Genomic DNA, 57,671 nt, shown 5'->3' with positions numbered 1-57,671 from the left:
TAACATACTCCGTATCGTTTTTTATGAATGTTAAATAGATAAAAGGAGTGAATATAAATTCACTCCTTTTATTCTGTATGTCATATTATTAGTTTGCTTATTAATTAATCTGTTTTTATACGGTTATCTATACTGATTATTTGTACTCAACTTGTTGGCTGGTAAAAATATTATCAATTGGGTTGGGTATGTAATGGGCTAAATACCGTATAGCGACATAACAAACGACTAAGGTGGCAACCCCAAGTTCGAAGTCTGCAAGTAACCTTACCCATTGGGTGAGGTCGCTCATTTGACTAAATTGCGCGAGCCAGTGGGCGGTTTTAAACAGTGCTGTCGCGCCGATTACCATGGGAAAGGTGAACGCAGCATAGCCTGGGCTAAAGGGCAATTTGAGTAGATGGAAAAAAGCGAGATAAATCACAGCTGTCATCAATACTGCAATACTGGCCAATACGGCGACTAAGGCAATTGATGGCTGCTCGCACACGGTTAGGTAACCTGCAAGTGATAAGCTGGCTGGCGCAGCGAGGATGGCAATGGTGGGTTTAGCTGCATCGGGTACGGCCTGACAGAAGATTAATCGATAGAGCATCAATGGCAACATGACTAAATATGCGATCATACCGAAAGCTAGGATCAAGTTCACTAACCAAGGCGCGCCATTACTTGGGAAGGATACTGCCGCGACTATGATACCAATAGGTGGTACAAACCAGCTAGGCACCATATGTTCGAGTTTGAAGTCGATAGCGCGGAAGTAGATAAAAGCGCCTAGAAAGATGACATGGATAGCAATGGCGGTTAGCCAAAGGATTAAGCCTGCATGGGGGAAATAATGGCCGAGTAGGTTTGAAACAACCATTAGCGCCATGGCGAATGTCGGGATTACGCTACCGACGACGGGATGGCTGAGTTCGTTCTTCAGCACTGTGGGATGCAGTATAAATTTTGCTGCAAGCAGTATTAGTAAGACAGAAGCAATAACGGCTCCCGTCAATTGGCCCCAACCATTGAGTGAGGGCATCACACTTTCCCAGGTCCAACCTAAGCTTGCAATCGCAAGGGCGAGACCGCCCATAGGGCTAGGTAATTTTGCTGCCTGTGCCGTCCAACGTTTACGTTTTGAAGTCATGTTCGTTACCTCTCAACACTGACATTAATTCGATGTATCTATTTGTTAATGTCAGTGTATGACTGAGGTGTTGATAAATAAAATTGATTAATTTTATTCATAGATTCAAATTTAATTACTTTCAAGGTTTGCGTTTACAACGCAGCAAAGTATGCCCAAGACCAAGGTTATCAGTGTCTTCATCGACGTATAAACCCGCTTGATGTAGTAACTTTATCAAGTCCTTAGAGTGGTACATACGGCTATTACCATTGGCTATTGCAGTAAAATACAAGCTCGTCGCATTGACGCAATAGGCTGAGGCGGCGGAGGGTTGTCTGTCCCAGAAGGTTTCGACAATGAATAACTGGCTGTTTGGTGTCATCGCCTGAGCGGTACGTTGCAGAATGCTGAAGATTTGCTCTTTAGAGAAGCAATCGAGGAACTGGCTCATCCAATAGGTATCGGCACCTTCGACAAAGGGACGTGATTCATCGAGCAAATCGGTGGCAAAGATGTGGATCCGCTCGGCAAATCCATGCTTGGCGGCATTGTCTTTGGCGACGGCTAATTGCCCGGGGAAGTCCATTAGAGTGACTTCAACCTCAGGATTAAATTCGCAGCAGCTAAGTGCCCATTTACCCGTATTTCCGCCAATATCGACTAAGTGCCTGGGAGAGTGGGCAAACACTAATGGTAAAATCTGTGGAAAAGCATGATCAGAATAATAGTGATCGAAGGTAAACCAGCTGTCCTTAGCATCAGCTGGTAAATCCTTAAGAGCAGGGTAAATCGTCTGCCAATCGCCAAATACTGCTAAGCCCGAGGGTTTACCCGTTACTAGCGCTTTATCGAGTTGAAACAGACCTTGATAACACACGTCCTGCACAAAATTGAGGTTAATGGCCGCCATATCATCGTGCAGTAAAAAATAGCCTGTTTTATCGAGCACATAGGCATCGCCATTGAGCCATACCAGTCCCATGCTCAATCCCATATCGAGTAACACGCCAAGGGCGTATTCGTTTAACACACTGGTTTGCGCGAGTTGAGCAATGTTCAGCCCTTGTTCGCCTGCTCGGTCAATGGTGGCTAATACTTCAAACTTCAGTAGGCAATGGGCTACCTGAAAGCTAATAGGTGCAAAGGCGATCTTTTGCGCCTCAAACTTAGCATCAAAGGCACTTAATTCTTTCGGCGAGTGGTAAAAAGACATAAAAAACGGGCGTTAACATTGAGGAGGCCTATTTATAACGCACTGAATTGTTAAAGCTAGTTTGGCACGGGAAAACTATGAGCTGCGTCCTACTTAATCTATGGATCAATATCATTGGTTAATGATATCTAGTGAATGAGGTTCGTTATTTGGGAGGTGTTTCGAGACTCAATGGTGCATGGTTTAGCAAATTGCTACAAAAAACTGAAACCTCAACAGGCTATAGCAGTAAGTGTTACACTGGAGGAAAAAGTAACAGCAAACGCTGGGGAAATCCCCTAAAAACCTTAACGCACACAGGATGTTAGTTATAAAAATACCCAGCAGTGCTGGGTATTTTTGTCAGCAAACTTGACCGCTTACTGAATGTTCTCTTCGTCTCCAAACTGGCCTTGGAACAGTACAGACGATAAGTAACGCTCTGCAGCTGAAGGTAGGATAACCACAATGTTTTTATCCGCAAACTCTGGCAGAGCCGCGATGCGGTTCGCCGCAACCACAGCAGCACCAGAAGAAATACCGACTAAAATTCCTTCTTCTTGCATTAAGCGGCGCGCCATGTCGATGGCTTCATCGTTGGTGACGGTTTCAACGCGATCGATTAACTCAAGATCTAAGTTACCAGGGATAAAACCTGCGCCAATACCTTGAATTTTGTGTGGACCAGGTTGCACTGGTAATCCCGCTAAGGTTTGGGTAATAACCGGTGAATCAGCGGGCTCTACCGCAACAGAAGTAATGGCTTTGCCAGCAACTTTCTTCAGGTAACGGCTCACGCCAGTGATGGTACCACCTGTACCTACACCCGCAACAAACACATCCACAGCACCATCGGTATCGTTCCAGATCTCTGGACCTGTGGTCTTTTCGTGGATTTCAGGGTTTGCAGGGTTATTAAACTGCTGCAGCATAATGTATTTTTCAGGCGCTGATTGACGGATTTCTTCCGCTTTATCGATAGCACCTTTCATGCCTTTTGCGCCTTCGGTCAGCACTAGGTTTGCACCTAAGGCTTTAAGCAGTTTACGACGCTCTAGGCTCATGGTGTTTGGCATAGTTAATGTCAGCTTGTAACCACGGGCGGCCGCCACATAGGCTAAGGCAATCCCAGTGTTACCTGAGGTAGGCTCAATCAGTTCGTGATCTTTGGTGAGCAGGCCTTTTTTCTCGGCATCCCAAATCATATTGGCACCGATACGGCATTTGACACTGAAACTTGGATTACGTGCTTCGACCTTTGCCAGCACTTTACCTTGGCTTACGCGGTTTAAACGCACTAACGGGGTGTTGCCAATAGTATATGAATTGTCTTCGAAAATTTTGCTCATGGATTGCTTGCTCCTATGTTTGCACTATTGAATCATAATCGCCTGTGGCGTATTTAGAAGTGATTGTTTGTTCTTCTTTATTCGATTTAGTTATTAAAGATGTCGCTGTTATTCGTAAAGCCAGATTGGTCGTGGGTTTAACTGTGTTAACCTCTTGCTAACATCAATAAAAATTGCAATAGAACGAGAACAGTCATTTGATGTTTTGGTGATAAAAGCGCTTATCGGAATCGGATTTCAACCATTATGAAGCAACAACAAACAGATTTGGGCAAAGATCCTAGAACTATGGTCACTCCTAAGGCATTTACTATTGCCGAATCGGTACTTTATACCCCATTAGCAACACCATTTAAGCGGGCGCTAGCGATATTAATCGACGGTTTATTTATCACTATTTTAGCCGAGCAAATGGATTGGCTGTTTGTTCTGCTGGTGGTGGGGATTATTTATATCGAAAAACGTAGCCGCCAGTTTGGCCGCTTTCTCAAATGGGGCCTTTATGCCGCCATGCTAGGGTTAATGCTCTTTAGCTCGGCGGGGAATTTGTGGGATTTGCATCAATCCAATCAATCCACCCGCGACAAGGTCTCCGCGCCCCAGGATAGTAAGACTGTTGTTAAGGCGATTCCTGGCCTTGTCTCCCTCGGACTCTGTGAAAATACGGATTGTGCCCGTGAACAAATCCGTTCTTTGCAACAGACGCTCGAAACTCAGACGCTGGAAAATGTACCCATTGAGGGCATGTCGGCAGCTGAGCGCCGCGATATGGTATTAGATACTTTAGCTAGCACGGATTTATCCGAGGCTGATAAAACGCAGTTACGTGATGAAATCATGGCGGGCACTCTCTGGCCCGAGGTGAAAGTGTTTGAAGTCACTCTCGATTCAGCCACGGATTCAACAACACCATCACAATCACCAAAGCCAAGTCATTTGCTTGATGACAAGCTTGAACGTAGGGCGAACCCTGTGTCTGAACCACAAGCCGATGGATTAGCTAACGCGCATACCGATAAACAAGCCGCAGATGAAGATCTTAATTCCGTGCGTCAAGCGGAAAGTAACAACACCGAAAACGCCGATGAGGAGGAAAGTGATACCCGCAGTGTGCTGGCGTGGATTAAAGGCTTTATGAGCGATATGGGCTTAGGGTTTGGTTGGGCAGCATTTTACTTTACCGTGTTTACCGCCAAATTTGATGGTCAGACCTTAGGTAAAAAACTATTAGGTATTCGCGTTATTCAACTTGATGGCGCTAAAATCAGCCTTTGGACCGCTTTTGGCCGTTATGGTGGCTATGCGGCGGGCTTTACGACAGGCTTACTTGGCTTTATCCAGATCTTTTGGGATGCCAATCGGCAGGGGATCCAAGATAAAATATCTTCCACAGTCGTGATAGACTTAGCGCAAATGCATAAAAAGCAACAATTAGAGCAGCAACAGGCGCAGGCTGAACACGCATTAGCCGCCGTGCCAACACAGAATAATGCGACGTCTGCTCACCTTACAACAAGCACCCGTTCGGAGCACCTATGAAACAGGTCGTTATTTCTGGCAGCGGTTTATTTACGCCGCCACACAGTATTTCAAATGAAGCTTTGGTGGAAAGCTTCAACGCCTATGTCGATATGTTTAACCTTGAAAATGCAGGATTAATTGAGCAGGGCCATGTCGCGCCGCTGTCTTATTCTTCCAGTGAGTTTATCGAGAAAGCCTCGGGCATCAAGCACAGATATGTGATGGTTAAAGACGGTATTCTCGATCCTGAAATCATGATGCCGCTGATCCCTGAGCGCAGCAGTGATGAGTTATCCATGCAGGCCGAAATTGGGGTTGAGGCGGCATTGATGGCACTGAAACAAGCGGACGTGAAGGCCGAGCAAATCGATTTAGTGATCGTTGCCTGTGCTTATACGCAGCGCGCTTATCCGGCAATGGCGATTGAAATCCAGCGGGCACTCGGTACTCGTGGCTATGGATATGATATGCAGGTTGCCTGTTCTTCGGCCACTTTTGCCATTGTGGCTGCCGCCAATGCGATTGCGACGGGCTCGGCGTCGCGCGTATTAGTGATTAATCCCGAAATTTGTTCGGCGCAGGTTAACTACCGAGACCGTGACAGTCACTTTATCTTCGGGGATGTCGCAACCGCTATGGTGCTCGAAGAGCAAAGTCTAGTGGCCGCGAGTAAAGGCTTTAATATTGTTTCAAGCCGTTGTTTTACCGACTACTCGAACAATATTCGCAGTAATTTTGGCTTTCTCAATCGCTGCGATCCAAGTTCGGCGCATCAGGCAGATAAGCTATTCCACCAACAGGGGCGCAAAGTCTTTAAAGAACTGTTGCCGATGATTTATCAGCATTTAGATGAGCATCTGGCCGAGCAATCCCTCACGCCGCAGTCCTTTAAGCGTTTGTGGTTGCATCAAGCCAACATCAATATGAACCTGTTTGTGGTGAAAAAACTGCTAGGGGATGAGGTGACGCCCGATCAGGCGCCCGTGGTGCTCGATGAGTATGCCAATACCGCCTCCGCCGGCTCTGTGATTGCTTTCCATAAATATTCCGCAGACTTTAATGCGGGCGATTTAGGGCTATTAAGCTCTTTTGGTGCGGGTTACTCCATCGGTAGCGTGATCCTGCAAAAACGCTAAATCGACAAAAGCCCCATTGCCAGCAATAGGGCTTTTGCTTTTATATCAGCACATTGGTTAAACGGCTTGATGCCGTACCTTAACCGAAAATGCCTTTAATCAGTACTAGACCGTTTGCAGTCTTGATAGCACTTTCTTTATAGCCTCAATTCAGATACCAGAGCCAATAACGATGATGCTTTTTTATCCCGATTCGGATATTCCGTTCCATCCCAATCCTGGCTGGTTTCTTGGCGCCTTTAATTGTTATGACCGAGAGGAAACCCTAGGGGAAACACTCAATCGCTACGATCCTTTAGATCCCGTGCAGCTGCAAGCGCTGTACGATGCTTATGTGTTTGATGAGTTTGGTGAACAGTTGGGATTTACCTCTGCCCACAGGGCTGCAATGGCGACAAATCTAATCGCTGCGCTGAGTGAGACAAAGCATGATTTTGTCGCCTATTTAGCGATTGATGAGAGCGAGGAGGAATGGTGTTTTCCTTCAGCGTGGGCATTCCCGCGGCCACGCTATCCCTTTGAACAGGCGTATCTTGCGCTGCTGCGGCATTGGGGAGTGGAGCTCACCGCAATAGGGATTGCGCTTCCCAGCCCAAGCTTATTGGGGATCCATGAGTCTTAGCTAGAATTCTGATTTAAGCCCACAAGCCTTGTTGTGGGCTTTATGCTAAACCTTTCTGCCTAGAGCAACCAGGCGTAGCTTAGCTTCATAAAATAGGTCTTCTCGTCCCGAGTGAGCCGCGTGAGTTCATCATCCGAGGTTAAACTGTCGGAATAGCCCAAATAGAACACGCTCTGGGGATTGAGTTTGTAGCCGTAGAGAATTTCATTGCCTAAGTGCGCCTCTTCGCTATCGGGCGACGAATACAAATACTGCGTAAGATTACGCTCGATTTGGGTGTAAATGCTCGATAGGCGAATAAAGCTGTGCAGACTCAGTTGCCAGTGCAGGCGCACATCTGAAAGGTTTGCGGTAAAGAGTTTATCCTGCTCGACCTCCATATGTTGATAAAGATGAGAAATCTCCACCGATAAACCGTTGGCGATTTTCCAGTTCAATATTGGATTGATTAAGGTCTTTGTGCCTAATCTATCATTGAGAAAATCAATCTCATCGCCGTAATGGATCTCCAGCTCAAGGCTGAGGGCTGAAATCGGCGTAATGGCTCCGTAAAGCCAGCCTTGAGTTTCCTCATATTGATTGCTGTTACCTATTACGGCGAGTTGCGCTGTATTATGGCGTGGTCCGACCCGCTCACGGGTTTCTACCCCAAAGGACAATTCACTTTGTAGTGCGCCATACATTTCCCAAAAGATCTCAAATTCTTGCTCGAGCTGTTCTCCCGCTTGATTGTGGGTGATATCCCAGTCACCGCCAAATTTTATCTTGTTAAACACCACTTGCGGATACCAAATTAAGCCACCGCCAGCCATAAAGGTGCGATAGTCAATTTTCTCTACAAAGCCCAAATCGGCACGAAAATTAGGGGAAACATCGTGATATTCGCTGTAGGCAAACCAATCGCGGGCATTGTGTTCATAGGTCAGTTGATACAAGGCGCCACTAAAATCCTCATCTGATTGGCTACGTAATACTTGTTCATTCACTTGGCATTGGCCAAATTCACAGTTTAAGGGCGTTTGACCGCAGAGTAGCCCTTCTGTCAGTTCTCCCTCCACATTGCCACAAAATTGTTGGTATAGGGCTGTGGGGTAACGTGTCTGGGAATGGGCGACCTGAGCAGTAAGTATATCTTGCTCAGTAGGCTGGTATTTGGCATCTAAACTTATGACATAATTGTGGTAATCATTATTATCATCGGTTTGTGCAGCAAATTCAGTCAGTTGATTGTCGGCACTGCTCTTAGCCGTGATAAGACCCCCAAAGGAAAAGGTTTTATCCATATCGAAGCGGTAACGCGCAGCCAGATTGAGGCTTTCCTCTGCTAATGAGGCGACCTCTGAACTTAAATTACCCGGCATTAAAAAGGTGGCTTGGCTGTCATTGGCGGCCAGCAGTGCCCAAGTGTGTTGCTCGGTTTGGCTGGTGAGTTTGAGGCCATAATCCGGCGATACGATATTGCGGGTATGTAGCAGATTCACTTGGGTATCGAAGTAGTCTTTATTATCGAGGAAGAAGGGGCGTTTTTCGTCGTAAAACAATGCGAATGTACTGTTAATATCGAGCTGACCCGCATCGGATTCGACTTGAGAGAAATCGGGGTTAATGGTTGCATTCAACAAGGTGCGGGCATTCATTCCCCAGCGTAAATCAAACCCCGGTTTATAGTCCGTATCTGTTTGCCAACCATGTGCAGTTTTATGTTCATTGCGAGTTGCTACAAAAGCGGGAGTAATTTGCAGATCTTGCCCTTGCTTGGCTGAAACTAAACCCGTGGCGACGCCGAGCTGACAGAGCTGGCAACTGATGTTGCGGTCAATTTTATGGGTGGAGAGACGATGGTTTTCATTACGTGGATAGTAGCGAATAAGCTCAAATCCCCAGTCTTGAATGGGCTTTTTATCGTCAAAGTTGAATAGCCGTAATGGCAGTTCGACTTCCACCTGATAGCCATCTGCGGTGATTTTACCGGCGGTTTTCCAAATGCCATCCCACGCTTCGCTCTCTTCGCCCGTGAGTTCATTCTCTATCGAGTCTAGTTGCACGCCCAGCGGGTTGATAAAAAACTGATAGGCCAAGCGTGCGTTATTGAGGGTATCGAGTTTGATCCCCACCAGATCATCACCCCAGAGATTATCCCTGTCCTTGAGAGTGGCACGAATGCGTTGAGGCTGACTGTCTTTGGCGGTAAAGGCCACAAATAGGCTGGTTTGGGTCGCGTAGATTCTGGCCTCGGTGTAAACGGGCGCCGCCGTGTTTTCTCCGGGCTGAGTCTCATAGCGTAACTCGGCCAGCGCCGCGTGCTGCCACACTGCCTCATCAAATTCACCATCAATCTCGGCGGTATCAGTTAAGGTTGGAATTGTTAACTGAAATTGGCTAACTGAGCCGGCCTGACTCGGTAAGCTCAGAAACATCATGCTCGATAGCAGAAAGGGGAGAAACGTCTTCAACAACTGGGCCCAAAATAATCCGTAAATTACGCGCAGTGTGCCAGAAGTTTTGAGTTAACAAGAATGAGTAATTGTTACAAGGATTGTATTTAAATTGGATTGAGTTAGAGCCAAAGCGCACTGGATGGCATGCATCCAGTGCGATAAGGAGGATTATTCAGGTGCGACCACAGGATTACGGTAGGCTTCACGGTACTTATCGACCCACATGGCGGTGGCACCACAAATTGCCACAGGCATCACAATAAAGTTCACCACAGGGATCATCGAAAACAGTGTCACTGTTGCGCCAAAGCTGAAACTGGTGCCGCGGGTTTGATTCAGTGCAAAGCGCATATCCTTGAAGCTCACCTTGTGGTTATCGAAGGGATAGTCGCAGTATTGAATCGCCATCATCCAAGCACTGAATAAAAACCACAGAATAGGCGCCAAGGTTTGCCCGACCATTGGCACTAAAAATAGCAGTAAAAATACCAATGCACGGGGCAGATAGTATTTCAGTTTGATCCATTCACGGCCAAGAATGCGCGGTAAGTCTTTGACTAAGTCCATGCCTGAACCGGTATGCATGGGTTTGCCGGTTAATAGTTGTTCAACCTTTTCGGCCAGTAAGCCATTAAAAGGCGCGGCTAGCCAGTTCATCACTGAGCTAAACACAAAGGCTAGCATCACCAACATAGTGACAACCGCCAGCGGCCAGAGCAGAAAGTTAAGCCAGCTTAAATATTCTGGGAGCTGGGCATTCATCCAAGTAAAGAGCAGATCGAGCTGACCGACAGCCACATAAATTACGGCGGCAAAAAGTAACAGGTTAATCATTAAAGGAATAAATACAAAAGTACGAAGACCTTTACGTGTAATCAAACCAAAGCCATCGAGAAAATAATTCACACCACTTTTAGCCTGTGAGGGCGAGGGAAATTTCTGTGTCATATCGTCATTCCAATAAAGTTGAGATACAGCGCGGGAGACAGATAACTGCGATTGTGATCAACTCGTCGCGAGATGACAAGCTAAAAGCCGCATGAATTCAATAAAAAGCGTTACAAAATGCGGCTTGCTTTGTTAAAGTTGGCCTCAGAATTCTATGACACGACTCGGGCTAATATTGGCCTGCACCGATATCTGCCATCGCCCTGATGGCTTTTTAAACTGAGACGCGCTAACTGGCACTATGAGATTAAAACAAATAAAACTTGCCGGCTTTAAGTCGTTTGTCGAACCCACCAAAATTCCGTTTTTACAGGCATTAAGCGCCATTATTGGCCCAAATGGCTGCGGTAAATCGAACGTGATTGACGCTGTGCGCTGGGTGCTAGGCGAAAGCTCGGCAAAGCATTTGCGCGGCGACTCCATGAGTGACGTGATTTTTAACGGCTCCAGCGCCCGTAAACCCGTGTCTGTGGCGGGCGTTGAACTGGTGTTTGAAAACAAAGAGGGCCGCCTAGCGGGCCAATATGCCAGTTATGAAGAAATCTCGGTCAAGCGTCAGGTGAGCCGTGACGGTGAATCTTGGTATTTTCTCAACGGCCAAAAGTGTCGCCGCAAAGACATCACCGATCTATTTATGGGTACAGGGCTTGGGCCGCGCAGTTACGCCATTATCGAGCAGGGCACAATTTCACGTTTAATCGAATCGAAACCGCAGGATTTACGTACTTTTATTGAAGAAGCTGCGGGGATTTCTCGCTATAAAGAACGGCGGCGTGAAACGGAAAATCGTATTCGTCACACCCGTGAAAACCTAGAGCGTTTAGGGGATATTCGCAGTGAGTTAGCCAAACAACTGGAAAAGCTCAGTCAGCAGGCTAAAGCCGCAACACAATATCGCGAGCTAAAGCAGGCTGAGCGTAAAACCCATGCTGAATTGCTGGTGATGCGCTACCAAGAGCTGCAAAGCCAGATGACGAGTTTATCGGAGCAGATTAGCTCGCTCGAGCTGCAACAAGCGGCAGCGCAATCCTTAGCGCAAACGAGTGAGTTAGAAAGCACTGAGCTGCAAGTTACGCTTTCACAGTTAGCCGAGCAAGAGCAGCAGGCGGTCGAAGCCTATTATCTAACGGGTACTGAGATTGCTAAGTTAGAGCAACAGTTACAGAGCCAAAAGCAGCGCGACGCCCAGCTACATACTCAGCTCGAGCAATTGAGCGAGCAAATCACCCAAAACCAAGCCAAATTAGCCGCTTATCAAGCCAGTTTTCAAGCGCTGGAGGCAGAGCTTAGCCAACTTGCGCCGCAACATGAATTGCAGCAGGAAATGATGGATGAGCTGCAAGCCCAATGGGAGATGAGTGTTTCGCGCAGTGAGGCACAGAGTGAAAGCGCCAGAGTGCTGGCGGCGGCCGCCGCTCAGCATAAGCTACAATTAGAATTACACCGCAGCAAACTGGCGCATCAGCAACAATTAAATGCCCATAAAACCCAGTTACATCAAGAACAACAGCAAGAGTTAGCCTCACTCAATGAGCATGCCCTTGAAGATAACAGCGCATCACTCAATGACGAGATTACCCAGTTAGAGCAAGCATTAGCTGAACAAGTTGAAATTAATCAAGAGTTTGAATCCACTCTGGCTACCGATACTCACGCGTTAGATGTTGCGCGAGGTGAGTTTGAGCAATTATCGCAGCGTTTAACTTCGGTGCGGGCGCGCTTCGAACTGGTTGAACAATGGCTGGCAAAACAAGAAGAGTTAAGTGATAAGCCGCAGCTGTGGCAAAGCATTCAAGTGGAAAACGGCTGGGAAGCCGCGGCAGAGCTGGCGCTGCAGGGATTAATGACGCTGCCCGTGGGCGTTGAAGCCAATGAGATAGGGTTTTATGCCGATGCTGCCTTGGCGGCGGATGCGCATCTGGATGGCTCTCCCATCTTAGGAGCCAAATTGAACCTTGCCCCTTGGCTTAAGGGACTTAAATGGGCCGATAATCTGGCCAGCGCACAAGCACAAGTGGCGAGCTTGGCGGCCGATGAGCGAATAGTGACCGCTGATGGTTATCTGCTTGGCAAAGGTTTTTTGATTGCCAAACAAGACAATAGCCAATCGTTAGTGCAATTGAGTAAAGAACAAACTCAATTAAGCGAAGCGATTAATGAGTGTGAGCAGGCGCGGGTAATACAGCAGTCAAAGCTCGATGCGTTGGCGCAGCAATTAACCCAAGTGCGTGACAGCTTAAGCCAAGGTATCAAACGCTTACACCAATTACAGCTCGATAAAGCCACCAAATCTACCCAGCTTAATAACGCAGAGGCCCAGGCCAAGCAGCGCGAAGTGAAACGGGGACAACTAGCAGAAACCGTTGCGCGAACGCGCAATGAGTTAGCCGAGCTGGCTGAGCAGTTAATGCTGCTTTCGGAACAAGAGGATGAATTGGCGGAGGCGCTAGCGTTAAGCCTTGAGAAACAGCAACAACAAAGCCTTGAAGCCCAAGGGGATTTAGCACGTCACCAAGCGCTAAAGGCACAAATTAGCGATGCCGAGCGCCGCTTAGCGAACCTAAATACCAGTCTGCAATCGGTCACCACTCGGATGGCGGTGAGCACAGAACAAATTGAATTACAGCGGGTCCGTGTCAGTGAATTAGTCCACTCACAGGAAACACTGTCAGCCCAGCTTGCCAGTGTTGTCGCACAGCAGGGTGATCAGCAAACGGCAAAGCTGAGTGAACAACTGGCGCAGCTACTCAATCAGCAACAGAGTCAGCAACAGGCACTTAAAACGCTCAGGGCACAACAAAGTTCGCTCACTGAAACGCTAAACAGTATAGGATTAAAGCAAAAACAAGAGCTTGGTAAGCTTGAGGGCTTGACTCAAAGCCTCAGCACGTTAAAGTTACGTCGTGAGGGATTAAAAGGGCAGGCTGACAGCCAGTTGGCAGCCCTAGCGGAACAGCAAATTGTGCTTGCTCAGGTGATTGATTCGCTGCCTAGCGATGGTCAGCCAGATAAGTGGCAGCGTGATTTGGATCAGATCCGGCAAAAAATTATCCGTTTAGGTGCGATAAACCTCGCGGCGATCGAAGAATTTGAGCAACAAAGTGAGCGAAAATCCTATTTGGATCATCAAGATGAAGATCTCAATAAAGGGCTTGCAACACTAGAAGAAGCCATTCGTAAAATCGACAAGGAGACCCGCACCCGCTTTAAAGCCACATTTGATGCAGTCAACGAGGATTTAGGGCGATTGTTCCCCAAGGTGTTTGGTGGCGGGCGTGCTTACCTTGCGCTAACGGAAGATGATTTATTAGAAACGGGCGTGACCATCATGGCCCAGCCGCCAGGTAAGAAGAACAGCACAATCCATCTTCTTTCCGGTGGTGAAAAAGCCCTAACGGCTTTATCATTGGTATTCGCGATTTTCAGGTTGAATCCAGCTCCCTTCTGTATGTTAGACGAAGTGGATGCGCCCTTAGACGATGCCAACGTAGAACGTTTCTGCCGATTATTGAAGGAGATGTCGCAGAGCGTACAGTTTATCTATATCAGCCATAACAAAATTACGATGGAGATGGCTGATCAACTTATCGGTGTGACTATGCATGAGCCGGGTGTATCCCGTATAGTCGCAGTAGATTTAGAGCAAGCGGTGGCGATGGCCGACGCGTGATAACTAGAAGAAAGACAGGGTAACCAATGGAAGATTTGCAACTAGTTTTGTTCGTTTTAGGCGCCATAGCCATAGTTGCTGTGCTGGTGCATGGATTTTGGTCTATCAGAAGACAACAGCCTAAGTCATTGAAAGATAGTCCGATGGGCAATTTCTACAAAAAGCAGGCAGAGCGTGGCGAGGCTGCCCCCAAGCGTATCGATGCCGATGGTTTCGACGCCGATGGTATTGGCGCCGTCAGAGTTCGTAAAGCGAATGAAGCTCATACCCCAGAGGCACCTGCGTTTAACCCTTATTTAAAGCAAGAAGCCAAAGCACAACCGCAACCAGTGGAACCCGTTCAAGTTGAACCTAAACCACTGTTTAAGCAAGAACCAAGCATGGCGCAGCCCGACTTTAATTTGCAATCACCGAGTGTGAAAGAGCAACACCGCGGCCCTAAAGCATCGCGCCAAGAGCCAGTATTGCAAAGCCATACAGCGCATTTAAATCAAGCTCACGTTGGCCAATCCCATGCGGCGATAGTGGCGCAAAAGGCGGCTGAAGAGCAACGTGCCCAAGTGCAAATGCCCACCCAAACCGCGTTGTTTGATGATGAAGAGGCGTATGAAGAAGAGCAACCTCAAGCCGTTGAACAGGCCGATGATGATTTAGGTGAACCACGTGATGTACTCGTACTGCACGTAGTGGCGAAAGAAGGTCAGCAACTTAATGGTGCAGAATTATTACCTTGCTTCTTAACCCTTAACTTTAAATATGGCGATATGAATATTTTCCATCGTCATGTGGATAATGCGGGTAATGGTAAGGTGTTGTTCTCCATTGCTAATATGGTAAAACCTGGTGTTTTTGACCCAGACAATATGGAACAATTCAGCACCCAAGGCGTGGTGTTCTTTATGACTTTACCTTGCTACGGCGATGCGCTAATGAATTTCTCTATCATGCTTAACTCGGCGCGCCAATTGGCGGATGATATCGACGCGGTTGTGCTCGATGGTCAGCGTCAACCTTGGGGCGAGTTTACTAAGCAAGATTATTTACACCGCATTCGCGCAAACGCTTAATGCACCGCCGCGAGACCGCGGTGATGGACAGATGGGGCCGCTAAATGCGGCCTCATTTTTTGCAACTTTTTGATGCTTAAGAATTCTGGATAATGAATATGCAAGACATTCAACTCGATAAACGCCTATCTGAACTGCTTTCACAAGCTGTTACGTCGGAAAATGCGCAGCCATTGATGCAGGCGCTCTGCCAATCTCTGAATGAACACAATATTCGTTACTATGTCGACGATGCACCAAGCATTACTGACTCAGAATACGACAGATTAATGCAGCGGCTGAAACAGCTTGAGGCCGAGTATCCTCAGTTTGTTGCTGCCGATTCGCCCACCCAAAGAGTGGGCGGCATGGCGCTGGCAAAGTTTGAACAAATTACTCACCTTAAACCCATGTTAAGTCTTGATAATGCCTTCGATGAGGCGGACTTTAGCGCATTTCATAAGCGTGTCAGCGACAGAGTGGGGCAAGTGAGTTTTTGCTGTGAGCCGAAACTCGATGGTTTGGCGGTGAGCATTTTATATCGCAATGGTGTGCTTGAGCGCGCCGCGACCCGGGGCGATGGCACTGTGGGCGAAGATATTACCGAAAACGTTAAAACCATTAAGTGTATTCCGCTCAAACTGCGTGGTGACAACTATCCCGAATTGGTTGAAGTGCGCGGCGAAGCCTTTATGCCCAAGGCGGCATTTGAGGCGCTAAATGAGCGTGCACGCTTAAAGGATGAAAAACTGTTTGTGAATCCGCGTAACGCGGCGGCGGGCAGCTTACGTCAGCTCGACAGTAAAATTACCGCGTCACGGGCGCTGTCTTTTTATGCCTACGCCTTAGGTGTGGTGGAGCCGACTTCCCACGAGTTAGCTAAGACGCATTATGAGCAATTGCAGCAACTTAAATCTTGGGGGCTACCAGTCAGTAGCGAGATCAAAGTCTGCGACGAACTCAGCCAAGTCTTTGCCTACTATCAAGATATATTGACTCGCCGCAGCGATTTACCCTTTGAAATCGATGGTGTGGTAATGAAGGTGAACGATATCGCACAGCAGCAAACCTTAGGGTTTGTGGCCAAATCTCCCCGCTGGGCAATTGCCTATAAATTCCCCGCGCAAGAAGAAATGACGCTGCTCGAAGGCGTAGATTTTCAAGTGGGCCGCACCGGCGCGGTGACGCCAGTCGCACGCCTAAAACCTGTGTTTGTCGGCGGCGTGACGGTATCGAACGCCACTTTGCACAATGCCGATGAAATCGAGCGTTTAGGTGTGATGATGGGCGACACCGTGATTATCCGCCGCGCCGGCGATGTGATCCCGCAAATTGTGGCCATAGTGCCAGAGCGTCGCCCTGAAGATGCTAAGGCGATTACCTTCCCGCAACATTGTCCCGTTTGCGGCAGTTTGGTTGAGCGATTAGAAGGTGAGGCCGTGGCCCGTTGTAGCGGCGGCTTATTCTGTGAGGCGCAGCGTAAAGAGGCGATCAAACATTTTGCCTCCCGTAAGGCATTAGATATCGACGGCATGGGCGATAAAATCGTCGAGCAGTTGATTGATAAGGAGTTGGTTCAAAGCCCGGCGGACTTATTTAAACTCACCGCCTCTATGATGACTATGCTGGACCGTATGGGAATGAAGTCGGCCACCAATCTCGCGCTGGCGATTGAAGCGGCTAAAACCACGACTTTGCCTCGTTTCCTCTATGCCTTAGGCATTCGAGAGGTGGGGGAGGCCACGGCGGCGAACCTTGCGACTCACTTTGGTAGTCTAGAGGCACTGCGCGTAGCTACCATTGAGCAACTCATTCAAGTTGAAGATATTGGTGAAGTGGTTGCCCAGCACGTAGCGCATTTCTTTGCTCAGCCCCATAACCTAGAGGTGATCGATGCTTTGATTGCGGCTGGTGTCAACTGGCCTGCGATTGCAGCGCCAAGTGCCGATGAACAGCCATTAAAGGGGCAGACTTGGGTGTTAACCGGTACCTTAAATCAACTCAACCGTAACGATGCTAAGGCGCAGTTACAGGCCTTAGGCGCCAAAGTCGCGGGCAGTGTGTCGAAAAATACCGATTGCTTAGTGGCGGGTGAAGCGGCAGGCTCCAAGCTTGCCAAAGCGCAGGAGCTAGGCGTGAAGGTGATTGGCGAAGACGAATTGCTCGCGCTGCTCGCTGCCAATACCTAATGCGAGTTTGATTTGATGAGTAAAACGCCTTGCTTAGCAAGGCGTTTTTGTTGAGGGTTCATCTTGATTGGGCGCGGTTTTCTGGCGGAGCCATGATAAACTTGATCTATCAGCGGATTGCACCGATAGCAATCATTGTGCGCTTATAAAAAGGAAAACCTATGACAGATCTCAGTGATATTCGCCGTGAATACACCAAAGGTGGCTTAAGACGCGCCGATTTACCCCAAAACCCGATGCAGTTATTTGAATTGTGGATGACACAAGCCAGAGATGCGCAGCTGAGTGATCCTACCGCGATGTGTGTTGCCACAGTGGATGAACATGGCCAACCTTTTCAACGAATTGTACTGTTAAAGCGTTTTGATGAAACAGGTTTTGTGTTCTTCACTAACTTAGGCAGTCGCAAGGCACAGCAGATTGCGGCCAATAATAAAGTGAGTCTACATTTTCCTTGGCATCCGATTGAACGCCAAGTGTCGATTCTCGGTGAGGCGCAGCCGCTTTCTACCGCCGAAGTGCTGAAATACTTTATGACCCGCCCCAAGGATAGCCAGATTGCCGCTTGGGTGTCGCAGCAGTCGAGCAAACTGAGTGCCAGACAAGTGCTCGAAGGTAAGTTCTTTGAAATGAAAGCGAAATTTGCTAAGGGCGATGTACCATTGCCGAGCTTTTGGGGCGGTTACTTAGTTAAGCCGTCAAGTATTGAGTTTTGGCAAGGTGGAGAGCATCGCCTGCATGACCGCTTTCTCTACACTCGCCAAGCGGATGAATGGATGATTGACCGTTTAGCACCCTAATGGCTTTAGGAGCTTAATGTGGAACAGTATAAGATTTGGGTGGATGCCGATGCTTGCCCAAACCCAATTAAAGAGATTTTATTTCGCGCAGCTGAGCGAAAGGCGCTGCCGCTAGTGCTGGTGGCGAACCAAATGCTACGGGTGCCACCGTCACCGTATATCAGTCAAGTGCGTGTTGGCTCAGGCTTTGATGTGGCGGATCAATACATTGTCGACCATGTTGAGGCCACACATTTAGTCATCACTGCCGATATCCCGTTGGCGGCGCAAGTGATCGAAAAGGGCGCGCTGGCGCTCAACCCCCGCGGTGAACTCTACACCACTGACAATATTCGCCAAAAGCTTACGATGCGTGATTTTATGGAAGATTTACGTTCATCGGGTGTACATACAGGTGGACCTGATACTTTGTCTGCGGCCGATAAGCAGGCTTTTGCCAATAGTTTAGACAAATGGCTTGTGCGGGTTAAATGATAGTTCACTGGTCGCTAATCAATAAAAAGAGTATCTTTAGTGAAGCTTAGGTGATCTTTGTCACGGTTTGCTAAGTGCTGAGCAGCTTTGTACTTCATAACAAGGAGCTGATGGGTCTTACAACTCACAATTGAGGATGGATACGATGAATAAATGGATAGGAATCGCGGCATTATCGACGTTGATGAGCTTCAGCTCCGTTGCCCAATGGCAAGTGATTGAGCAGGATTCTAGGGTCAGTTTCGTGTCGGTAAAAAAGGGGGATATTGCTGAGGTTCATCATTTTAAGCAGCTAAAAGGTACTCTGAAGGATACTGGCCAATTTGAGTTAACAATTCCGCTGATAAGCGTAGCAACGGGTATTGATGTGCGTGATGAGCGTATGCAGCACTTATTGTTTGAAGTGTCATTGTATCCTGAACTTAACTTGAGTGCCCAAGTCGATAGTCAAATGCTCAAAGCGCTTGCAGTGGATGAGTCAAAGGTTGTTGACATCGAGGGCAAAATTGCCCTGCATGGAAAACAGCAAACAAAAACTTTTTCGGTAATTTTGACCAAAGTATCTGATAATAAACTGATGGTTAGTAGTTTTCAGCCGATAATTATCAATGCAAATGAATTTGGCTTGGTTGCAGGGGTTGATAAGTTGCGTGATATTGCAGGTTTATCTAGTATTAGCCAAGCCGTTCCGGTGTCGTTTGTACTAACCTTAACTCAGTAACAACAATAAGATTGGTTTAGATCAATACGTCAGCTGTTGTATTTAAGATAAGGTTATGAGGTGGCTGACGTATAATGCTCATACTGACCACTTAATGGGTGGATGTTGAGGCTTTTTAGATGTTAACAGTGTCCTTAATGGCGCTCGATTTAGTTGTTTTAAGGGTTAAAAATGGTCACAGATAAAGACGGTTACATGCATTTAATCCAGTATTTGACTGAGCATCTTGGCTTGTTCGAAACGCCTGATACCCAAAATGTGTCCGACGATACTGTGATGGAATTGTTTGAGGAACAATTATCCGCGCAGATTATTATGGTCTGTGGTCAAAATCCGTCACTTTCCTTTAGTGAGCGTAATACCATTATCCGTGAGGTCGATGCCATTGTGTATGATCTCGAGGAAATTCTCGCCTCTGTAGCCAATCATAGGGCAACACCTGAGCAAACGCTGTTTATCACTGAATTTTCAGGACTCATCAAAAATTTATTTGATCAAGAGATCGCAAAATTTCAATCCCATGCATAATGTTTGAGGCTAGTCATCGGGTTACTCTTACTCCCATTGCTTATCGTTAGCTCTTGGGAATTGAAGTCGTGCTTTAATCCCGTTCCTTGCCTTCAGCAATTGCATATTGGTTTTTCCATCATGGCTTGTCTCTTCACGCTGGATTGATTGCCGTTGTTAGTAACAACCCTTTGTGCTCATTTTTCTGTTTTCTGTCGATATTCGCACAAAAGCCTATGTGGTTAGGGGAGATAAGCTATCACTCTGCTTATTTTGCTTTCCGAGTCGTAGAAAAATCACCAGTTGTTTAAGCATCTTTGCTTACAGGGTATATCTTTACTCTATAACGATATTTTTGGGTGATATACGAAGGGAGATGCATGATGCTAACCATATGTCCTAGCTATGCCGATGATTTATTAACCATTGCTGTTTCCGGTCAGGTAACGCATCAGGATATTGAAACCATTTTGTTTCCGGCCATTGAAGCCAAGTTATTGGATCATGCTTGTATTCGTTTATGGTATGAATTTAGTGCTGATTTTATGGGTGTTACAGTTGGAGCACTTTGGGACGATGCTTTACTCAGTGTGTTCCATTTCAGTGATTTCGCGCGGGTAGTGATGATTGCGGACACGCAAATGCTTGGGACTATGGTCAATACGTTAGCTTTTATGTTGCCTTGTCCGGTTAAAGTCTTTGGCGAAAATGAGCGTGTACTGGCTAAGGAATGGCTAGACGACAAAGTGATTGCACTGTAACAGAGAGTAACTGCTCGGATTGTTGATGCTTAATTTGTAAAGCATACAGCAGGGCGGCAAAGAGCTGTTACACCTAAGCCATCGGCCAATAGCACTCGATTTGAGTGCCTAGATTGAGTTCGCTGTTTACGATTAGCTCGCCATTTAACTCATATTTTATCCACAAATTGAGGCAGGATAGCGTTCCTGTACATTGTCTTTGAAGTATGTCATGCCTGAGTTGCTCAAGATGAGCTGTCGAGATCCCCACACCATTATCCTGTAGCAGTATATGTAATTCATTACCTCGTTTATCGAGTTGCAACAGTATTTCGCGATGTTGATGATGCTCTTTAAATGCGTGTTGTAGAGTGTTATTGAGCAATCGATAGAAAAACTGCAAATATTGCCAAGCATTACCATCGATAATTAATAGTTCATCGCAGTTAAGATTTACTTTCACCTGTGCTTTGAGTAATTGTGGCTGTAATAGGCTGAGCAAATGTTGGAGAAACTGCGCTAAATGGAGCGGTCGTATTTCACTATGTTGATCAGTAAATAGCTGCGATATTTGTCTTAATCTTACGGCCTGTTGACTCATGAGATGCACCGCTTTAGCAGACTGGTCGACATATTCACCTTGACGAATCTGACATACTTGAGCGAGGAGGCGATCCTGCTCTTGCATCATTTGATTAATCACTTCGGCGAGGAAGTGCTGCATGAGTTTTAGACTTTGCTGTTTATTGAGGTTGAGTTGGATTTGCTGTGTAATTTCATGATTGAGCTCACCTATCTGCTCCCTCATTAAGGCGAGTTCTTGCTGGGCTAACTGAGTTTGATGTTGCTGTTCCTTTATTTGTTGCTGTTGTTGTTCTAGCAGTTTTTCTTGTGCTTTATCTTGGCGCTTTTTGAGATCCACATTAAAGCCAATTGCACCAACGCCAATAGAATTATCTTCATCATCTCGGATATCAAACTTAGTCATCTGGTAAATAATTTCACCACGGGGAGTTGGTATTGGCTCTTCAAAATGCAGAGCATCGTGGCGATGGTTTACCCGTTGATCGTTCTGTTGGTAGAGTTGAGCGAGAGGAGCTGGAAAGAGTTCAAAATCCATGGCGCCGATAATTTTTCGCCGTTCGATACCGAGTACTTCACAATATTTATGATTGACCAAGGTGTATCTGCCATTTAAGTCTTTGATATAAATGATGGTAGATGCAAAGTCTAATAAAGATCTTAATTGTTCCTTATGTCGATTCAATTCCTGTTGAACATGTTGTTGACTAAGTAACTGTTGTTCCAGTGCGAGATTGCTGGCATCTAAACTCGCCATAGCGATTTCAAGCTGTTGAGTACGCGATAAAAAAGTCTTTGCGAGTAATCCGACTTCGTCATGGCGCTCTTTGGCTTTGAGTTCGATGGAGGCAGAGTCATTGCGTTTAAGCGCTCTGACCATTTCCATTATAGGAGCCATGATTAGCCTATGTTGCAGTATGAACAAGGATATAAGGCCTAGCATTTGGATTGCGACTAAAGAAAGCCCCACCTTTTCAATCAGTTTTTTAGCGGTGTCTTGTAACGGCGCGACTGGTGTGACGACTAAAATTTTCCAATAAGTATGGGGCATAAGAAAAACGGAAACGAGTGAAGGCGCCTTTAGGACAGGATCCATTGTCAATGCGATTGAAGCGATACGTCGGGGGGTTGTGAAATGGTTTTTCGCGTTGTCATTCACAATTGCAGAGAGCATTTCTCGCTCATTATCGCTGCTTAATCGAGTGAGATTATCCATTTGCTCTTGAGTAAAAACGCGCTCAGCAATTGCTTGGTCGATAAAACTGCGATCTGCCAACTGAAGCGCTGATGCTATAGGAGTAAAAGCGTGCTCTACTTTAGCTAACGCATCAAAGCTCATTAAATGGTGTGTCGTATCAGACTGAGATTGGCGTGTATTATCACGATTAGGAAAAGCCAGTATTTGATTTTGATGGTCAATAGCCACGACATAGCCACTGACATCCAACATGGCATTGCGTAACAGCTGATTGAGTTTTTCTAGACTAATATCCGTGGTCGCTGCACCGATAAATTGGTGATCTACCCACATGGCGCTTGATGCGGTAACCATAGGTTCATGGGTTGTGGGATCGATATAGGATTTAGACCAAAAGACTTTACCTGCGGGGAAAAAACGGGTTGGTCGATACCATTCTTCAGTATGATAACTTGGGAAGTTATCACTGTTGTAGCTGTCTATCGCTACCAACTCACCGCGAATATTGTGCGCCCAAAACAAGCTGTCACGGAACTTTTGCCGATTAAATGCGCCTGGCTCAGGCCAAATACCGCCACCAGAGATGATGTCCTTTTGACTTTCTATCGAAAGTAAAACGGGAATACTTTTACTGAGCTGTTCAGGTTCATGGCGGTAGAGCATGGCGATTTGACTAATCGCATTCACTTGATTTTCGACTTGTGAGGTCATCTCCTGCAGTTTAGCAATAATTATTTGCCCGTGATTCTGATTAAGCAACGTCTGTTGCTCACTGATTTGTTGGGTCTGGATATTAAGGATGACCCAAGCAGTACTGAAAATCAGTATGCTGGCGATGATGAGTTGGAGCAAGCTGAGCTTAAACGGCAGGCTTTTTTGCCATTGGGTTAACGAGGCTTGTGGCGCAATGATAGGCCGTTTATCCATGTTATACGGGGTCCAAATGCCGCGATCATTGAGCCAGTTTAGCTTTTTTTGATCTAATTGCCATTGGCTTAAATCAAAGTTAAGTCATAACACTAACTAAAGTTATAAATGGAGAGGCATAAAAATAAGGCAGACCTTAAGTCTGCCTATTGAAACTTATTTATAGAGTGACGGTTTATCTGAGCCGCTGAGAATTGGCACAATAAACAGTAATAACATCACTAGATAACCACTAAAGGCAACGACCATCCATTCGGCCATTGTAACTCCCATAAATTGCCATGGCACATCGGTACACATACCCGTCGGCATCATGATGGCAGGAAACCATTCATGCAGTGGCATCCAGGCTGGAAATTCGGGTAAAAACGAGCAGGTAGAAAATGGTGAGGGATTGTTTTGCATATCCACTAAGGCTAATGCTAGCTTTAGGCCCCATGTTGCGCTTATTGCCCAACCCAGTGCTCCCAAAATTCGAACGATACGGTACTTTGGCGCCGTCATTCCCACAAGTCCTGCAGCCAAAATACCGAATACAGCAAGTCTTTGGTAGATACACATCACACAGGGATCTAATTTCATCACGTATTGAAAATATAAAGCGGCCGCTTCAAGGACAATCGCAGAGCCTGTCAGAATAAACCAAGATGCACGGGAATGGGCAAAGCGAGTGAATGCTGTCAAAAGTGAACTCCATATCAACAAAAAACGCCCTTGAATATAGGGCGTTTGTTTGACTGTACTGAACTCATAAAGTTCAGTCAACTCTGATATTTATGTTAGTGAGCTGCCGCAGGCGCTAAGGCTTCCTTAACACTGTGGTGCAAAATCGCATGGGAATCATAGAAATACTGCGTCATTTGCTCTAAGAAACCCATTTGAATCGCCATTACACCCACAACCGATAGGACGATCGTGTAAGGCAATGCCATCCATACCATTCTGCCGTAGGACAAGCGGATGAGTGGTGCAAGTGCTGATGTCAGTAAGAACAGGAATGCAGCTTGACCATTAGGTGTTGCAACTGAAGGCAAGTTAGTTCCAGTGTTAATTGCCACAGCCAACAGGTCGAATTGATCGCGGGTAATTTGACCATTAATCAAAGCCGCTTTGACTTCGTTAATGTAGACCGTCCCCACAAACACGTTATCACTGACCATAGAGAGTAAACCGTTAGCAATATAGAAAATCACTAATTGGGTATTACCTTCGTGGTTCAGCGCCCATTGGATCACGGGAGCAAATAGTTGTTGATCAATAATCACTGCGACCACGGCAAAGAATACCGCTAACAGCGCCGTAAAGGGGAGAGCTTCTTCGAAGGCTTTTCCTAGGGCATGTTCATCGGTAATACCGTTAAACGCAGTGGCTAAAATAATCACGGATAAACCAATCAAGCCTACAGAGGCTAAATGTAGCGCAAGACCTGCAATCAACCAAACCCCAATAATGGCTTGAACAATAAGCTTCATTTTATCTTTATTGGTACGACGTGCATCTTCATAGGCTGCATAGTCACAGAGGATTTTATGAACAGCATCAGGTAATTGCGCACCGTATCCAAAGATACGGAATTTTTCGACTAAGTAGCAGGTTAAGATACCAGCAATCAGGACCGGCACGGTAACTGGTGACATACGAATTGCAAACTCACCAAACTGCCAGTTAGCTTGGGCGGCAATAATTAAGTTTTGAGGCTCGCCAACCATAGTACACACGCCACCTAATGCGGTACCAACGCCTGCGTGCATCAATAGGTTACGTAAGAAGCCACGGAAAGACTCCAGCTCAGCTTCGTTGAGTTGGGCATCACCTTCCTCGTTTTTATCTTCTGAGGTATGGTCATGATCGGCAGAGAAATCTTTACCCGAGGCAACTTTGTGGTAAATAGAGTAAAAGCCCACTGCAACGGTAATAATTACTGCAATAACGGTTAAAGCATCTAAAAAGGCGGATAGGAATGCTGAAGCTAAACAAAACATTAAAGACACTAAGATTTTAGATCGGACTTTGGTGATCATCTTAGTAAATACGAATAGCAGCAGTTGCTTCATGAAGTAAATGCCAGCCACCATGAACACTAGCAATAATAACACTTCAAGGTTAGCTTCAATTTCGTGTAGCACTTGACTGGCTGAAGTCATGCCAATTGCAACCGCTTCGATGGCTAACAAACCGCCGGGTTGTAATGGATAGCATTTTAGCGCCATTGCTAGGGTGAAAATAAATTCAAGCACTAATACCCAACCAGCCACAAAGGGACTGACATAGAAAAAGAGTATTGGATTGATTATTAAAAACGACAGTATTGCGATCTTGTACCACTTAGGTGAGTTACCTAAGAAGTTTCCAATAAACGCCTGACTCATTGTCATCGGCATGGCATCCTCTCTTCTAATTATGTTTTAAATTTCACAAGTTATTGTTAGTGACATATGTTTTAGGATTCAGTCTAGCCTAAAGAGAATGCTAATGTAACGAGTTACTCAAACCCAGATTTCAAAAAGCGGAGCTAATCGGCAAAATTGGTACAATTGCTATTGATTTGTGTCGATTTATTAAACATTTTTGTGACAATTGTACGCTGATGAAGCGGGGAGTTTCAGTCAATGGTTTCCATTTTTTACCGCTCTGGTATGATCAGTGACCATTATTAAAGCACAACAACTGGATAAGTGGGCTGATGATTATCAATGCCAAAGGACCTGCAAGTTTTGCAGAGAAGTATATTGTAAGATCGATTTGGGAAAATAAGTTTCCTCCAGGGTCCATTTTACCGGCTGAACGTGAGCTTTCTGAATTGATCGGCGTGACCCGGACGACGTTGCGTGAGGTGTTACAGCGTTTAGCGCGTGATGGTTGGTTGAAAATTCAACATGGCAAGCCGACTCGTGTCAATAATTTTTGGGAAACTTCGGGTCTGAATATTCTTGAGACGATTGCAGATCTCAACCCTGAGGGCTTCCCTGTACTAGTGGACCAATTACTCTCTGCTCGTACCAATGTGAGTGCAATTTATTTCCGTGGCGCACTGCGCAACAGCCCTGATACTGCGATGGAAGTATTGGCTAAAATCCATCAGTTAGAGGATACCGCTGAATCTTTTGCCGAGTATGATTATCTGTTGCATCATACGTTAGCGTTCTCATCGGGTAATCCGCTTTATGTATTGATCTTGAATGGCTTTAAGGGACTATATAGTCGAGTTGGGCGTTACTATTTTAGTAGTCCAGAGGCTCGTCAGTTGGCACTTAATTTTTATAAAGAGTTAGAACTGTTAGCGAAAGCGAAAAACTATCTCGATGTGCCTGCATTAATGCGTACCTATGGGATCAATAGTGGCAAAATGTGGCTGCAATTGCGTGATGATATGCCGTCTTCAATTGCTCAACAGGATTCGCATTCGTAGCTGACACTGAGCATTCACTATCTGGGTGCTTGTTAACATCAGGTCAAATAAAATATGAAAGCCGTTTTCGCTAAAACGGCTTTTTTGTATGTTGTCTTACCACGGATTATCAGTCCGCTTTGGGCTGCTCAGGGCATGTAGCTAATAATGTAATGCTATTATCAGCGTTGGCTTGTTCAAGGCTAACACTAAAACCCCAAAGACGGTGCAGATGCTTGAGCACTTCTTTGTAGCTATTAGCAAGCGGGATATCTTTGTTGGGAACATACCTTAGCGTAAGGGATCTGTCGCCGTTTATTTCAACATTATGCACTTGAATATTGGGTTCAATATTAGACAAATTGTACTGCTGCGATAATAAATTACGAATATCTTGATAGCCCTGTTCATCGTGGATGGCGGATACGGATAAATAGTTACGTTTTTCATCATCATGGATGCCAAAAAGCTTGAATTGACGGATCACTCTTGGTGACAGGTATTGGCTGATAAAACTCTCATCCTTAAAGTTCTGCATCGCAAAGTGTAGGGTTTCGAGCCAATTACTCCCCGCAATATCCGGAAACCAGGCTTTGTCTTCATCAGTCGGAGCCTCACAGATGCGCCTAATATCGGTAAACATCGCAAACCCTAGGGCATAGGGATTGATACCGCTGTAGTATCGGCTGTTATATTCAGGCTGCGCTACGACGCCCGTATGGCTTTGCAAAAACTCCATCATAAAGCGGTCAGTGACAACACCATCATCGTATAAATGATTCAAAATAGTGTAGTGCCAAAAGGTTGCCCACCCCTCATTCATGACTTGTGTTTGTTTTTGCGGATAAAAATATTGTGCCATTTTGCGTACGATCCGGATAATTTCCCGCTGCCATGACTCCAGCAATGGCGCATTTTTTTCAATAAAATAAAGAATGTTTTCCTGCGGCTCGGCGGGAAAACGGCGCTTAGTGGTCGACGGTTGCTGCTGTTGATGGGTGGGAATAGTGCGCCACAAATCGTTCACTTGGCTTTGCAGGTAGGCCTCGCGATCTTTTTGCCTCGCTTGTTCTTCCCTAAAAGAGATTTCAGCAGGACGTTTATATCTATCAACGCCATAGTTCATTAAGGCGTGGCAGGAGTCAATTACGCTTTCAACTTGCTCGACACCGTATTTTTGCTCGCAATCGCTGATATAGTTTTTAGCGAACACCAAATAGTCGATAATCGAACTCGCATCGGTCCAGGTTTTAAATAGGTAATTGTTTTTAAAAAAACTATTATGTCCAAAACAGGCGTGCGCCATCACTAATGCTTGCATTGTAATAGTGTTTTCTTCCATGAGATAGGCGATGCAAGGGTTGGAGTTGATCACGATTTCATAGGCGAGCCCCATTTGCCCACGTTTGTAGCCTTGTTCAGTCTCAATAAAGCGTTTGCCGAAAGACCAATGGGTATAGCCTATGGGCATCCCAATACCGGCATAGGCATCCATCATCTGCTCTGCGGTGATGATTTCGATTTGATTCGGATAGGCGTTTAATTTGTAAATTGCTGCCACCCGTTCAATTTCCTTTAAATAACTTTGTAGCAGCTCAAAGCTCCAGTCTGGACCATCGCTTAAGGCTGTACGTGTTTTTGCTTCTTTAATCCCCATAGAGCCCCCTTAAACCGCCTGTTTTTTAAATAATTCTCTAAAGACAGGGTAGATATCTTCGGCTTGACGAATATGTTGTACCGCTATGTTGTCGTAGTGTTGTTTTAGGGATTCGTATTCACGCCACAGGGTTTGATGGGCACGATTGGTGATTTCGATGTAGCTGTAATAGCGCACCAGTGGCAATATTTTTTGTTCTAACCATTGCCTACAGGTTGGTGAATCGTCGGCCCAATTGTCGCCGTCGGATGCTTGCGCGGCGTAAATATTCCACTCATTGGCAGGGTAACGCGCCTGTTGAATTTCGTGCATTAATTTCAAGGCGCTCGACACTATGGTGCCGCCAGTTTCCTGGGAATAGAAGAATTCATGTTCGTCTACTTCCTTCGCTTGGGTATGGTGACGGATATAGACCACCTCGAGGTTTTTGTAGGTACGAGTGAGGAACAAGTACAGCAAGATATAGAAACGTTTCGCCATATCTTTTGTCGCTTGATCCATCGAGCCCGACACATCCATTAAGCAGAACATGACCGCTTGGCTTGAGGGCACCTCGCGCCTTGCAAAGTTGTTGAAGCGTAAGTCAAAGGTATCGATAAACGGCACTTTAGCAATCTTCTGCTTTAACTCCTCAATTTGTGCTTTTAAATCCAAAATCAGCTCAGCTTTTGTTCCAGGTATATTTTCAAGCTCTGCCAGTTCCTGTTCCAACTCTTTGAGCAATTTCTTTTTACTCGCCGACATGGCAATACGGCGCGCCAAGGATGAACGCAGTGAGCGCACAATATTGATATTGGCAGGCACCCCATCATTGGTGAATCCCGCACGGTAGATTTGATACTCAACGAGCTTGTTGAGACGATTTTTTTGTAGATTCGGGAGCTCTAAATCTTCAAATAACAACTCAAGGTATTCATCCTTTGAGATTTCAAATGCAAAGTCATCATTACCTTCACCTGAATCGGAGGCATCACCTTTACCCGCTCCGCCGCCAGCACCTCCCGGTGGTCTGTCAATTTTATCGCCACGGGTAAATTGGTCATTCCCTGGGTGAACTCTGTCTCTTACGCCTCCTTTACCTTGATGGAACATAGGTTCACTGATATCCCGTGTGGGAATACTGATTTTTTCACCTTTATCTACATCCGTTACACTGCGACGCGTGACGGCATCGCTGACGGCTTTTTTGATTTGTTGCTTATATCGGTTGATAAAGCGTTGGCGGTTGACTGTGCTTTTTCCTTTCGCATTCAATCGCCTATCGATAAAGTTCGCCATACGCACCTCCCAAATCCCAGCGAAGGCTTTGGCAAGACCAAAGCCTCGTTTTTAGTGAGCGCAAGTTTTAAGAGGATTTACGAACCCGTAAATACCACTCAGACAGGAGTCTGACTTGTTTTTTGGTATAGCCTTTCTCCATCATTCGATTGACAAAATCATCGTGTTTACGTTGATCGTCAGTCGAGGTTTTGGCGTTAAAGGAAATGACTGGCAGTAAGTCCTCTGTATTCGAGAACATTTTCTTCTCGATCACAGTGCGTAGTTTTTCATAGCTGGTCCACAGTGGGTTATGGCCCTCATGACTTGCGCGAGCGCGCAGGACAAAGTTGACAATTTCGTTACGGAAATCTTTTGGATTACTGATGCCCGCAGGTTTTTCGATTTTTTCAAGTTCGGCATTCAGTGCGGCGCGGTCAAACAACTGGCCCGTTTCTGGATCGCGATATTCTTGATCCTGAATCCAAAAATCGGCATAGGTGACATAACGGTCGAAGATATTTTGGCCGTATTCAGAGTAGGACTCTAAATAGGCGGTTTGGATTTCTTTACCGATAAATTCGACATATTTAGGAATTAAGTAGCCTTTTAAAAACTCCAGATAACGTTCGGCGGTATCGCTAGGGAATTGCTCCTGCTCAATTTGCCGTTCAAGCACATAGAATAAATGCACTGGATTAGCGGCAATTTCGGAATGGTCAAAGTTAAATACCCGTGACAGGATCTTAAAGGCAAAACGGGTAGAAAGACCGTTCATTCCCTCATCGACGCCTGCATAATCGCGATATTCTTGGTAGGATTTTGCTTTAGGATCAGTATCTTTTAAGCTCTCACCATCATAAACTCGCATTTTCGAGTAGATAGAAGAGTTTTCTGGGACTTTTAGCCTTGATAGTACGCTAAATTGCGCTAGGGTTTCTATGGTTCCGGGGGCGCAAGGTGCTTGAGATAGCTCGGAATTTTGTATGAGCTTTTTGTAAATCTGCAGTTCTTCTGATACCCGAAGACAATAGGGCACTTTGACAATATAAACCCTGTCGAGGAATGCTTCGTTGTTCTTGTTATTTTTAAAGGTTGACCATTCTGACTCATTAGAGTGTGCCAAAATAATCCCGCTATAGGGCAGGGCAGACAAGCCTTCCGTGCCGTTATAGTTACCTTCTTGCGTCGCGGTCAGCAGTGGATGTAGCACCTTAATAGGCGCCTTAAACATTTCCACAAACTCCATTATCCCTTGGTTAGCGCGGCATAATGCGCCGGAGTAGGCATAGGCATCGGCATCATCTTGGGAGTAATGTTCCAGTTGACGAATGTCAACCTTACCCACCAAAGAGGAAATATCTTGGTTGTTCTCATCCCCAGGCTCGGTTTTGGCAATCGCCAATTGATCGAGAATAGAGGGATAGACTTTGACCACGCGGAATTTAGAAATATCGCCACCAAACTCGTGCAGACGTTTCACCGCCCAAGGTGACATGATGGTTTTGAGATAACGGCTGGGAATATTGAATTCATCCCGCAATAGTTGACCATCTTCGTCCACATCAAAGAGACAGAAGGGATGATCATTCACCGGGCTTCTTACCCCATTAGCGCTCAGAATATAAATGGGCACTTTTTGCATCAATGATTTAAGTTTTTCTGCCAGTGATGACTTACCGCCACCCACTGGGCCGAGTAAGTATAAAATTTGCTTAGATTCTTCTAAGCCTTGGGCTGAGTGTTTTAGGTAGGCAACGATTTGCTCAATCGCATCTTCCATACCGTAAAAGTCTTTAAATGCGGGATAGCGTGAGATGAGACGATTCGAAAAGATACGGCTTAGGGTTGGATTTTTAGCTGTATCGATAATTTCAGCATCACCGATGGCGAGCAGTAATCGCTCAGATGCTGACATATAAGCACTGCGATCTTCTTTACAGATATCCAGAAATTCCTGCAAAGTGTATTCTTCATCGAGTTTTTGTTCGTAGCGCTTTTGGTAATGCTCGAAAATGCCCATATAAACCCCCTGAAACGCCAGTGATGTTATGGAAGGGATAACTGATTTTTCAGCTTCCTACACTAATCTTAGACACAAACTTGCATGCTGTGTCAAAAAAATATCAAATAAAAACAATAACAAATGATTGCAATTGCAATTATTGCACTTGTAGTTATCAGGTGAAGTTTAACGGGAAGTCGAAGATGAATGATTTTTGAGGTAATAAAAAAGAGCCACTTGGGCTCTTTTTAAGGATCGCTGAGAGACGATTAACCCGCGAAGTTTTGGTTCACGAAGTCCCAGTTAACTAATTGCCAGAAGTGGGCCAAGTAGTCAGGACGTACGTTGCGGTAATCGATGTAGTAAGCGTGTTCCCACACGTCAACAGTCAGGATTGGTGTCACAGTGCTGTCAGTCAGAGGTGTTGCAGCATTGCTAGTGTTGACGATAGCAACAGTGCCATCGGCTTTTTTCACTAACCAAGTCCAAGCGCTACCAAAGTTGTTTACCGCAGAATCAGTAAATTGTGCTTTGAATGCGTCGAATGAGCCGAAAGCCGCGTTGATGGCATCAGCCACAGGACCTGTTGGCTCACCGCCAGCGTTAGGCGCTAAGCAGTTCCAGTAGAAAGTGTGGTTCCAAACTTGAGCTGCGTTGTTAAATACGCCACCAGTAGAAGTTTTGATGATTTCTTCTAAAGATTTACCTGCGAAATCGGTTCCTTCGATCAAACCGTTTAGCTTAACAACGTAAGTGTTGTGATGCTTGCCGTAGTGGTATTCAATGGTTTCTTGAGAAATGTGTGGTTCTAGTGCGTTCTTTGCATATGGTAATGCGGGTAATTCGAAAGCCATTAGTATCTCTCCATGGTCTTAGGTTATCGTTTTTTAAACGTGCTCACTGGACACTATTGTACCGATAAAATTTGTGATGTGAATCATTGTTTGGCTAATTGATTAGATAGGCGTCATCGAAAAACTAATTGCAGGCCATAACCTTACAAACTGTGGGATTTTGTTCTGTGCTTAGCTGTCGTACAATAGCCAGCATTGAGTCAATGTCATCATACTTAGGAATTAAAATGGAAACAGTAGAGAAAATTAAACAGCAGATCGCTGAAAACCCAATCATTGTATACATGAAGGGTTCTCCTAAATTACCTAGCTGTGGTTTTTCATCTCAGGTAGCCCAAATCATGATTAACTGCGGCGAGCAGTTTGCGTTTGTGGATATTCTCCAGCACCCAGATATTCGTGCTGAATTACCTAAGTATGCAAACTGGCCAACCTTCCCACAACTGTGGATTGAAGGCGAGCTGATTGGTGGCTGTGATATCGTGGTTGATATGTACCAAAAAGGCGAATTACAGCCATTAATCAAAGCGACTGCAGAAAAGTACAAAACTGCAGAGTAATTACTCGTCACAGAGCGATGAAGAATAACAAAAAGCCGCTAAGTGAATAACTTAGCGGCTTTTTTATTGCCATATTCCTACTGAGTCAGGAATTGAAGGGCAACACTTAGTGTGATGCCGCATCTCGATCGTGATGTTTGCTCGCAGGTAATAGCAGATTCATGGTAATGGCGACAATCCCGCAAAGACTAATGCCTGTAAGGCTAAAGGAACCAATACCAAAGGCCATACCGCCAATACCGAAGACTAAGGTGACACCGACAATGCTTAAGTTACGCGGCTCCGATAAGTCCACGTGATTACGGATTAAGGTATTTAATCCTACAGCGGCAATTGAACCAAATAACAAACACATAATGCCGCCCATAACTGGAACGGGGATAGTTTGCATCAGTGCCCCTAATTTACCTACAAACGCCAAGGTAATGGCAGTAATGGCTGTCCATGTCATGATCCTTGGGTCGAAGTTACGGGTTAAGGTGACTGCACCTGTGACTTCTGAATAGGTGGTGTTTGGTGGACCACCGAAGGCTGCTGCGGCGATTGTTGCTACGCCGTCACCCGTTAAGGTGCGGTGCAGGCCAGGTTTTTTCATAAAATCCTTACCAGTGACATTGGAAATAGCCAAGATGTCACCGATATGTTCAACCGCAGGAGCAATGGCAACAGGGATCATAAACGCAATCGCATGCCAGTTAAATTCGGGGGCGACAAATTTTGGAATGGCGATCCAACTTGCAGCAGTGACTACCGCAAAATCGACGATACCAAATGCTAGACTCAGGCTGTAGCCAACGATAATGCCAGCAAGAATGGGCATCACCTTGAGTAACCCTTTAGCAAAAATCGCTACGGCAATGGTGGTACAAAGGGATACAAGCGAAATGATTAATGCCGTATTGGTTGCGACTAAGGTTAGACTGCCGTCGCCACTTTTGCCCAGCGCCATATTCACGGCAACAGGTGCTAAGCCCAGGCCAATGATAATGATGACGGGTCCTACAACTACAGGTGGTAACAGCCGATGAATAAAGTCAGTGCCGCGTACTTTAACTAAGGCGCCTAGGCATACATAGACCGCGCCTGCGGCCATGATACCGCCCATGGTTGATGGGATCCCCCAAGTTTGTACCCCGTAAAGAATCGGGGCGATAAAAGCGAAGGAGGAAGCCAGAAAAATAGGCACTTGGCGTTTAGTGATTAATTGAAATAGTAGGGTACCAATACCTGCGGTAAAGAGTGCAACACTGGTGTCGAGCCCGGTTAACAGTGGCATCAGTACCAGGGCGCCAAATGCGACAAACAGCATTTGTGCGCCCTGCAATGGAATAGCAAGTCGTCTCATTTATTATTCTCGTAAATTTAGGGTAAACCGCGAGATGATAACAGTTTGTTGCAATATGATCTTTATTAAATGATGTATTTGCGGGTGGCGATCACTGTTTTATGGCTTGTCAGAGTAGCGATCCTTATTCAGAGTATCGAATAAGGCTAAGACTCGCTAAAGGCGCGAACTATGGTACAATTTGCACTATCTGATGTTACTTCAACTACCCAAAGATGCTGAAATTTCTATTAAAGCCAAGCTTAGTCGCGTTTTTATACTGCCTGTTTACCGTTAATAGCCTGCAAGCTGTTGAAGTGAGTAAATTAGATGAGGCCGATGTACCGGTCACTTCCCGTGCGGTTCCAGAGCGTAATAGCGCGCTGAAAACCGCTTTAGAAAAAGTGATCATTAAAAACACGGGGACGGCCCGTTCTTTGGACAATAGCGTGATCCAATCGCAGTTGGCCAATCCTGATGCTTTGCTAAGTCAATTTGGTTATGTTGAACAAAATGGTCAATTGCTGCTGAAAGCAAATTTCGAGCATAGACGAATTGTGTCCTTGTTGCGTCAAGCACAACTCCCTGTATGGGGCACCCAGCGTCCATTGACCCTGTTTTGGGTGGCGATGCCCGGTGAAGGTGACACCATTCTATTAAGTGATTCTTCCACATCGACCGAGCGTCAGGCGTTTAGCTCTTTCTCTGATGAACGTGGGATCCCTGTGCTATTGCCCATCCTCGATCTTGATGAACTCATGGGGATTAACCCGAACGATGTCAAAGGCATGTTTGCAGATATCGTGGCCAGTGTCTCTGGACGTTATCAAGCTGATTTCTTAGCGCTTGTTGCCATTGAGCCAGCAGGGAACCAGGTGCGTTATCGCTTAAATCTGTATTCTAAAACTACGATTGATTCATTAACGCCACCATTGTTTAGTTTTAATGGCGGTGCTGAAAATAGTGCGCAGGCGATCACAGCGATGATGGCTGCCCTAGGGGATTACTATTTTACTAAGTATGCTATTGCGGATTCTGGTGAGCAGGTTGGCGCTAGTGTGACCTTTGTGAACATTGATAAAATGGCACAAGTTGTCGAGGTGGAGAAGTATTTAAAACAACTGAGTGCGGTTAAGAATGCGACTTTGTCGCGCATTCAAGGTAACACTGTGACTTTTTCGTTAGATCTATTTGGCTCACAGACAGACTTCGAGCGTTTATTAAGTTTAGAGCCGAGAATTTCGGTGGTCGCTCCTGGAGAGTTTTCCGCCAGTGCGAGCCCTGCAGGTAAAACTGTCTATCAATGGCGGTTACCTTAAACTTCCCTCGTAGAGGCTGGGAAATACTCTACCCAGTCGCGTGGGGTTGATAATTTATTGATATTGAGACGTACGAGTGCCATTAAACTCACCGCTACAACTTTCATTGCCGGTTTATCTGCCAGACGATGAAACTTTTAATAGTTATTATCCTGCAGCGGGTAATGATGAACTTATTCAAAAGCTGCGCGCTAATGCTGAGGGGCATGGTGAAGCGGCTATCTATGTTTGGGGACCCGTAAAATCGGGACGTACTCACTTAATGCATGCCGCCTGTGCCCATGCGAATGAGCTCGACCGCCGCAGCTTTTATCTGCCACTTGGGATCCATGCGAGTATTTCGACGGCGCTATTAGAAGGTTTGGAACAACTTGATTTGATTTGCATTGATGATGTGGACGACATCGCAGGCCACCCAGTTTGGGAAGAGGCGATTTTTGATCTGTATAATCGTGTTGCTGAAAATAAACATTGCGCGCTGGTGGTGAGTGGTCGGTCTGCGCCTGCTGATGCAGGGTTTTTATTACCCGATTTAGTCTCAAGAATGCAGTGGGGACTCAATTATCAACTCCAGCCTATGGCTGATGATGAAAAACTCGCAGCATTGCAACGCCGTGCTGCCATGCGTGGGCTGCAATTACCTGAAGACGTTGGACGTTTTTTGCTCAACCGAATGGCAAGAGACCTACGTACTCTGTTTGATGTGTTAGATAAACTTGATAAAGCATCTTTAGTGCATCAGCGCAAACTCACCATTCCTTTTGCAAAAGAAATGCTGCACCTCTGAGCCGATACCGTATTAGCAAAAAGCCCGTCGCATAATTACGACGGGCTTTTTTATATCTCCAAATGAGCTGAAATACTGAAATCTTGTCTATCTGCTCGCTTAGATCAAGTGACTACTGCTGCGGATGGCGATGGCGATCGCCACTGAAGCGCAGCTCTGGCTCGGCTATGCTATCGCGACTGGCTGCGGTACTACTTTGTTGTCCTTTCACAATGGCAGCATTGGGCGATATCCCTAATGTTTGACGCCAGCTTTGCCCTTGGGTCATCGGGATGGGCTCGGGCAGGCTTGCTAGCAAGGTAATACCATCTAACTCGGGTAACATACCATCGATCACTAAGGCGGCACGGTTTAGCAAATTATCGGCGCCAATGCGGCCTCTTTGTCCCCAGTTGACGATAATCGTATCCGCGGTGATTACATCGGGTGCATTTGTCACTGCTACATCCCGCAGGATCTGATAGCGATAGCTCATCATCGCTTCTTCAAATAGCATTGCAGTGTCTTCGCGGGTGCTGGAATAATTGTAAAAATCATTGGCAATATCACCGGAGAAAAACGTACTGACATCCGAAGGTTGGTAGGCTTTTTGGGTGGCAGTGGCTTTCGCGCCCAAGAAGCTCACTCCAGCAAGCCCAGTCATTTCGGTACTCGTGAGGGGATAACTGCGGCTTACTTGATCTGAAATCAAACTCTTACTGGCATTTCGGCGACTATAGTCATCCAATAGTCTTGGACCTGTAAGTGATGCGTGCACGCTTCTTGGGAAGAAGTCATTAGCGTGAGCGAGCTCATGGTATAAGAGTGAGGCGAGGTCAGGGTTAATTTGAGCCAGAGTCCGTGTGGCGCGCGTAGTGATTGGGAAGCCCTGTGAAGCATATTGATTATTTTTAACGTAACGCCATGGCATGATGAAATTCAGCTCATTGCCAAAGCTGCTGCGATAATCTGGCGCTTCGTTGATGGTATCGCGCTGCATAGGTGTCAGCCAAAGGTCGTTGGGGTCGAGATAAATCGCCCCTGTCACAACCCAATAGAAAGATGGGCGCACATCATAACTAATCACCACTGCGGTGACCGATTGTAGCAGGCGGGCAAAGTCACTATTAGGATCCATCTGCCGTAAAAATGCGGCAAAATTGTCCCCCATCCAATCGTGGGACACTAATACCCGATCAAGAATCGTATCGACATCAAGGTTATCTGAAACTTGGCCTATGAGTGGCAATTGATTGATTGTACAAGCCTCTTTTAACTGATTCGAGTACACACAGCTCGTTAACGCACTGGCATAAGGTGAGGTTGGATGATAAGCATGAGTACGCGCAAGTGGCGTATCAAAGTAACTGGAGCTTATCGTGGGCGCTGCCGTGGTTAATACAAAGGCTTCATCTGTCACTGCATTACCGTTAATCGTGGCTGATGCCCTAAGACGGGTTAAGGTATCTTGAGCAACAGCGGGTGCGGTAAAGAGGGGTCTAAAGGGATCGCTTATGTCAAGGCTGACATCGGGGCCTTCGGCGATACACCAATTGATATTGGCGGCACTGAGGCCGGCTTGCTGACCAATTCGCAAGCTCACATCGTTACCCTCAACGGCTTGATGATCTTGACGAATATTTAGCAATCCGCCCGTGTTGTTATCGGCATTAATGCTGATATCACCCGTCACATTGGTATTGGCGCCGGTGATTTGTAAGCGAAAGCGGTAGCTGCCCGCGGCCGGAAGCTCCATCGCTAATACAGGACTATTTTGACTAACGAGTTCAATGCTGGGGCCTTCGAGTTGTTGCCAACGGAAGGTGAGATCCTGCGAATCGCGATTACCTAGGCTGGCAATAATGGCACTGGATTGTCCTACACCATATTGAGATTCCGTCTTAAACCGAATTGCACCAGTATCTGTGGTCACTAATGGTGTGACTGAGGTACAACGTGGCACATTGGTTGTGGGAGGCGTAACGGTGCCGCCATCGCTGTTGCTATCACCTCCGCCGCCACAGGCACTCAATGTTGCTGCTGCGGCTATGATACTGAATCGACGAATTGGGCCCCATATTTCCATCATGACTCACTCCAATTAATTCGCTGTTATTGTTTGTTTTTGTTGTTTGACAGGCACGATTCACCGTCATTTATTGGCACAAAAAATGACTATAGCACGCTCTTTTAGTTACAAAAAGCGATCAAAGGTAGCTTAAATGTTATAGATTGTTTGTAGTGATTATTGGCGATAGGCGGGGCATTGATCATTTTGACTAAAAACGGATGGACTGGCGCCGAGGGTGTGTCGGGCAATAAAAAGCGCGGTGTAAATCAACCGCGCTTTATTATATTCGGCATATTAGTCTTGCTTATCGGATTTTTTCTTCAGGCCTAGGCCGAGTTCACGTCCACGGATACGAGCATAAAACGGGAACGCGACTAACAGTGCGCTAATGAGCAGGACCTCAATAATGGCAAAGGCCAATGCATCGGTCGTGACATACAACAAGGTGAGGGCGTGCAGCATATATAAGCATAAAATAAAGCTTGCCCATGCGTAGGTGTAAGGATTACCTTTTAAAATGCCTTTGATAGGAAGCAATAAAGGCACTATCCATAATAGGCTGAATAATAAGGTATATTCCCCATTTATGCCTTGACCAATAAACCAGCCGCCCAGCAGCAGAACAAGGGCAAGGTAGCCTAAGCGGCTAAGTGTCAGTAGAGAGCTTGAGGTCATGATTTTCCTAATCTAAACATCTTGGAACAGTGGTGAAATAGCCTGAACAACTTAGAGAATATTCAGTACATTTTCCGGTGGACGACCAACGGCTGCCTGTTGATTAGCCAGTACGATTGGGCGTTCAATCAATTTTGGCGTTTTGACCATGGCGTCGATAAGTTGTTCTTCGGTTAAAGCCGGATTGGCAAGACCTAGTGCTTGATACTCGTCTTCCTTAGTGCGCATTAACTCACGGGCGCTGAGTTTGAGCGTGGCTAAAATTCCACGAATATCAGCGGCGCTTGGAGGATTCTTAAGGTATTCCACTATTGTGATATCGCAGCCTTGTTGCTCGAGTAGGGATAAGGTTTCGCGGCTCTTTGAACAACGTGGGTTATGGTAAATCGTTGCTTGGGTCATAGTTCTCATGCTCAATCGGCTAAAACAATGGCGCGGATGATAGCAGAAAAAACAGCGCCCCGTCAGGGTGTTCGGGGCGCGATTATCAGGGATTAGCAATAGATTAAATAACAGAGCCGATTTTACTTCAGAGCATCCATCTCTTTATCCGCTTGTTTAAATTGACGGATACGTGCTTCGATTCGCGCCAGTTGTAATGGATTACCTTCCGAGGCGCGATAGGCAAAGTTCAGTTGATCGATTGCGCCTTTATAATTCGCCCCCAGTGCCATTAACTCGGCATTGGAGAAATACTCCATCCCTTGGTTACCAAGTTTCTTGTAGGCAAGATTTAGCAACTGATAGGGCAGTTGATTCTGCTTATCGAGGAAAATCATATCTTCGAGCAGCGGAATCGCTTTAGCGGGGTCACCAGCCTCGATATAGATATTGGCTAAGTTAGCGTTGATCACCTGCGAAGTGGGTTTCATCTTCCGCTGAGTTTCGAGTAACTTAGTTGCCTGGGCATAATCCTTACGTTCGTTAAGCAAATCCGTCTTAGTATCGAGATAAAACAAGTTGTTATCATCGATTTTTAATAGTTCATCGACAATTTTTTCGGATTCATCAAACTTCTTCAATCTAAACAGTGCTAATGCTTTGCCGTAGAGGGCCGCCTCTTTAAAGCCATAGGTTTGCTTATTGAGCTGCTTTTCAAACATGCTTAATACCGCATCGTCGCTATAACTGGAAAAACGCACCTGAATACGGGCTTTAGCGAGCTGGAAGTTCAGATTATCCGGCACATAACGGTGGGGATATTGCTGGGCACGATCCCGCGCTTCGGAAATCCGTGATTCAGGTAAAGGGTGGGTTAACAGCATTTGCGGTGGCGTAGTCGTAAAACGGTAACGACTGGCGAGTTTGCCAAAGAAATCGGCGGAGGCATTAGGATCAAATCCCGCATCGACTAAAATTTGCATGCCGATACGATCGGCTTCTTTTTCATGCAGGCGGGTATAGTTGATTTTTGATTGTGTCGCCATGGCTTGGGTGGTTGCCAACGCGGCCATCCCTGCTTGAGGAACTGCGATCGTTAATAAAATGGCGCCGAGTAAACCAGCAACAGTCGCTGGTCCGGTTTTTTGCTGCGCTTCGAGGGAGCGTGCTAAGTGACGCTGGGTTACGTGGGTGATTTCATGGCCTAATACCGAGGCCAGTTCACTTTCGTTATCAGCATTAAGAAATAGCCCTGTGTGCACCGCAACGTGGCCGCCAAAGAAGGCAAAGGCGTTGATTTCATCATTTTGTAGCAAGAAGAAATAAAAGGGCGTTTTGACTCCCGTGGCGTGGGCGACCAATTTGTTGCCCAGTTCAGTTAAATATTGGCTCAATACCGGATCGTTCAGCATGGGCGCCGATGAGCGAATAACGCGCATATAGGCATCGCCATAGACCATTTCTTTTTCTAGGCTGAAGGTATTGACGGCGGCGGTACCCAGATCGGGCAAGTCGTTGTTGGCAAAACTCTTTGCGGCTCCACCGAGTAACATTAATGAAAGCACACTCGCCGCAAGGGGTTTACATCGGGTCAAAAACGTCAAATTACGCAAGTGGATCCTTTATTTCTTTTAAGTGTCTCAACTAAGGCTTAGGTAGCCCTTAGCTTGTAGTTTGAATTGCAACTTAGGATAATAGCCCAAGTTCGTTCATAGCAAGTTCATTATGATTTTTATTGATTTAACATCATTGCGCTGCCCCGTTCCCTTGGTTAAGGTCAAACTTGCGTTGAAGTCTGTGTCTGCAGGTGACAGCTTACATATCCTACTCTCAGACCCAGGTTCCCGCCGAGATGTTCCCACTTTTTTAAAAAAACAGGGGCATCAGGTCGTGACGTTACACGATGATGCGAGTCAGTTAGGCCTATTAATTACAAAAGTTGATTTATCGCAGGGATAATCATACACAAAGCATGATTCAATGCCGCAGTCAAAATGGCGAGTTAGCTAGCTGACTGCAACTTAACCTAGGCTTGTCAGTCATAGTTAGCAGTTAACTGATTTTCAAGCATATACACAGTTAATCTACTGCGATAAGGTTAACTCATAAGTCACTTTCCTGCCTGTTGGGAAAGCCAACCCCCATTGGAATGAATGCATGTTTAGTTTTTTTTCTCGTTGGTATCAAGAGCGATTTAGTGATCCACAGGCCGTCACCTTATTGGCCATTCTAGTGGGTTTAGCGTTAGTACTTTATTTTGCTGGTGGTTTGTTAGCCCCGCTACTTGTTGCTCTGGTGTTGGCTTTTTTACTCGAATGGCCCGTGGCGCAAATGCTGAAATTGGGGATTAATCGCACTACGGGGGCTTCCTTAGTGCTAGTGCTGTTTTTAGGGATTGTGGTGTTGCTGACCTTTGGGCTAATCCCGAGTGTGTGGCGTCAAGGGGTAAGTCTGATGACGGATTTACCGAATATGATAGATAAAGGGCTACTGACCTTGCAGGGGTTAGCGACCCAGTATCCTAAATTTATAAGTACTGAACAGCTCGATTTAATGGTCTCCGAGTTGAAGAAATTACTTGATACCCAACATGTGCTCGACATTGCGAAACAGCTGATTGGTTACTCTGCGTCATTATTGGTGCTGATGGTGTACGCTATTTTAGTGCCATTGTTGGTGTTCTTTTTTCTTAAGGATAAAGATCAACTGATCCGCGGTAGTAAGCGTTTTTTCCCCACCAATCGTCAGTTGGCTCGAAAAGTGTGGTTTGAAATGCACCAACAGATCTTTAACTATATTCGCGGCAAAGTGATTGAGATTGTGATTGTCGGGGTGGCGAGCTACATCTTCTTTGCGTTTATGGGGCTGAGATACTCGGCCTTACTGGGGGTGTTGACCGGGTTGTCGGTGTTGATTCCCTATGTGGGCGCGACCTTAGTGACTCTACCCATTATGCTGGTGGCCTTTTTCCAGTGGGGTTTTAGCTCTGAGTTTGGTTATTTAATGCTAGGTTACGGCATTATTCAGGCCTTGGATGGTAACGTACTTGTACCTATCCTGTTTTCCGATGCGGTGGATTTGCATCCGGTGATCATTATTGCTGCTGTGTTAGTTTTCGGTGGTTTATGGGGCGTTTGGGGTGTGTTCTTTGCCATTCCATTAGCCTCCTTGGTGAAAGCGGTGATCAATGCTTGGCCTAAAACCGAGATTGAACCTGTGGCGATAGCGCAGGTGAAGGCGGATTCGGCAGAAGCCTAAGCCGCTGGTAATAGGTAAAAACTAATAGTTCAAAACTGGGCACGAGTGCTCAGTTTTTTTATCCGCTAACTATTTGTACTAACAATTGTTTTACTCACTCTTGCTGCACTCATTATTGCTGTAATAGATGCTGTGCGGTGGCGGCAAGCGCCCGATAAACCAAAGTGGTTTGTTTCGCTTTGATATTCCAATGCTGCCAATAGAGGGGCACCCGAATGCGTTTTTCTGGGGTGAGCTCAATTAATATGCCTTTGTCTATCAAGGGTTTTGCCTGTAAGTGACCCACTAAACCGTAACCCAGACTTAAGTTAATCGCCTCTAAAAAACTCTCCGATGAGGGAATGCTGTGTTGCCACCATTGACCTGGCAACATTTGAAAATACTGGGCGAGATACTTTTCATGCATTTTATCTTTGGTCGAAAACACCACAGCCGGGGCTTTCGCAAGCTGCGCTTGGGTTATTTGAGCGCCGACATTATCGCTATTTTTTGCCCATTCGAAATAACGCGCCGCAAATGCTGGGGTGGCGACGCACATATATTCCATGGTTCCTAAAAACTCGCTGCTACAACCGGCCATGGGGTTGGCTGTCGTGGTCACGCAACCGACGGCCTCACCGTTTTTCAGTAGGTGATGGGTGTAGGACTCATCATCGACAATCAATTCGAGCAGCCAAGCATGTCGGCTGAACATATCGGCCAATGCGGGCAAAAACCATGTCGCTAAACTGTCGGCATTGACTGCAATTCGCACCGTCGTTGGATGATTTGGGTCATCGGCATCTAACTCGGCTCTCAATTCACTCTCGAGTAGTTGCACCTGTGAATAGTGGCGCAATAAACGCTTCCCTGTTGGGGTCGCCACCACAGGTGTTGAGCGGATAAGTAAGGATTGGCCGACTCGTTCTTCTAATTGCCTAACGCGTTGTGACACTGCTGATTGGGTAATGTGCAGCACTTTTGCGGCGCGCTCGAAGCCGCCTTCGGAGACGACGACCGCAAGCGCTTTAAGATTGGCGTATTCCAACATGATTGCCGTCCTTAAGGTTATTAATTTTACTTATGATACATAAAAAACATTAGTTATATTAATTTTGTTGTTTTGTCTATGCTAGCGCCTTCTTCAGACATGAGAGGTAGTTATGCAAACGGCGTTTATACAAGGTATGGGCATTGGTGGTAGTTTGATCATTGCCGTAGGGGCGCAAAATGCATTTGTGCTAAAGCAGGGGATTAAGCGAGCTTATCCTTTGCCGATTGCGCTGCTTTGTTCAATCATCGATGCCTTAATGATCACTGCGGGGGTTGCTGGGCTTGGGCATATTATTGAAGCCTTTCCGACTATCAAACATGTGGCTAGTTTTGGTGGTGCCGCCTTTTTGATTTGGTATGGTGCGAATGCACTTAAAGCCTCGTTTGTCGCTAAAGGGATGGAGATGGATAATGCGCAAAATGCCGACACTTTGCGTAAGGCCATGCTGACCACACTTGGGATCAGCCTGCTTAATCCACACCTTTATTTAGATACAGTCGTGCTGCTGGGGAGCATTAGTGCTCAGTTCGAAGATGCCCATCGTCCTTGGTTTGGTGCGGGTGCGGTACTGGCTTCGTTTATTTGGTTCTTTAGCTTAAGTTTTGGTGCGCGTTTATTGGCGCCGATATTTAGTCGTCCAGCGGCGTGGCGATACTTAGATCGCTTTATTTGGTTGACTATGTGGAGCATCGCCGCAGCAATTATTTGGCCATATATGACGGTAAATTAATGTGCCTTTTTGAAGTTTTATGGTTGGTTGTCATGTTCAGGTCGAAGGGGCTAATCCTTCGACCTTATTCATATTAAGTTCAAATGGTTAAATCTACATATCAAAGGGAGTATGGGGTAGCGCACACGGCGGAAATGTTGATCTAACCGTTGAGTGTGCTTGATTTGTTTATCCCTCCCATTGAAATTACGCCAATAGGCACCATTTAATATTTATTGCTTAAGTTTTTACTAAATGGATTGCCGTTGAATTTTAGTCACATCACTTGGCTTGATGATAAAGGCCATATTAAACCGCCGATTTTTTTATATGTGATTTTGGCATTCCTCGCGCGAGGCTGGTGTATTTTTATCGCCTCCTTGACTCAAGCCAGTGATAGAGCGGAATTGGTGAGGCTCTTTTATCCTGAAAAATCAGACTTTTTACTTGCACTCGCGGCAGGTCTTGGTGCTGTAGTGCTTTATTTTGTCGTACTTGCGGAGCGGCGCCGCTCGCCCTCATGGATTCGGCCGTTGTTTGTCCATCTCAAATGGGGACTGTGGTTATTATTATTAGTTGATGCGGTTTTACTGTCTCAGCGGTTAATTCACGGACAGTTTTTATTCCATTGGAGTTTGGCACTCGATGCCTTGGTGTTGTTTTGGTCCTGTCTTTATGTCTATCAGTCAAAACGACTGCGTTATTACCTCACGGATTGGCCGAAGGAAATAAAAACTTAAAAAACATAGTAGTCTACATCTCTTTGTTATTACTGTTTTTTATGTCTTATTCGATGAAGTTAGCATAATTTATGTGTTCTATCCCTCAGTTTGATAAGCATTTTTTCACCAACAGCTTACTGATTTTGCTGAATCATCTATAGTTATATGTACTTAGCTTAAATGTACGCGCCAAGAAGTCATATTGCATTCTTGCGTGCATGAAAGGAGTCATATTGCGTGGCAAAAGCAGCTCATAAAAAATTACTACTCTCAGAACTTCAGCCCGGTATGCGGGTTAAGTTGCCTTTGTCGTGGACAAATCACCCATTCTTATTTAACCGAGTTGATATCAATAGTGCGGCTCAGATTGAGATGATCCGGGGGCTTGGTGTTCCCTATGTTTACCTCATTTCTGGCAGTAATGATGAGATTGATACTGCTGAAGAAGAGGAAGACATTGAAGATATTGAAGCCGCGCCACCAGAGCGAGATTTAAAAGCAGATACCCGTAAATCGATGCGTTTAAGTCAAAAACGTTTTTTAGAGAGTGTTAATCAGTGCCGTAATATGTATGGCAAGATAGTGAGCGATCCTGAAGGAGCATATCGCCTGTCTGCAGCGTTAGTTGAAGATTTACTCAGTCATTTACAAGAGGTGGAAAAACCCTTCTTGACCTTAGTCGGGATGGACGAAAAGGATGTGAGTGTGACCCAGCATGGTGTATCAGTGGCGGTGCTCGCCATGATGATAGGTCATGCACTGGATTTACCAGCGAGGGATTTGCGCGATATTGCCCTTGGCAGTTTATTCCATGATATTGGTAAGCTAAAAGTGCCCGATGTGATCCGTCGAAAGCGTGGTGCTCTGACTCCCCATGAAGCCAATTACTTACAGATGCATCCTAATTTTGGCTATGACATGCTTAATCGTTCAGGGCTGTTCCCCAAAGAAGTACTAAATATCGTGTTACATCACCATGAGTTTGTTGATGGTTCGGGTTTCCCTGATGGGCTCACAGGTCATAAAATTCCCATCGTGACTCAAATCGTTAGTCTAGCAAATGATTACGATCAGCAACTGAGTGGTCAGCAAGCTTCTTCTCCTCAAGTTGCCCTCGGTTACTTATTTAAAAATAGAGCCAGTAAACATTCGGAATCGTTGATTTCTGTCTTAGTCAAGATATTAGGTATTTATCCACCAGGGACCTTAGTTAAGCTATCGGATGATAGCGTTGCAAAAGTCATTATGACCACGAAAGAAGTGAGTCAGCCTCAGGTGTGGGCCTGTAAAGAAGATGGTAGTGAAGCATCGTTACGCTTTTTAAGTGATGAGGGCGTGACAGTGCAAAAGTCTTTGCGAGTTGAAGATTTAACTGAGGGCGCAAGGCGAACATTGCAGGTCGATAAGGGGATTAGTTTTTATTTTAGTTCCTTACAAGCTTGAATCCCTTTGCCAGAGTTCCGTATGCTATTGGCCAAAATATATTATTAGCAGTAAGTAGGTCAGAGATAATGGAACACACTGTGATGGAGAAAAAGAGTGTTGCGGTTGTAGGCTGTGGGTGGTTCGGTTTTGCGCTCGCAAAACAACTTGTTCAAGCCGGTTATCGCGTGACTGGGGCTAAGCGCCAGTGTGAGGATCTTCCGGCGTTAACACTCGCGGGTGTTGAGGCATTCCAACTACAACTTGGTGATGATGTTGATGTTGTTCCCGATGCACAGCTGTTGCAAGACTTATTTCAGACAGACTTCCTTGTTGTTAATATTCCTCCTCGTCTAAAGCATGGTAATACAGCTTATCTTAACGAACTGAAACAACTCATCGACTTAACCCAAGGTTGGCAATATCAAGGCATAGTGTTTATTAGCACCACGGGCGTTTATCCCTCTCTTGATAAATCCATGACCGAAGCGGATGCTCAGGCCGAGTCACCTTCAGCACAGGTGTTGCTGGATGCTGAAGCTTTATTTGCTCACCAATCTAATACTTGCGTGGTGCGTTTTGCTGGACTCGTTGGACCAAAGCGTCATCCGGGGCGTTTTTTTGCAGGCAAAACCGATGTGGCTGGTGGTAATGTTGCAGTCAATCTCGTGCATTTACAGGATTGCGTCGCGGCAGTGAGTTTAATTATTGACACTAAGCTAAAGGGAGAGAAGATCGCCTCTATCTATAATCTATGCGCGCCAGAGCATCCATCGAGAAGCGAATTTTACGGTGCTGCGGCTCTGTCACTGGGATTGGCTGAACCGCAATTTAATACCCAGCTTCAACCCAGCAAAGTGATTCTGGGGGATAAAATCGTCCGCGATCTGGGATTTAAGTATCAGTTTACCTCCCCACTTACGATGCTAGCGGCCTGTTAGCGGCGGATTTACCACCTATTGTTAACAAATGTTTAAGAACAATGGCCATATTTTGAGGTATCTTAATGGCCTGTGCCTGTTGCAAACGACTTACGATTCAATGATGCGTGTTAATCATTCACTAGGGCGTGTTGACGTTTCGAGATTAGATTTTGTTCGTTCTGGCAAGCACGTGCTCGCGAAACGAGGAATGATGTGTAGTTATTCTACTCAAATGACGAGTGACAAAGAGCAAGGGCTTGCCAGACGAACCCTTCGGGCAGCATTTGGCTGGCTTTTCTGCCGCGTTATCGTCCGTTTATGTAGAATAACTACACTGCACGGACTTTGCCTTGCATAAAAGTCAGCCAAATTGCTGCAAAAATAACCCTGAAACGTCAACACGCCCTAATAAGAAGAGAATATATGAAAACCCTAACTAATCTTGTTCGACCTTTGGCTGCTTTGGCCTGTGGATTGGTCTTAAGCGCCAATTTTGCGCTGCAAGCGGCCAGTTTTGAAGAAGGGAAGGATTATGTCACTGTCGCAGGAATGAGCGAGGCGCAAAAGCCTGTGCTGCGAGAGTTTTTTTCCTATAACTGCCCACATTGCTACAAACAGGAACCCTTTGTCGCTTCCACGGTAAAACTCTTGGGCAAGGATGTAGCCTTTGAACGTACGCCTGTGGGGGCGGGTCGTCCTGCGTGGGAACTGAGCCAATTGGCTTATTATATCGCGCAAAAGCTCAATATGACCAAGCAAGTCCATGAGGCGATTTTTAAACAAATTCATGACAAGGGTGAGCAATTTACCCGCCCTGAGCAAGTGAAAGCCTTTTTTGTGGCTCAAGGTGCTAAAGCTGATGATGTGGATGCAGCGATGAATTCTGTTGACGCTAAATTTTCACTGATGAGTTACGATTCGCAAGCGGAATTGGCTGGGATTAAAGGTGTGCCATCATTATTGGTAAATGGCCGTTATTTAGTCACGTCTCAGGTTCATACTCCTGAAGAATTGGCCGAGTTAGTGAAGTACTTAGCCGCTAAATAATAACGTTGATACTGGCGTCTATGCTGGCGCCAATTTACCAGTTTCCCATAACCCAGCCATGCTGGGTTATTTTTTGCCTGTCTGCTGACAAATCTAAGTGGTGTAGGTTGAGATGATAGCTCTCGTATTACACTCGAAGTAATACGATATTTTGTTTATATGACAGGCTATTACTACTTTCTAGTTGTTCCACTTATCACGCTATTTTGTCTCTTTCTAGTCTTAGGTTCTTCGACATTGGTCTAAGTTGCTCAAAAAACGACTTTTGCAACAAAATGTAAAAACATTGTTAAGTTGATGGTTCTAAATGATATTTTGTATTTTGCTATGTGAGGTATTTCGCAAATTAGACTAAGGTCTTGATTGTGGTCACTCCAGCTGTTGCTAGATTTAACGAGACTTAAAAATAAAACAGCACAGGGGAGTCGCTATGGCGTTTGAAAATAATGATAAAGCAAAAGGTTACTGGAACGAGAATTTACGTCTGGTTTTGGGCCTATTAGCTATTTGGGCCGCAGTTTCGTTTGGATGCGGCATTCTATTGGTTGATGTACTCAATGAAATCCATTTTATGGGATTCAAATTAGGTTTCTGGTTTGCTCAACAGGGATCGATGTATGTCTTTGTTGCGCTTATTTTTGTCTACGCGGCAAAAGCCAACGCCTTAGATAAAAAATATAACGTACAAGAAGACTAAGGAGCACAGAGATGGGTGTACAAGGATTAACTTATCTGATTGTGGGGCTGTCGTTTGCCCTCTATATTGGGATTGCGCTCTGGACTCGCGCAGGTTCAACTAAAGAGTTCTATGTAGCGGGTGGTGGTGTTCATCCCGTTGTAAACGGCATGGCAACCGCCGCCGACTGGATGTCTGCGGCATCTTTTATTTCGTTGGCGGGTATTGTCTCTTTCGTCGGTTATGACGGCAGTGTGTACTTGATGGGGTGGACCGGCGGTTACGTTTTATTAGCCCTGTGTATGGCACCATACTTACGTAAATTTGGTAAGTTTACCGTGCCTGATTTCGTGGGTGAGCGTTATTACTCCCAAGCGGCACGCACGGTAGCTGTTATTTGCGCCATCTTCATCTGCTTTACTTACATTGCTGGCCAAATGCGCGGAGTGGGCGTGGTATTCTCGCGCTTCCTTGAGGTAGAGGTAGATACCGGCGTATATATTGGTATGGCCGTGGTGTTTTTCTATGCGGTACTCGGTGGGATGAAAGGGATTACCTATACTCAGGTTGCCCAATATTGCGTACTGATCTTCGCCTTTATGGTGCCTGCAATCTTCCTGTCTGTGATGATGACGGGTCATATCATTCCTCAAATTGGTTTTGGTGCTGAGTTACTCGATGCTGCGGGGAATAATTCTGGCGTTTATCTGTTAGAGAAACTGAATAATCTCTCTGTGGATTTAGGCTTTGCCCCTTACACCGATGGTTCTAAGAGCATGATCGACGTGTTCTGTATTACGGGTGCTTTGATGGTCGGTACAGCGGGCTTACCCCATGTTATTGTGCGTTTCTTCACCGTACCGAAAGTGAAAGATGCTCGTATATCAGCGGGTTGGGCATTGGTGTTTATCGCCATCATGTACACCACAGTTCCTGCATTAGCGGCATTCTCTCGCGTCAATATGATCGAAACCATTAACGGCCCAGATCAAAAGGGTGTTGCCTATGAAACTGCGCCTGATTGGATCAAAAACTGGGAAAAAACCGGTCTGATCAAATGGGATGACAAAAATGGTGATGGCAAAATCTACTATGCCAAAGGCAAAATGGAAGATGCTGCTAGCCCTAACGAAATGAAAATCGACAACGACATCATTGTATTAGCAACGCCAGAAATCGCGAATCTGCCAGCTTGGGTGATTGCGCTGGTGGCTGCGGGTGGTCTCGCTGCGGCGCTATCTACCTCTGCGGGTTTGTTGTTGGTTATCTCTACATCAGTGTCACACGATTTAATGAAGAAAAACCTGATGCCAAATATTTCTGACAAGAAAGAGTTAATGTACGCTCGACTTGCTGCTGGTATCGGTATTGTGATTGCGGGTTACTTCGGGGTTAACCCTCCAGGATTCGTGGCGGCGGTGGTGGCATTCGCCTTCGGTTTGGCTGCGTCATCTCTGTTTCCTGCAATCATCATGGGTATCTTCTCTAAGACCATGAATAAAGAAGGTGCCATTTCAGGTATGGTGCTTGGCTTATTCTTTACCGCTGGTTATATCATCTACTTCAAGTTTGTTGATCCTACTGCAAACGTGCCTGCGAACTGGTTCCTTGGTATTTCGCCTGAAGGTATCGGTATGGTGGGTATGCTAGTGAACTTTGTGGTAGCAGCTATTGTCTGCAAACTGACCGCAGCGGCACCAGCTCATGTGCAGGAAATGGTTGAGTCTATCCGTTTCCCTAAAGGGGCGGGTGAGGCCAGCGGCCACTAACTTTCACCTAGATTAAGAGAAAAGGACGCGTTTGCGTCCTTTTGTTTTTGGTGGTGTCAGTGCAGAGTTTGAGCCTGACTTTAGTCGTATATGGCCCAACAATCGAGCGCGTTATAGTGGGATAAAATTCACCTAAAATAAGGTGTTGCTATGAACGCCAGCGAATTACAACCCGTTGTGCAGTTTTTAACGTCTACAGCTCCCTTTGATACTTTGCCTGACGAAACCATTCGCCATTGTGCTAAGTCAGTCATCGTCGGGTATTACAGTAAAGCCTCAGGGTTTGTGACATTTGATGCCGATGCGCCGAAATTGTATTTGGTCCGCAGCGGTGCCTTTGAGGTGCGCGATCCCGAAGGGGTATTAGTGGATAGAGTCGCCGAAGGGGAGTTTTTTGGTTTTTCAACGCTATTGTCAGGGGAGAAGGTAGTCAATCGGGTCGCCATTCTTGAAGACAGTTTGGTATACCACTTACCACAGGCATTATTCGATCAACTACGAAGTGAGAGTCGGCACTTTGATAAATTTTTTACCCGTGCTTTTGCCAAACGGTTACGCCATGAAGCGCGTTTTAAGGCTAAAGATCTGACGACCACCAGTCGTATTAGTACCTTAATGTCATCTTCACCGATTATGATCGACGCCCACGCAAGTGTAACGCAAGCAGCCCTTTTGATGCGTAACTCGCGGGTATCGTCTTTACTCGTTACCGATAATCGTAAGCTGGTGGGGATTTTAACCGATAAAGATTTACGCAATCGAGTGCTCGCCGCAGGGCTTGATGGCCGAATTGCCGTGCATCAAGCCATGACGACTTCACCGATTTCGATTTCATCGAATGCCTTGATCTTTGAAGCTATGCTATTGATGAGTGAACATAATATTCACCATCTGCCGATTATTGATGAGCAAAATAGCGAGGAAGTGAAAGCCATTGGCATGGTGACCAGTACCGACATTTTACGCGGTCAAGGTTCGCAGCCATTACTCCTTATTGGTGAAATCGAGCGCCAACGTGATCTCGCAAGTCTCATTAGCGTTAGTAAACAAATCCCCTTGTTATTGCAAAATTTAATCAGTGCTGATGCACGGGCTGAGGAGATTGGTCGCGTGCTGACCTCGGTCACCGATGCCTTAACCCGGCGCTTGATTGTGCTAAATCAGCAAATTCTCGGTGAGGCGCCGATGGCGTTTTGTTGGTTAGCCTTTGGCTCGCAGGGGCGGCAAGACCAAGCCGCCTGTTCGGATCAAGATAACGGCTTGCTGGTGGCCGAGGAAATGGATGATTATGCGAAAGGGTATTTCGATGCGTTAACCCATGCGGTTTGTGCAGGGCTTGATCAATGTGGTTATGCGTTTTGCCCTGGTAATATCATGGCGCAAAATCCCAAGTGGCGTATGTCGCTCAAAGAATGGCAGCAGGTTTTTGAAAAGTGGGTTGTCACGCCAGAGCCTAAGGCATTGATGCATGCAAGTATTTTCTTCGATATGCGTTCGGTATTTGGCCCATTATCATTATTTGATGCCTTGCAGGATAAGGTGTTGGCACAGACCAAAGACAACGATATTTTTCTCGCGGGTTTGACTGGCAATTCCTTAATCGAGTCTCCGCCCTTAGGATTCTTTCGAAAATTTGTGTTAGAGCGCGATGGCAGTGAGGTAAAAGGCATTGATTTAAAGCATAAGGGTAATGCTTTGATCAATGATATTGCTCGCGTATATGCCCTGTCTGCGGGCATTAAAGAAGTGAATACCGCCAAACGCATTCGGGCACTGATGGACGCTAATATTCTTAATCGTAAGGATGCGCTTAACTTAGCCGATGCCCATGAGTTTATCGCCCATATGCGGTTATCAAACCAAGGTTATCAACATACGCAGGGACTTGAGATTAGTAACTATCTGTTACCCGCACATTTATCTTCTTTAGTTCGGCATCAATTACGGGATGCCTTCAAGGTGGTTCATGACGCCCAGTCGGGCATGAAGATGAAATTTATGCGGAGCTTTTAATGGGCGCTTGGTTGATTAATGCTAAGTTGCAATGGCGAGCACTGCGCTGTCAGCATCAATTATTTAAGGATTATTATCAGTCCTTAATCCCTCTGATGACGCTGCCCATCAATCGTGCTCCCTTGATGGCGATGGATTTGGAGATGACAGGGTTAGATCCCCTTCAGGATCAAATTTTAAGCATTGGCTTAGTCCCCATTGAAAATGGAGTGCTCCCCCTTGGTGAGGCGCAGCAAAAATTAGTGCAAATTAAGGGTAGCGTCGGCCAAAGTGCGACAATTCATGGGATTCTCGACAACCATTTAATCCAAGCGGTGAGCATTGAGGAGGCTATGGCATGGTTTATTGCTCAAACCCGTGGCCGAGTATTAGTTGCCCATCACTCCCCACTGGATTGTCGTTTTTTACAACAAGATATATTGGCTATCTATCACCAAGCCGTTTTACTCCCCGCTATAGATACTTTAGTACTTGAGAAACAGCGGTTATTACGCGAGCATTCGGTACTTAAAGAAGGAAGTCTAAGGCTTGGAGCCTGTCGAGAGCGTTATCACTTACCGATTTACGGTGCCCATAGTGCATTAACCGATGCGTTAGCCTGTGCGGAGTTATTATTAGCACAAGTGGCGGCCATGGGGGGAGGTGCAGATATTTCAGTCGGGGATTTACTGACCTAATCACGTTAAGCCACTTCATTCGCGATATTTTCTCGAACAGAAGGCTTTTCATATTTGATTAATGGCTCATTGACTACACTCATTACGAGTGAGGCATTTGCGATTGCTTAACTTATACGGTGATTGGTTGCTCTCGCCAAGTGTGTTGAGCAAGTGGTGCACGCGAGTATTACTGCGTGGTTTGGAGTGTTAAGCTAATAGGAGAAGATCATGCCACTACCGTTACTATGGATTGGCGGTGCAGCGATGGGCGCATTGATGCTCGCCGATGAACGCGAAAAGCGACAACAGCTTGAACGCAATCGACTATTAGGCAGCGTTCCTCGCCAAGTAAGCACAAAGCAGGCGATGATTACTGCGCCGAGCCAATGGCAAAAGGGTTTTAAGCAAGTCACGCCACAACCTGGAAGTATCGTTTGTTGTTATGTGTTTGGGGTGATTGAGCATACTGGGATTTGGTTAGCGGATGATTGCATCGTGGAGTTACATGGCTCAGGGCTTGTTCGAGCCGTATCAGTAAAGCGATTTTTAGCGGGCCGAACAGGTAGCCAAATTTTTATTGCCTGTAATCATCAACATCAACCGCTTATCGCCAATACCATTGTTAATCGAGCCGAGCGGACGATTTATCTGTACCGTGAATATGACCTGTTTGACAATAATTGCCACCGATTTGTGTGGTCATGTCTGTGCGGTGAAGAACGAGCGATTAAAAGCTTTAATGAGTTAAATCAAAAACTCGCAGCTTATTTTGCGCAGGGGATTTACTGGGATGAAATGCATTTAGCATCAGCGCTTACAGATATATAAAGGCCATCTAAATGATGGCCTTTATATGCATAAACTTACTTACAGAAATAGTCTACAGCGCGTTTTACCAACTCGATTCCACTTTGATCGCAAGGCGGTAATTGGGCGTCACTAATTTGCACTGGCGTGACACGTTCACCCCATTGCAATAGTAATGCAGCAGAGGTTAATCCCGCACCAAAGGCGCAAGAAAGAATGGTTTGGTTAGGTTTAATTAACCCTTTTTCGAGTGCATCACAAATCGCGATTGGAATCGTTGCCGCCGATGTATTGCCATAGTTAGCAATATTCACAAAGGCTTTTTCTTTAGGGATCTTCATGCGGCTAACGAGGGTATCAATAATGCGCTCGTTCGCTTGATGTGGGATCACTAAATCAACTTCATCCTTATCGACGCCACATTTTTCCAGCACTTGAGTGCTTAACTTATTCATACCATTAATGGCGCGTTTAAAAATTTCTTGGCCATCAAATTGGATGTAAAAGTCTAATGATTCGGCGGAGAATCGATCCATCGCGGTACCGAAACCCGCTTTGAGGATGTCTCGACCATCGGGATCGTTATTCAGCTCATAACCTAATACGCCACCAGGGATATCGGTCGCTTCCACGACAACTGCGCCTGCGCCATCACCAAACAATACGGCGGTTTCACGGCGAGACCAATCGAGGTAGAAAGATAAGCGTTCGGCGCCCACAACGAGGACTTTCTTGTATTGACCACTCTTGATCTGTGAGCTCGCTAAACCTAAGCCGTACAAAAAACCACTGCAGGCGGCGTTGATATCAAAGGCTGCGCAGCTTGCACCAATATTGGCCTGCACTGTTGAGGCTATATTGGGGATCAAAGTATCTGGGCTAGCGCTGGCTAAAATGATCATATCAATTTCTCTGCCCTCAATCCCAGCCGCTGCAAGCGCACGCTTGGCGGCAACTGAGGCTAATTCCGAGGTGTTCACATGGCTGATATGACGTTGACTGATCCCTGTGCGTGATTTAATCCATTCATCGGACGTTTCGATAAAAGTGGCAAGATCATCGTTAGTCAAAGTGGCGGGTGGAACACATTTTCCCCAGCCAGTGATTGTGGCGTACTGCATGGTATTTTCTCTCAAATAAAAAAGGCAGAACCTTTAGTGCTGCCTCAAATCGACAACAAAGCTTATCGGTATAACGAATGACAGTCCGTGATCTATACCACCTGTTTGGCGACCAGATCCCGAATTGTCATTGCGGCATGCAAAATATGATGTCGCAGTAACGCCGTGGCTTTCTCTGTTTCTTTTTGCTTACAATAATTGAGCAGTTCGCGGTGCTCGTGCTCTGCTGCGGGAATGCCTCCTGCGAGCAGTAATTGCAAACGAATATATCTATCGCAGTTGGTATTGAGGCCATGCACGACCTCTAGCGTATGTGGGCGATTGGCGGCTTGGTATAAACAGGTATGAAACTGTGTATTTAGCTCGCTCCAACTGGCGACGGCATCTTCATGTTTAAAGGCTGATTCCAATTGTTCTAATACGCGTTCAGCTCTTATTAAATCGTCTTCTTGAAGTCGTGGAATGGCTTTGGCGAGTAAGTCGGTTTCGATCATGGCGCGCAACTCAAACAGCTCGGTCACTTGTTCAACGGATAATTCAGTCGCCGTTGCCCCTTTATGGGGTTCGAATTTTACCAGCCCTTCAGCTTCAAGTTGCAGCAAGGCTTCTCTTACCGGAATGCGGCTAACATTCAATGCTTCGGCTAGTGCGCTTTGTCTGAGTGGTTCTCCTGCGGCTATATCACCCGAAAGTATTTTCTCTCTGAGCACCTCTACAACTAACTGGGTGCGGGTTTTATGGACTATAGGCGTAGTTCGACTCATTATGACCGTCTATTTTTAGGTGTTTTATTGTTATCCGTGCAAGATTACCGTTAAAAACAGCACAAATAAAGGGAAAGCTCGATTGAGCTGCGCATCGACTAGATGGCTAAAACAATTATTCGCGGACGAATTCGCCCTTAAAGATGTGTTAATTGACCATTTATAGGCGTTACGATGGCAAATGAATTGTCAGAATATGAATCAAACTCAAATTGCTAAGTGGTATCCGTCAACTTCGCGGTGCAATTTTTTGCAATGGATGGAATAATAGTAAAATTACGCATTAAGCGCTGTTTTTTGTGAGTGGAGTAGTACTGTGAGTGCAGTCAATCGAGCTGTTTTTTTGGACCGTGATGGTGTGATCAACAAAGATCATGGTTATGTGCATCAGGTAGATGACTTTGAATATATTGAAGGCGTATTTGAGGCGTGCCTTGCATTAAAGCAAATGGGATACAAATTGGTGGTGGTCACTAATCAGTCGGGAATTGCCCGTGGCATGTATACCGAAGACCAATTCCACAGTCTCACCGAATGGATGGATTGGAACTTTGCCGATAAAGGTGTCGACCTCGATGGTATCTATTATTGCCCGCACCATAATGAAAAAGGGATTGGTGAATATAAAGTCGATTGTGACTGCCGCAAACCCAAACCAGGAATGTTACTCGACGCGGCAAAATTTTTGAAAATCGATTTGTCCCAATCTGTGATGGTAGGAGATAAAGCCGACGATATGCTTGCCGCAAAAGCAGCAGGGGTGCCGACACGTATTCTCGTCCGTACTGGTAAAGCCATTGCTGATGATAGCGAGGCGTCTGTGGTGCTCGATAGCATTGCCGATGTACCGGGTTTTTTAAAGAAGTAGCCTATTCTTGCAACTTAAAGCGTGCATCAATCTATTTGAACCGTGAGATTGAACTTGAAGCGCGAGCTTAACAACAAAAAGTGCGGTATTGGCTTTATCGTTTTGCTTAGTGACCGATGCTAACGGCGTTATCATGCGATAAAAATAGCCAAAGTGATGGAAATTACAGCGAATTAGGCGCTAAAACCTAGGTTTGGTTTAAAAAATGCGCATTCACATCGCTTTTTCTAATTATTTTGCCTAAAGGGGTTGCGGTAAAATCTGACATCCCTATAATGCGCATCCACTGGCCCAGCGGGGTCAACGGTGAAAGCCAAAAGCGCTAAATGCTTAAGGTAAATAACCATGCTCTTTAACAATTTATCAAGCAAATCTGTGTGGACACTCACAGGTGTTGAGTTAATCGAAATTACTCTGCCGTTTGGCGAGTAATCAAAGAATTAAAT

Annotated in this window: 48 protein-coding genes; 28 read left to right on the top strand and 20 right to left on the bottom strand. The window is 45.9% G+C overall.

Annotated elements, in window-relative coordinates; all coding sequences use genetic code 11:
• Positions 1–136: 136 nt before the first annotated feature.
• The 3 genes from HG547_RS11190 to cysK form a co-directional block, all read right to left on the bottom strand.
• Positions 137–1,135: a TDT family transporter gene (locus HG547_RS11190; RefSeq protein WP_169547867.1), complete on the bottom strand. Its 999-nt coding sequence runs from the start codon at positions 1,133–1,135 to the stop codon at positions 137–139.
• Positions 1,136–1,256: 121 nt separating this feature from the next.
• Entirely contained in the window at positions 1,257–2,330 is a 1,074-nt protein-coding gene (locus HG547_RS11185) for a methyltransferase (protein ID WP_169547866.1), read from the bottom strand.
• Between the two features lie 359 nt (positions 2,331–2,689).
• Positions 2,690–3,658, bottom strand: coding sequence for a cysteine synthase A (cysK, locus tag HG547_RS11180; protein WP_011622282.1), 969 nt, complete (start codon positions 3,656–3,658; stop codon positions 2,690–2,692).
• Between the two features lie 246 nt (positions 3,659–3,904).
• Between cysK and HG547_RS11175 the strand changes: the two genes are divergently transcribed.
• From HG547_RS11175 to HG547_RS11165, 3 genes are all read left to right on the top strand, one after another.
• Positions 3,905–5,197, top strand: coding sequence for an RDD family protein (locus tag HG547_RS11175; protein WP_169547865.1), 1,293 nt, complete (start codon positions 3,905–3,907; stop codon positions 5,195–5,197).
• Positions 5,194–6,315, top strand: a complete 1,122-nt coding sequence (locus tag HG547_RS11170) for a beta-ketoacyl-ACP synthase III (RefSeq protein ID WP_069455208.1) — start codon at positions 5,194–5,196, stop codon at positions 6,313–6,315. Before HG547_RS11175 ends, HG547_RS11170 begins: the two co-directional genes overlap by 4 nt.
• 172 nt (positions 6,316–6,487) lie before the next feature.
• A complete protein-coding gene (locus HG547_RS11165) occupies positions 6,488–6,937 on the top strand; it encodes a hypothetical protein (RefSeq protein ID WP_088585429.1) in 450 nt (149 codons plus the stop codon).
• 59 nt (positions 6,938–6,996) lie between these two features.
• Here HG547_RS11165 and HG547_RS11160 read toward each other — a convergent pair whose 3' ends face one another.
• Positions 6,997–9,357: a carbohydrate binding family 9 domain-containing protein gene (locus HG547_RS11160; RefSeq protein ID WP_169547938.1), complete on the bottom strand. Its 2,361-nt coding sequence runs from the start codon at positions 9,355–9,357 to the stop codon at positions 6,997–6,999.
• 186 nt (positions 9,358–9,543) lie between these two features.
• The gene (gene cysZ, locus HG547_RS11155) at positions 9,544–10,323 is read right to left on the bottom strand and encodes a sulfate transporter CysZ (RefSeq protein WP_037426752.1); all 780 of its coding nucleotides are present in this window, start codon (positions 10,321–10,323) and stop codon (positions 9,544–9,546) included.
• A gap of 241 nt (positions 10,324–10,564) precedes the next feature.
• On the opposite strand from cysZ, the gene smc reads away from it, so the two are divergent.
• From smc to HG547_RS11115, 8 genes are all read left to right on the top strand, one after another.
• On the top strand, positions 10,565–13,993 hold the full coding sequence (smc, locus tag HG547_RS11150; RefSeq protein ID WP_169547864.1) for a chromosome segregation protein SMC: 3,429 nt from the start codon (positions 10,565–10,567) through the stop codon (positions 13,991–13,993).
• A gap of 26 nt (positions 13,994–14,019) precedes the next feature.
• Positions 14,020–15,060, top strand: coding sequence for a cell division protein ZipA (gene zipA / locus HG547_RS11145; RefSeq protein ID WP_037419838.1), 1,041 nt, complete (start codon positions 14,020–14,022; stop codon positions 15,058–15,060).
• A gap of 98 nt (positions 15,061–15,158) precedes the next feature.
• Positions 15,159–17,228 carry an NAD-dependent DNA ligase LigA gene (ligA, locus tag HG547_RS11140; protein ID WP_169547863.1) on the top strand — a complete coding sequence of 690 codons (2,070 nt, stop codon included), beginning with the start codon at positions 15,159–15,161 and terminating at the stop codon, positions 17,226–17,228.
• A 161-nt stretch (positions 17,229–17,389) separates the two neighbouring features.
• Positions 17,390–18,028 (top strand): pyridoxamine 5'-phosphate oxidase, encoded by a 639-nt coding sequence (gene pdxH / locus HG547_RS11135; protein ID WP_055648129.1) that lies wholly within the window; start codon positions 17,390–17,392, stop codon positions 18,026–18,028.
• 18 nt (positions 18,029–18,046) lie between these two features.
• Positions 18,047–18,502 (top strand): YaiI/YqxD family protein, encoded by a 456-nt coding sequence (locus HG547_RS11130; RefSeq protein ID WP_055648128.1) that lies wholly within the window; start codon positions 18,047–18,049, stop codon positions 18,500–18,502.
• A gap of 145 nt (positions 18,503–18,647) precedes the next feature.
• Positions 18,648–19,223: a YceI family protein gene (locus HG547_RS11125; protein ID WP_047540190.1), complete on the top strand. Its 576-nt coding sequence runs from the start codon at positions 18,648–18,650 to the stop codon at positions 19,221–19,223.
• A gap of 171 nt (positions 19,224–19,394) precedes the next feature.
• Positions 19,395–19,751, top strand: a complete 357-nt coding sequence (locus tag HG547_RS11120; protein ID WP_037419846.1) for a DUF3802 family protein — start codon at positions 19,395–19,397, stop codon at positions 19,749–19,751.
• A 362-nt stretch (positions 19,752–20,113) separates the two neighbouring features.
• Positions 20,114–20,491, top strand: coding sequence for an STAS/SEC14 domain-containing protein (locus tag HG547_RS11115; protein ID WP_169547937.1), 378 nt, complete (start codon positions 20,114–20,116; stop codon positions 20,489–20,491).
• A 73-nt stretch (positions 20,492–20,564) separates the two neighbouring features.
• On the opposite strand, the gene HG547_RS11110 is transcribed toward HG547_RS11115, so the two are convergent.
• The 3 genes from HG547_RS11110 to nhaB form a co-directional block, all read right to left on the bottom strand.
• The gene (locus HG547_RS11110) at positions 20,565–23,177 is read right to left on the bottom strand and encodes a cache domain-containing protein (RefSeq protein ID WP_169547862.1); all 2,613 of its coding nucleotides are present in this window, start codon (positions 23,175–23,177) and stop codon (positions 20,565–20,567) included.
• A gap of 156 nt (positions 23,178–23,333) precedes the next feature.
• On the bottom strand, positions 23,334–23,861 hold the full coding sequence (gene dsbB / locus HG547_RS11105) for a disulfide bond formation protein DsbB (RefSeq protein WP_047535219.1): 528 nt from the start codon (positions 23,859–23,861) through the stop codon (positions 23,334–23,336).
• Positions 23,862–23,956: 95 nt separating this feature from the next.
• Entirely contained in the window at positions 23,957–25,558 is a 1,602-nt protein-coding gene (nhaB, locus tag HG547_RS11100) for a sodium/proton antiporter NhaB (RefSeq protein ID WP_037419860.1), read from the bottom strand.
• Positions 25,559–25,860: 302 nt separating this feature from the next.
• Here nhaB and fadR point away from each other — a divergent pair, with 302 nt between their 5' ends.
• Complete coding sequence (fadR, locus tag HG547_RS11095) at positions 25,861–26,586, top strand: fatty acid metabolism transcriptional regulator FadR (RefSeq protein ID WP_037419862.1); 726 nt, start codon at positions 25,861–25,863, stop codon at positions 26,584–26,586.
• A 109-nt stretch (positions 26,587–26,695) separates the two neighbouring features.
• On the opposite strand, the gene HG547_RS11090 is transcribed toward fadR, so the two are convergent.
• The 4 genes from HG547_RS11090 to sodB form a co-directional block, all read right to left on the bottom strand.
• Positions 26,696–28,222: a SpoVR family protein gene (locus HG547_RS11090; protein ID WP_037419865.1), complete on the bottom strand. Its 1,527-nt coding sequence runs from the start codon at positions 28,220–28,222 to the stop codon at positions 26,696–26,698.
• A gap of 9 nt (positions 28,223–28,231) precedes the next feature.
• Positions 28,232–29,500, bottom strand: a complete 1,269-nt coding sequence (locus HG547_RS11085) for a YeaH/YhbH family protein (RefSeq protein WP_037419869.1) — start codon at positions 29,498–29,500, stop codon at positions 28,232–28,234.
• 67 nt (positions 29,501–29,567) lie between these two features.
• Entirely contained in the window at positions 29,568–31,502 is a 1,935-nt protein-coding gene (locus HG547_RS11080; protein WP_037419872.1) for a PrkA family serine protein kinase, read from the bottom strand.
• Positions 31,503–31,753: 251 nt separating this feature from the next.
• Positions 31,754–32,338: a superoxide dismutase [Fe] gene (gene sodB, locus HG547_RS11075; protein WP_011622352.1), complete on the bottom strand. Its 585-nt coding sequence runs from the start codon at positions 32,336–32,338 to the stop codon at positions 31,754–31,756.
• 227 nt (positions 32,339–32,565) lie between these two features.
• Between sodB and HG547_RS11070 the strand changes: the two genes are divergently transcribed.
• Positions 32,566–32,898, top strand: coding sequence for a Grx4 family monothiol glutaredoxin (locus HG547_RS11070; protein ID WP_007649079.1), 333 nt, complete (start codon positions 32,566–32,568; stop codon positions 32,896–32,898).
• A 106-nt stretch (positions 32,899–33,004) separates the two neighbouring features.
• Here the strand turns inward: HG547_RS11070 and HG547_RS11065 are convergent, their stop codons facing one another.
• Complete coding sequence (locus HG547_RS11065) at positions 33,005–34,243, bottom strand: uracil-xanthine permease family protein (protein ID WP_037426776.1); 1,239 nt, start codon at positions 34,241–34,243, stop codon at positions 33,005–33,007.
• A 215-nt stretch (positions 34,244–34,458) separates the two neighbouring features.
• Between HG547_RS11065 and HG547_RS11060 the strand changes: the two genes are divergently transcribed.
• Positions 34,459–35,541, top strand: a complete 1,083-nt coding sequence (locus HG547_RS11060) for a DUF2066 domain-containing protein (RefSeq protein ID WP_169547861.1) — start codon at positions 34,459–34,461, stop codon at positions 35,539–35,541.
• 76 nt (positions 35,542–35,617) lie between these two features.
• On the top strand, positions 35,618–36,328 hold the full coding sequence (gene hda / locus HG547_RS11055; RefSeq protein ID WP_037419883.1) for a DnaA inactivator Hda: 711 nt from the start codon (positions 35,618–35,620) through the stop codon (positions 36,326–36,328).
• Between the two features lie 112 nt (positions 36,329–36,440).
• On the opposite strand, the gene HG547_RS11050 is transcribed toward hda, so the two are convergent.
• The 4 genes from HG547_RS11050 to HG547_RS11035 all read right to left on the bottom strand — a co-directional run bounded on the left by HG547_RS11050 (position 36,441) and on the right by HG547_RS11035 (position 41,047).
• Positions 36,441–38,393, bottom strand: coding sequence for a hypothetical protein (locus HG547_RS11050; protein ID WP_169547936.1), 1,953 nt, complete (start codon positions 38,391–38,393; stop codon positions 36,441–36,443).
• A gap of 279 nt (positions 38,394–38,672) precedes the next feature.
• Positions 38,673–39,053, bottom strand: a complete 381-nt coding sequence (locus tag HG547_RS11045; RefSeq protein WP_169547860.1) for a DUF2069 domain-containing protein — start codon at positions 39,051–39,053, stop codon at positions 38,673–38,675.
• A 51-nt stretch (positions 39,054–39,104) separates the two neighbouring features.
• Positions 39,105–39,455 carry an arsenate reductase (glutaredoxin) gene (arsC, locus tag HG547_RS11040; RefSeq protein WP_169547859.1) on the bottom strand — a complete coding sequence of 117 codons (351 nt, stop codon included), beginning with the start codon at positions 39,453–39,455 and terminating at the stop codon, positions 39,105–39,107.
• A gap of 122 nt (positions 39,456–39,577) precedes the next feature.
• Positions 39,578–41,047, bottom strand: coding sequence for a M48 family metalloprotease (locus tag HG547_RS11035; protein WP_037419892.1), 1,470 nt, complete (start codon positions 41,045–41,047; stop codon positions 39,578–39,580).
• 112 nt (positions 41,048–41,159) lie between these two features.
• On the opposite strand from HG547_RS11035, the gene HG547_RS11030 reads away from it, so the two are divergent.
• Both HG547_RS11030 and HG547_RS11025 read left to right on the top strand, forming a co-directional pair.
• Positions 41,160–41,393, top strand: coding sequence for a sulfurtransferase TusA family protein (locus HG547_RS11030; RefSeq protein WP_037419895.1), 234 nt, complete (start codon positions 41,160–41,162; stop codon positions 41,391–41,393).
• A gap of 198 nt (positions 41,394–41,591) precedes the next feature.
• A complete protein-coding gene (locus tag HG547_RS11025; protein ID WP_037419898.1) occupies positions 41,592–42,692 on the top strand; it encodes an AI-2E family transporter in 1,101 nt (366 codons plus the stop codon).
• 112 nt (positions 42,693–42,804) lie between these two features.
• On the opposite strand, the gene HG547_RS11020 is transcribed toward HG547_RS11025, so the two are convergent.
• Positions 42,805–43,722, bottom strand: coding sequence for a LysR family transcriptional regulator ArgP (locus HG547_RS11020; RefSeq protein WP_037426785.1), 918 nt, complete (start codon positions 43,720–43,722; stop codon positions 42,805–42,807).
• 112 nt (positions 43,723–43,834) lie between these two features.
• Between HG547_RS11020 and HG547_RS11015 the strand changes: the two genes are divergently transcribed.
• The 10 genes from HG547_RS11015 to HG547_RS10970 all read left to right on the top strand — a co-directional run bounded on the left by HG547_RS11015 (position 43,835) and on the right by HG547_RS10970 (position 54,493).
• Positions 43,835–44,455: a LysE/ArgO family amino acid transporter gene (locus HG547_RS11015; protein WP_169547858.1), complete on the top strand. Its 621-nt coding sequence runs from the start codon at positions 43,835–43,837 to the stop codon at positions 44,453–44,455.
• 245 nt (positions 44,456–44,700) lie between these two features.
• Positions 44,701–45,174, top strand: coding sequence for a DUF2919 domain-containing protein (locus HG547_RS11010; protein ID WP_037426787.1), 474 nt, complete (start codon positions 44,701–44,703; stop codon positions 45,172–45,174).
• Positions 45,175–45,393: 219 nt separating this feature from the next.
• On the top strand, positions 45,394–46,599 hold the full coding sequence (locus HG547_RS11005) for an HD-GYP domain-containing protein (protein WP_055646941.1): 1,206 nt from the start codon (positions 45,394–45,396) through the stop codon (positions 46,597–46,599).
• 68 nt (positions 46,600–46,667) lie between these two features.
• Positions 46,668–47,519 carry an SDR family NAD(P)-dependent oxidoreductase gene (locus HG547_RS11000; protein ID WP_169547857.1) on the top strand — a complete coding sequence of 284 codons (852 nt, stop codon included), beginning with the start codon at positions 46,668–46,670 and terminating at the stop codon, positions 47,517–47,519.
• A 405-nt stretch (positions 47,520–47,924) separates the two neighbouring features.
• Positions 47,925–48,548, top strand: coding sequence for a thiol:disulfide interchange protein DsbA/DsbL (locus HG547_RS10995; protein ID WP_169547856.1), 624 nt, complete (start codon positions 47,925–47,927; stop codon positions 48,546–48,548).
• 430 nt (positions 48,549–48,978) lie between these two features.
• Positions 48,979–49,245, top strand: coding sequence for a DUF4212 domain-containing protein (locus tag HG547_RS10990; RefSeq protein WP_011622295.1), 267 nt, complete (start codon positions 48,979–48,981; stop codon positions 49,243–49,245).
• Between the two features lie 11 nt (positions 49,246–49,256).
• Positions 49,257–50,993, top strand: a complete 1,737-nt coding sequence (locus tag HG547_RS10985) for a sodium:solute symporter family protein (protein WP_037419920.1) — start codon at positions 49,257–49,259, stop codon at positions 50,991–50,993.
• A gap of 150 nt (positions 50,994–51,143) precedes the next feature.
• A complete protein-coding gene (locus tag HG547_RS10980; protein ID WP_037426795.1) occupies positions 51,144–53,006 on the top strand; it encodes a DUF294 nucleotidyltransferase-like domain-containing protein in 1,863 nt (620 codons plus the stop codon).
• Positions 53,006–53,683: an exonuclease domain-containing protein gene (locus HG547_RS10975; protein ID WP_169547855.1), complete on the top strand. Its 678-nt coding sequence runs from the start codon at positions 53,006–53,008 to the stop codon at positions 53,681–53,683. Before HG547_RS10980 ends, HG547_RS10975 begins: the two co-directional genes overlap by 1 nt.
• A gap of 210 nt (positions 53,684–53,893) precedes the next feature.
• The gene (locus HG547_RS10970) at positions 53,894–54,493 is read left to right on the top strand and encodes a lecithin retinol acyltransferase family protein (RefSeq protein WP_169547854.1); all 600 of its coding nucleotides are present in this window, start codon (positions 53,894–53,896) and stop codon (positions 54,491–54,493) included.
• A 35-nt stretch (positions 54,494–54,528) separates the two neighbouring features.
• Here HG547_RS10970 and HG547_RS10965 read toward each other — a convergent pair whose 3' ends face one another.
• Both HG547_RS10965 and HG547_RS10960 read right to left on the bottom strand, forming a co-directional pair.
• The gene (locus tag HG547_RS10965; RefSeq protein WP_169547853.1) at positions 54,529–55,593 is read right to left on the bottom strand and encodes a ketoacyl-ACP synthase III; all 1,065 of its coding nucleotides are present in this window, start codon (positions 55,591–55,593) and stop codon (positions 54,529–54,531) included.
• 92 nt (positions 55,594–55,685) lie between these two features.
• A complete protein-coding gene (locus HG547_RS10960; RefSeq protein WP_169547852.1) occupies positions 55,686–56,357 on the bottom strand; it encodes a GntR family transcriptional regulator in 672 nt (223 codons plus the stop codon).
• A 316-nt stretch (positions 56,358–56,673) separates the two neighbouring features.
• Here HG547_RS10960 and gmhB point away from each other — a divergent pair, with 316 nt between their 5' ends.
• Entirely contained in the window at positions 56,674–57,225 is a 552-nt protein-coding gene (gene gmhB, locus HG547_RS10955; protein ID WP_037419937.1) for a D-glycero-beta-D-manno-heptose 1,7-bisphosphate 7-phosphatase, read from the top strand.
• Positions 57,226–57,671: the final 446 nt, after the last annotated feature.

The sequence above is a fragment of the Shewanella sp. DNRA4 genome (assembly GCF_012843185.1).
Taxonomy (GTDB): Bacteria; Pseudomonadota; Gammaproteobacteria; order Enterobacterales; family Shewanellaceae; genus Shewanella; species Shewanella xiamenensis.
The sequence above is the reverse complement of the archived record's forward strand: the minus strand, read 5'-3'. Positions and strand labels throughout refer to the sequence as shown.

Excerpts from the sequence above, each read along its gene's own strand:
- HG547_RS11160 (WP_169547938.1), bottom strand. The coding sequence starts at position 9,357 with ATGATGTTTCTGAGCTTACCGAGTCAGGCCGGCTCAGTTAGCCAATTT.
- HG547_RS11085 (WP_037419869.1), bottom strand. The coding sequence starts at position 29,500 with ATGGCGAACTTTATCGATAGGCGATTGAATGCGAAAGGAAAAAGCACA.
- HG547_RS11170 (WP_069455208.1), top strand. The coding sequence starts at position 5,194 with ATGAAACAGGTCGTTATTTCTGGCAGCGGTTTATTTACGCCGCCACAC.
- cysZ (WP_037426752.1), bottom strand. The coding sequence starts at position 10,323 with ATGACACAGAAATTTCCCTCGCCCTCACAGGCTAAAAGTGGTGTGAAT.
- HG547_RS11185 (WP_169547866.1), bottom strand. The coding sequence starts at position 2,330 with ATGTCTTTTTACCACTCGCCGAAAGAATTAAGTGCCTTTGATGCTAAG.
- HG547_RS11060 (WP_169547861.1), top strand. The coding sequence starts at position 34,459 with ATGCTGAAATTTCTATTAAAGCCAAGCTTAGTCGCGTTTTTATACTGC.
- HG547_RS10965 (WP_169547853.1), bottom strand. The coding sequence starts at position 55,593 with ATGCAGTACGCCACAATCACTGGCTGGGGAAAATGTGTTCCACCCGCC.
- HG547_RS10970 (WP_169547854.1), top strand. The coding sequence starts at position 53,894 with ATGCCACTACCGTTACTATGGATTGGCGGTGCAGCGATGGGCGCATTG.
- HG547_RS10975 (WP_169547855.1), top strand. The coding sequence starts at position 53,006 with ATGGGCGCTTGGTTGATTAATGCTAAGTTGCAATGGCGAGCACTGCGC.
- fadR (WP_037419862.1), top strand. The coding sequence starts at position 25,861 with ATGATTATCAATGCCAAAGGACCTGCAAGTTTTGCAGAGAAGTATATT.
- zipA (WP_037419838.1), top strand. The coding sequence starts at position 14,020 with ATGGAAGATTTGCAACTAGTTTTGTTCGTTTTAGGCGCCATAGCCATA.
- HG547_RS11000 (WP_169547857.1), top strand. The coding sequence starts at position 46,668 with ATGGAACACACTGTGATGGAGAAAAAGAGTGTTGCGGTTGTAGGCTGT.
- HG547_RS11045 (WP_169547860.1), bottom strand. The coding sequence starts at position 39,053 with ATGACCTCAAGCTCTCTACTGACACTTAGCCGCTTAGGCTACCTTGCC.
- HG547_RS11065 (WP_037426776.1), bottom strand. The coding sequence starts at position 34,243 with ATGAGACGACTTGCTATTCCATTGCAGGGCGCACAAATGCTGTTTGTC.
- HG547_RS10980 (WP_037426795.1), top strand. The coding sequence starts at position 51,144 with ATGAACGCCAGCGAATTACAACCCGTTGTGCAGTTTTTAACGTCTACA.
- HG547_RS11050 (WP_169547936.1), bottom strand. The coding sequence starts at position 38,393 with ATGGAAATATGGGGCCCAATTCGTCGATTCAGTATCATAGCCGCAGCA.
- HG547_RS11175 (WP_169547865.1), top strand. The coding sequence starts at position 3,905 with ATGAAGCAACAACAAACAGATTTGGGCAAAGATCCTAGAACTATGGTC.
- HG547_RS11070 (WP_007649079.1), top strand. The coding sequence starts at position 32,566 with ATGGAAACAGTAGAGAAAATTAAACAGCAGATCGCTGAAAACCCAATC.
- HG547_RS11080 (WP_037419872.1), bottom strand. The coding sequence starts at position 31,502 with ATGGGCATTTTCGAGCATTACCAAAAGCGCTACGAACAAAAACTCGAT.
- HG547_RS11165 (WP_088585429.1), top strand. The coding sequence starts at position 6,488 with ATGATGCTTTTTTATCCCGATTCGGATATTCCGTTCCATCCCAATCCT.
- HG547_RS11020 (WP_037426785.1), bottom strand. The coding sequence starts at position 43,722 with ATGTTGGAATACGCCAATCTTAAAGCGCTTGCGGTCGTCGTCTCCGAA.
- HG547_RS11190 (WP_169547867.1), bottom strand. The coding sequence starts at position 1,135 with ATGACTTCAAAACGTAAACGTTGGACGGCACAGGCAGCAAAATTACCT.
- HG547_RS11125 (WP_047540190.1), top strand. The coding sequence starts at position 18,648 with ATGAATAAATGGATAGGAATCGCGGCATTATCGACGTTGATGAGCTTC.
- ligA (WP_169547863.1), top strand. The coding sequence starts at position 15,159 with ATGCAAGACATTCAACTCGATAAACGCCTATCTGAACTGCTTTCACAA.
- arsC (WP_169547859.1), bottom strand. The coding sequence starts at position 39,455 with ATGACCCAAGCAACGATTTACCATAACCCACGTTGTTCAAAGAGCCGC.
- HG547_RS11120 (WP_037419846.1), top strand. The coding sequence starts at position 19,395 with ATGGTCACAGATAAAGACGGTTACATGCATTTAATCCAGTATTTGACT.
- HG547_RS11090 (WP_037419865.1), bottom strand. The coding sequence starts at position 28,222 with ATGGGGATTAAAGAAGCAAAAACACGTACAGCCTTAAGCGATGGTCCA.
- HG547_RS10990 (WP_011622295.1), top strand. The coding sequence starts at position 48,979 with ATGGCGTTTGAAAATAATGATAAAGCAAAAGGTTACTGGAACGAGAAT.
- HG547_RS10995 (WP_169547856.1), top strand. The coding sequence starts at position 47,925 with ATGAAAACCCTAACTAATCTTGTTCGACCTTTGGCTGCTTTGGCCTGT.
- HG547_RS11115 (WP_169547937.1), top strand. The coding sequence starts at position 20,114 with ATGCTAACCATATGTCCTAGCTATGCCGATGATTTATTAACCATTGCT.
- pdxH (WP_055648129.1), top strand. The coding sequence starts at position 17,390 with ATGACAGATCTCAGTGATATTCGCCGTGAATACACCAAAGGTGGCTTA.
- HG547_RS10960 (WP_169547852.1), bottom strand. The coding sequence starts at position 56,357 with ATGAGTCGAACTACGCCTATAGTCCATAAAACCCGCACCCAGTTAGTT.
- sodB (WP_011622352.1), bottom strand. The coding sequence starts at position 32,338 with ATGGCTTTCGAATTACCCGCATTACCATATGCAAAGAACGCACTAGAA.
- cysK (WP_011622282.1), bottom strand. The coding sequence starts at position 3,658 with ATGAGCAAAATTTTCGAAGACAATTCATATACTATTGGCAACACCCCG.
- HG547_RS11025 (WP_037419898.1), top strand. The coding sequence starts at position 41,592 with ATGTTTAGTTTTTTTTCTCGTTGGTATCAAGAGCGATTTAGTGATCCA.
- smc (WP_169547864.1), top strand. The coding sequence starts at position 10,565 with ATGAGATTAAAACAAATAAAACTTGCCGGCTTTAAGTCGTTTGTCGAA.
- HG547_RS10985 (WP_037419920.1), top strand. The coding sequence starts at position 49,257 with ATGGGTGTACAAGGATTAACTTATCTGATTGTGGGGCTGTCGTTTGCC.
- nhaB (WP_037419860.1), bottom strand. The coding sequence starts at position 25,558 with ATGCCGATGACAATGAGTCAGGCGTTTATTGGAAACTTCTTAGGTAAC.
- HG547_RS11110 (WP_169547862.1), bottom strand. The coding sequence starts at position 23,177 with ATGGATAAACGGCCTATCATTGCGCCACAAGCCTCGTTAACCCAATGG.
- HG547_RS11015 (WP_169547858.1), top strand. The coding sequence starts at position 43,835 with ATGCAAACGGCGTTTATACAAGGTATGGGCATTGGTGGTAGTTTGATC.
- HG547_RS11030 (WP_037419895.1), top strand. The coding sequence starts at position 41,160 with ATGATTTTTATTGATTTAACATCATTGCGCTGCCCCGTTCCCTTGGTT.